Origin of the sequence: Sphingopyxis sp. BSNA05 (assembly GCF_013265645.1) — a bacterium.
In the GTDB taxonomy this organism is placed as follows: domain Bacteria; phylum Pseudomonadota; class Alphaproteobacteria; order Sphingomonadales; family Sphingomonadaceae; genus Parasphingorhabdus.
Genome location: NZ_PYIA01000085.1, coordinates 1 through 56033, shown reverse-complemented (window position 1 = coordinate 56033; position 56033 = coordinate 1). Strand labels below are relative to the sequence as shown.

Below are 56033 nucleotides of genomic sequence, written 5' to 3'. Positions count from 1 at the left end.
CGATTGCATGATGGCAGCGAGATCGTGCGGACGATTACCGACAATCTGGGAAGTCCCGCATCACCCATGTCCGAAGCGCAAACGCGGTCCAAGCGTGATCTGGCCCGCAGCCTCGCCAACCCCGGCCACGACCCCCGAATTTTTGACGATCCTCTAGCCTATGTGACGGAGCCCCGATGACCTTTCCGACCTATTTTGAAGCTTTCGACGCCAAAGCGATGCTCGACCAATATCCGGTCGGCGATGCCTTTGTCAGCCGCTACACAAGCATGTCCCGCGACGAGCTCCACGCGATCCAGAACAGGCAGTTTCTGAAGCTGATGCAGCGCGGATGGCAGATTCCCTTTTACCAGCGGCTGTGGGGCGCGCAGGGAATCGAGCCGGGCGATATTCAGGGTCTGGCCGACATCACCAAATTGCCGGTCTATGACAAGTCCGACCTGATGGCCTCGGTCAACGACTACCCGCCTTATGGCGATTTCGACGGGCGTGGCAATAATCCCGTCATTTTCCATACCACTAGCGGCACGACGGGACGGCCGCAGCCGCTGATGTTCGGCCCCAAGGGTCGCGAAGTCACCAATCTTCTGGTCGGGCGGATGTATCGCTGGATGGGCCTGGGTCGGGATGATGTGGTCCAGTCGGTCTACGGCCACGGGATGATCAACGGCGGCCATTATATCCGCGAGGCGGTGACCCATTTCACCAATTCCCTGTTCCTGAGCGCCGGCACCGGCATCGAGACGCGGTCGATCAACCAGGTCAATCTGATGGCCGATTTCGGTGTCACCTGCATGGTCGGCTTTGTCGACTATGTCCGCAAGTTGGCGGATGTCGCGGAAGCGGAACAATTGTTCGACCGGATCAATCTGAAAATGATCATCGGCCATCTCGGTACCGAGGACCGGGCGTCGACCGAGGCCGCCTGGCACGGCGCCAAGGCCTTTGACTGGTACGGGGTCGGCGACACCGGCAGCATCGCCGGCGAAGGCCCGGATCGCGACGGCCTCTATGTCTGGGAAGATGCGCAATATCTGGAACTGCTCGACATTGACGATGGCACGCCCGTCGCGCCGGGCGAAACCGGCGACATGGTCGTGACCTGCCTGTTCAAGGATGACATCGCGCCCTGTATCCGCTTCAACACCCACGATATTACCGAAGAACGGACCGACAGCAATGCAACCGGCATGGTGTTCAAGCGGATATCCGGGTTCAAGGGCCGCAGCGACAATATGGTGAAGCTGCGCGGGATCAATATCTTCCCCCATGCGGTCGGCTCGATCATCGAGAATCGCGACGATCTGACCGGCGAATATGTCTGCTATGTGACCCGCGATGAAAAGGGCCGGGACGAGATGAAAGTGGTGCTCGAAAGCCGCGGCGGCTCCGACCCGTCGCAGCTTTCCGAACTGCTGCGCAAGGGTATCGGCATCGATGTGGCGATCGAGCTGGTCGCGTCGGCGGCACCGCGGCAGCGAGCCAGATCGACGTCCGGCAAAAGCCGATCCGGCTGATCGACGAGCGGGGGCTGTGAACTGAAAGATGATCCAGTGGAATAGCCTTGAAGCCGCCAACGCCGGGTTGAAAGCCTTTGTCGATTTCGACAAAAGCGCGACCTTTGGCGCGGGGCCGCTGGAAGCCATGACCGTCGGGATCAAGGCCAATATTGCGGTCAGGGGTCTGCCATGGACCGGCGGCATCGGCGCCTATCGGGACCGCATTGCAACCCGCGACGCGATGCGGTGGCTCGGCTGCGGGCGGCGGGCGCGGCGATTATCGGTACGCTCAACATGGAAGAGGCGGCGCTGGGCGCCAAGACCGACAATATCTTTTTCGGTGCGACGCAGAATCCGCACCATATCGGTTATACGCCCGGCGGATCTTCCGGTGGCAGCGCGGCGGCGGTTGCGGCCGGTCTGTGCGACGTGGCGCTGGGTACCGACACCATGGGATCGGTGCGGATACCGGCGGCCTATTGCGGCATTTACGGCCTCAAGCCGACCCGTGGCGCGATCAGCCAGGACGGGCTGGAGATTGCCGAAGCGACGCTCGACAGCATCGGGCCGATGGCGCGATCATTGGAAGACTTGGAAGCATGTTCGCGAATCCTGCTGGACATAAAAGCACGCAAGTCATTGATAATATTGCATTGTTGGAAAATCTTGGTGGTGTTGACTGTGAACCGGCCGTGTTGGAAAATTTTGCAAGGGCGAGCAATATTCTCGGCGCGACAGACGAGTTCGCATTGCCTTATCCGCTCACTCGTATCCGCTATGCCGGGTTCATATTAACCTCGCTCGCCTTGTCCGAAGCGCTGGGCGGATTGATCGAGACCAATCCGGATGGTGTTTCCGACAATCTCAAATTTCTCCTGACCTTCGGCCCGAACCGCAGCGCGGCCGATCTGGCCGAAGACCGCCGGATCCTGGCCGAGGTCAGCGAGGCTGTGAACGCAGTCATCACGCAGCATGGCGCGATCCTGTTGCCGACTGCGCCACAGGCGGCCTTCAGCCACGCTGGCAAAGCCCCCGACAATCAGGCGGATTTCACCTGCCTTGCCAATATCGCCGGCCTGCCCGCGATCAGCATCCCGGCCGGCTGCAACGAGGACGGCCTGCCCGTCGGCGTCCAGCTTATCGGAGCAGCAGGAAACGAGGCCGGGCTACTGCACCTCGCCGGAAAGCTCGACGACCAAATGTCGGCCTATCGCCAACCGCCCCTATTTTACGGAAGATGAAAGAGAGAAAGACCATGCGCATCATTGTCATATTCAACCTGAAACAGGGCGTCAGTGCCGCCGATTATGAAAATTGGGCAAAGACCGCCGATATTCCGGGCGTGAACAAACTCGGTTCGGTCGACGGCTTTACCGTTCACAAGGCCACCGGCCTGTTCGGATCGGAAGACGCCTCGCCCTATCAATATATCGAAATACTCGACATCAAGGATATGGACGGTTTCGTCGCCGACATCTCGACCGAGCAATTCCAGGCGATGGCCGCGCCATTCCAGGAATTTGCCGACAATCCACAATTCATTTTGACCGAGGATCTCTGATGTCCGGCCGCTATGCAGGAAAAACCGTTGTCGTCACCGGCTCCGGCAAACAGAAAGGGCTCGGGCAAGGCATATTGCAGCGCTTTGCCGATGAGGGCGCCAATTGCGTTGTCTCCGATCTGGCCATCGGCGAGGAGGAAGAGGCGGTCGCCGAGGAGCTGCGCGGACGGGGAGTCAGGGTTGCGACGATTGCCTGCGATGTCAGCGACGCTGCGCAATGCCAGACGCTGGTCGATCAGACGGTCGAAGCCTTTGGCGCGGTCGATATTTTCGTCAACAATGCGGGGATCGGCTTCATGATGAAACCGCTGCTGGACGTCGATCCGGCGGACTGGGCGACGGTCATCGGGGTCAATCTGTCCGGTGCCTTCTATTGCACACAGGCTGCGGCCAAGGCGATGGTCCGGGCCGGCAAGGGCGGGCGCATCATCAATATCGCCAGTCAGGCGGCAAAGACCGCTTTCCCGCATCTGCCCGCCTATGTCAGCTCCAAACATGGCATGGTCGGCCTGACCAGAGCCAGCGCTGTGGAACTCGGCGCGCACGGCATCACCGTCAACGCGGTTTGCCCCAATCATGTGACGACCGGGCTGGGCGCGCAGCAGAATGAATATTTCTCCAAGCTGCTCGGGTTCGAGACCGTCGAAGCCTATATCGCCAATATGAGCACGAAAAACCCGATGGGCCGTCCCGGCCTGCCGAGCGACACGGCGGCTGCCTGCGCATGGCTGGCCAGCGATGACGCTTTTTATGTGACCGGCGAAGCGATCAACGTTTCGGGCGGGGAGGAAATGCACTGATGCAGGAAGAAAGCATGGACTGGCCGGATGGCGCGAAAATGGCGCTGAGCATCGTCGTCAATGTCGAGGAAGGCAGCGAGATGACGGTCGCGCGCGGCGATCGCGGGATGGAACCGGTCGACGAACTGGGCATCCATATCAAGTCGCCGATCCGCAACTATGGCAACGAGAGCAATTATCTTTACGGGATCAAGGCCGGCGCGCCGCGGATCGTCAAATTGCTGCGCGATTATGACATCATGGCCAGCTGGACGGTGGCCGCGATGAGTCTGGAAAACCATCCGGAGATTGCGCAAGCGATTGCCGATCTGGGTCACGAACCGGTCAGCCACGGCTATCGCTGGGTGCACCAGTTCAAGATGGACGAGGAGAAGGAGCGCGCGTTCATTCGCAAGGCTGTCGACTCGATCGAGAAAAGCGTCGGCGTGCGCCCCTATGGCTGGCTGTCGCGCTATTTTCACACCGACAATACGCGGCGCCTTTTGATCGAGGAGGGTTTTGCCTATCATATGGATGACTATTCCGGCGATATTCCCTTCTGGGACAAGCAGACCGTGCCCGATAAGCCGCTGGCCATAGTGCCCTATCAGCTCGACAGCAATGACATGAAGATGTGGACCGATCCGGCGATGACGCCGCAGCAATGGCTCGACTATGCGAAGCATAATTTCGACCAGATCTACCGCGAAGGCGAAGAGGGCAATCCCAAGATGATGTCGCTTGGCCTGCATTTGCGGATCATCGGTCGTCCGGGCCGGATCTGGGCATTCGAGGAATTTCTCAAGCATGTCCGTTCGAAAAGGATGTCTGGGTGACCAGCCGGCACCAGATTGCCAAGCATCTCGCACAAGTGGATCCGGCATGACCCTGCGGCTCGAGAAAGAGGGCAAGATCGCGCGTCTGCTGATCGACCGCCTGGCCAAGCGTAACGCTTTCACCCAGGACATGTGGGAGCTGTTCCCCGACCTGCTCGCTGACGCTATGGCCGACAGCGCCATCCGGATATTGATGGTCCACGCCAGCACCAGAGACAGCGCCTTTTGTGCCGGCGCGGATATCGGCGAATTCGGGACCGGATCCTCTGATCCGGTCTGGCGCGCCAGAAACCAGGCGGCGATCGGCAAGGTCCAGCATGATCTGGCGCAGGCCCCGAAACCCACCATGGCGGTGATCGACGGGGACTGTATCGGCGGCGGTTGCGGCATCGCTCTGGCCTGCGATCTGCGCATCGCCGGACCGGCGGCACGTTTCGGCATCACGCCCGCAAAACTGGGTCTGGTCTATCCGCTCCACGACACCAAATTGCTGGTCGATGCGGTCGGTCCTTCGCAAGCCAAGCGCATATTGTTCACCGGGCAGATTCTGCCTGCCGAGGAAGCGCTGCGGATCGGTTTGATAACCCTGCTGGCCGACAATCCCTATGGCGAGGCGATGGCGATGGCAGAGACAATGGCGTCGGTCTCCTCGCACAGCCAGCGGATGAGCAAGCGTGTCATCCAGCGCATATTGGAAGGACAGGCCGACGACGATGCGGAATCGGAAGCGCTGTTCAACGCCGCTTTCGACAGCGACGATTTCAGGGAAGGCGTGAGCGCCTTTCTCGAAAAGAGAAAGCCGGAGTTTTGATATGACCCATCATCTGCAACATGGCGCGATACTGGGCGGTCTGTCCGTCGTGCCTGACCTGGACGCCGCGCTGCGGGACTATCGCGATATCCTCGGTATGACTCTGGTCGAACAGGGCCCCCTGTCCTCCGGGCTGGCGGAAAGCTGGGGCTGCCCGAAGAGCGCCGGCGCGCCGATGGCGATATTGCAGCCGGTCAGCGGAGCCGACTGTCATCTGCGGCTGGTCGAGCAGCCCGATCATCCCGGATTCAAACCCACCACGACCTATGGCTGGGCGGCCTTCGAGCTGACGGTGCAGGATGTATTCGGATGGCCGGACCGTCTGACCGGCAGCGGTTTCGATATTGTCGGCCCGCCCAAGGAGCTGGAAGGGCTGCCCTATTTCGTGCCGATGCAGGTGCTGGGGACCGGCCGGGAAATGGTCTATCTCAACGAGGTGCGGGAGAATACGCCGTCTTCCGATCTTCCCCAGGCACAATGCCTGACCGACCATATATTCATCGTCATTCTGGCGACCCCGGATCGGGCCGCAACCGTGCAATGGTATTGCGACAATCTCGATCTGACCGAGGCCGACACCTATACCCTGGCCTACAGTATGATAAACGACGCCTTCGGAAAGCCGGCAGACACATTGTCCGACCTGACGATGGTACAGAAAGACCGCCTGCCGATCGTCGAGGTCGATGATTATCCCGCTGAGACGACGGCACGGGCTCGACACGATGGTATGTTGCCACCGGGCAATGCGCTGGTCAGCCTGGCGGTAGAGGATTTCGACCGGATCGAAGCCGAGTGGATCACCCCGCCCCAAGTCAATCAAGCAGCGCCCTATGCCGGACGCCGGTCAGCCACGACCATCGGACCGGCCGGCGAATTGCTGGAGCTGATCGAGATCGGCTAGCGGACCGGCCACAATCATGTCGGGCGATGCGGGCCCGCTTGCCACTGGTCCGGGGTGAACAAGGTGCTGGCAGAGTCCAGCGGCTTGTCCTCGAGGCCGGTGGCGAGCGTGTCGTTCCAGCGGTTGAGGAAGCCGAACATGCTGATCACCGCCATGATCTCGGTCTTCTGCCGATCGTCATAATGAGCGTCCAGCGCCGCAAAATGCCCGTCGGTCGCTGCATTGGGAACCTGTCCGGCGGCAAAGGCGAGATCGAGCGCGACCCGTTCTGCGGCGCTGAACAGATCGCTGGTCTGATAGTCCCAGACGGCTTTCACCTTTTCCTCGTCAACACCAACGTCCCGCGCCCCGAGCGTGCTATGCGCCATGCAATAGCGGCATCCGGCAGCCGCGCTCACCACCGCGCCGATCATCCGCTTGAGGCCGTTGTCGATCGCGCTCTCCCCGTAGATCACAGAGACCAGACCGCGAAAGGCGGCCAGCAGCTCCGGCCAACGGGCCATGGTCATCACCGAATTCGGCACATAGCCCATCAGATTTTCGGAAAATTTCAGGGCGGCCTGCGTTTCGTCGGGCATCTCGGCCAGCGACAATGGTCTGATGCGGGTCATTTTTTACGCCTTTTCCTTGTTGCGGACAGGTCTACCAGATTTTGCCACCGATCCAGTCGCCGGCCGCGGGAATGAATTCGGTGACCCGGATGTCGGCCCAGATACCGGCGGCATGATAAGGATCGGCTTCCGGAAATTTGCGCGCTTCAGCCGCGGTTTCGGCTTTCACGACCAGCATGGATCCGACCGTCACGCCCTGCTCGTCGAGCAGCGGCCCGGCGATAAGAAAATGCTCCAGCATCTTTTCCATATGGGCAAAATGGGCCGCTCGCGCGTCGAGCCTTTTCTCGGCCGTATCGGGATTGTCGGTGCAATAGATAGCAAATGTTTTCATCGGGAGTCCTCGTCTAGGAAGGTTAGTATTTCTGTTGCGGTCTTGTCCGCCGCCTCGTCAAGCACGGCACGTTTGATATCGAGCCTTTCGACAAGCCGGGCGGATGCTATCAGGCCTGCAGCGCGGCGGGTGGCCTCGAGCAATCCGGACTGCGTTGCCAAGATCAGAGCCGGGCAGGCAACCATCGGCAGGCGGCCTTCCACATCATAGGTGAAGGCAGCGTGAAAAGCGGCGTTCATCGCCGTGCCGTGGCGCAATTGTTCGGTGAACATTGCGAAGCTGCGGTCCGGGCCCTGGCTTGGCAACCGCTTGGTCATGCCGAGATCCCACGCTTTTTCCAGACACAGGATATCCGCCGTGATTTCAAACGGGCGGGCGGCACCGGGAAGAAATTTTGCACGGACATCGGAGACGAAAGCCGGGACGTCGACCAGCGCCAGCTTGCGCACCTGTGCGCCCCGGTCGCCGGCCATTTCGGTTGCGACCAGATTGCCGCTGTGAAAGGCCGTGACATCCACCGGCCCCTGGCCGGAAAGGTCCGCCACCACCGCTCGCATGGCCTGTGCATATTCGGCAATCGCCGGGTCCGGGCGAAAAGAGTCCGAGCCGCCGTGGCCGGGAAAATCCGGTGCAATTACCCGGCGTCCCCGCGCGAGGAACGGCATGATCGTGGTAAAGGCAAGACCGCTGAACGGGGCGGGATGCAGGCAATAGAGATCGGGCCGCGAAGGCGTCTGTTCCGGTTCCAGCATTCGCCAGTGGATCTGGCCAAAAGGGCCATCCGAATAGCCTTTGCGGATCATCCGGCGCCATCCCCCAGCCGTTCCATCTGGGCCCGGTAGAGACGCCGAGTCAGCGGCATCATCAGAAACGGTATGAAACCGAAAGTAAACGGTACGGCTGCGACCGCATAGCGGATATTCTCCTCGCCGAAGACACTGCTCGACAATTCGCCGACCACGATCGGGCCCAGCGAACCGAACCAGCTGATCGACAGATAATAGATCGCGACGATCTGGCCGCGCACCTGGGCAGGCGTGATCACCAGCAGGGCCGTTACACCGATGGCCGAAACGATGCCGATGCCGACGGTGTTGATGCACAGGATCGCGAAGGCGAGCTCGGCGGTCGGCATAAAAAGCGGAAGCGACGCGGTCGGCACCATGATCAGAAAGCCAATGAACAGCAGCCGCAAGGCGGCATCCTTCACGCCCTTGCGGGTCCACCAGTCGGAAATGCTGCCCATCAGCAACATGTTGGCGGGACCGATGACGAGCAGGGCGACACCGTTGACGAAGGCATATTTTGCGGTGACCAGCCCCAGGTCCTTTCAAAGGTGGGTGCCAGAAAGCCCTGGCTATAGGCGATCGTGGTCATTGTGCCGATCAGCAGCAGGAAGCCGAGATAGAGGAGCCGGTTGCGCCAGATATATTTGAGCGCGTCGGTAAAGCCGCTGCCGCTGATCACGTCGGAGGCGGCGGCCGCCGGACGGCGCGCGGGCTCTTTCATCAGCAGGAAGAACAGCGCGAAGACCAGTCCCGGCAGCCCGACCAGGATCAGGGTGAATCGCCAGGGTGACAGTTCGCCGAAGAAAGGCAGCGACTGCGTGCCGCCCGATGCTGTCCAGGCGATGATAGCGCCGCTCAGCAAGGACGCCAGGCCGGCGCCGATCGGCAAGGCCGAGGAATAGAAGGCGATCGGCTTGCCGCGTTTCTCCGCCGGAAAACTGTCGCCGATCATCGAGAATGTCGCCGGGCTCAGGGTCGCTTCGCCGACGCCGACCCCCATGCGGGCGGCGAACAGCTGCGCGAAATTCTTGGCCGTGCCGGTGGCAACGGTCGCGATCGACCAGAGGCCGACACCGATTGACACGATCCAGATCCGCTTGCCGCGATCGATCAGCCAGCCCATGAAGATGCCGACGAAACCGTAGACCAATGTGAAGGCGCTGAGCAGCCAGCCGATGGAGCGGTCGGACAGGCCGAATTCCGCCTTGATCGGTTCGATCAGCAGGCCAAGGATGTAACGGTCCACGAAGCTGAAAATATAGGCGATGGTCAGCATCACGACGAGGAACCAGCCGGCTGCCGAACTCGGATAGGGCCGGGCCGGCGGAAGCCCTGCGCCGTCCGTCCCCGGCATTACGGCTCCGGCCGCCGCCTCGCTGCTCATTACTGGCTGTCCGGAATAAGATAGATGACGACCAGATTGTCGTCGAAGTCGACTATGCCGATTTCCCGTCCGATGCGACCGTCGTGCGTTTCCAGGCGGCCTTCCTCATATACGGTCAGGCCAAGCGCGGCGCTTTGAGCCATCACCTTGTCCGGATCGGCGACATCGAGCACGATCGCGCTGCGCCGGGGATAGGGGACCGGCTCGAGCCTTATTTTCCCTATTCCAGACAGCGCCATGATGCGCGGCTGACCGGGCAGCGAGAGTATGGCAAAATCAAGCTCGGCCCCGTCGGGGATTTCAAACACGGGTATCGAATAGCTTTGCGGATTATGGCCCTTGCGGAAGGTCACCTCGAAACCGAGTACGTCGCGATAGAAAGTCAACGCCTTGTCGACATCCTCGACCACGAAATTTGCGCGCTGGAACCGCACTGCCGGTTTTCGGTCATATCATTCTCCTCAATTCCACTGCGCCGGCTCACCGCGAACCGAACAACATTGGACGCCGACATTGCGGCCATAATATAGATTGGCGAGCGCGCGCGGCATATTCTGGAATCCGTCCTCAATATCCTGCACCGGCTTCAGACGGCCATCATGTATCCATCCCGCCAGATCATCCATCACCTTCTGCCAGTTGCCGAGATGGTTATAGACGAAAAAGCCCTGCATCCGGCTTTCGGTAGCGCGCAGCCGGGTATAGTTGGTGAGACCGAAAGGTTCTTCTCGCGTATATTCGCTGATCGATCCGCACAGCACGATGCGGCTGTGCATGCGGAGCCGTTCAAGACAGGCCGCCAGCGTCTCGCCGCCGACATTGTCGAAATAGAGATCAATGCCATCGGGCAGCAGTGCATCCAGACGCCGCCCGATATCCTCCGCTTTATAGTCGATCGCCTGCAAACAGCCATGGTCCCGGATGAAAGCGCATTTTGCCGCTCCGCCCGCCAGTCCGATGACCTCGCAGCCGGCGACATTGGCGGCCATCTGGCTGACCATCGATCCGACTCCGCCGGCAGCACCCGAAAGCACCATCCGGTCGCCTTGCCGCGGATCGCCACAGGCAAAAGCCCGGCATGGGCCGAGAGTCCTGTCATGCCCAATACTCCGACACCCAAAGCGGCGGGTAGCCCGTTGTGCGGCATCTTGAAGAATTTCTCCTGCGCGGTCATCCCGGAAACCTTGTAGGTCTGCCAGCCAGCTGGCCCTGCACCATCTCGCCTTCCTGCCAGTCGGGATGGCGGGATTTCACGATCTGCGCCACGCCCCGCCCGTGGATTACATCGCCCGGTTCAAGCGCCCGCTCGCCGGCGGCGCCCGTGCCCTGCATATAGAATCGCATGACCGGCGCGAGACCGAGATAATGGGTTCTGAGCAGCACTTCGCCTGCACCGGGCTCGGGAATATCGGTCACGGTCCACTGAAAATCGGAAGGTACGACATTGCCGACCGGCCGCGATGCGACGCGCCACTGGTAATTGGCGCTATCATCTATCCGCTTGTCTGCGGACAGGGAATCAAATGCATCGAGGCCGTCACCGCTCACCTAGCCGTGAACCTTCACGACCTGGTTCACTTCGAAGAAATAGCCGTCCAGATCCCAGAAGGAACAGCCAATCATGTCCTTTTGCTTGCCGTCAGCGCCGGTAACCGTCCATTCGCGCGGTTCGCAATGGATCCGTGATCCCAGCGCCCGCGCTCGTTCCAGCGCACCCTTTGCATCTTCCGATGCCACGACAAAGACAGGAGCGCCGAACTGTATTTCGGTGGGCAATTCCGCCGGCGCGTCCATTTTCGGATCCAGCCATTCGAGCAGGCCGATCATGCCGATGAGATCGTCCTGGCATTTGAGAATGATGAGCCGGGTCTGGTCGCCTTTCCTGCCTGCAGCGAGCTGGGTTCCCGACAGGGTGAAGGGCGTATCCATCCACTTTGTCATACCGAGAACATTTTCATACCAATGCGATGCGCGGTCGCCGTCACGGACCATCAGCGTGGTGCGTTTGATAATATCAGTCATTGATCCGGGGGCTTTCGATCAGAAGAACCTGGACATCCGCGACACCTTCACGGAGCTTTTTGGCTTCCTGATATTCAGGACTTTCCCAGAACGCCTTGGCTGCCGCCTTGTCGGGCCATTCGGAAATGACCATGGAAGCGCCATCGCCAAAGTCGCCTTCGAGCAGCTCGGCGCCCGGACCACGCAGGACATATTTGCCGCCGAATTTTTCGACCAGAGCACCCGCTGCGGCGCCATATCCGCTGATAAAAGCCTCCCTGTCGCCAATTGCGGCTGTCACGATCATATAGGCGGGCATATCATATCTCCAAAAGTTGTCTGGACAAATTAGCTGCATTATGATTGATTGCAATGCCTAAATGATTTGCGGAATCCGGCGGGTTCAGACGCCGGAGGATCGGGCCGGCGAAGCCGCGATTTTGCGCCAGACTGGCAAGTTGTGCGTTGCAAAATTGTTACAGTCCGCTGCTATAGATGCCCAAAAAATAATTTGTCTGGACAAATTCTCAAAGCAGTGAGACTCCCGCGATGGAGGAAATGCAAATCAGCGATGCTGGTATCAGGGAGAACTCTTATGAAAATTTCTTATAAATATTTGCTTTTGGCTGCGGCAGCGACCGTGCCGGCATCCGCTATCGCGCAACCGGTATCCGGCGAGGGCGCCGGTGATTCGAACATGATCATCGTGACCGCCCGCAAGGTCTCCGAAAATCTTCAGGAAGTGCCGACCGCAGTGGCTGTCGTGACCTCCGAATCGATCGACAATCTCGCACTGAACAGCGTGGCCGACATTTCCAAGACCACTGCGGGTCTGACCTTCGATGACAGTCTGGGACGCGACGCCAACCGCCCGGTTATTCGCGGACAGGCGAATGTTCTGGGGTCATCCGGCGTCGCCGTATTTATCGACGGCATCTATTTCAGCGGTTCGGTGGGCGACTATAATGTCGACAATATCGAACGCATCGAAGTCGTGAAGGGCCCGCAAAGCGCGCTCTACGGACGGAACACCTATTCCGGTGCGATCAATATCATTTCCAAAACCACCGCGGACCGCCTGACCGGCAGCGTCTCGGCCGACATCTCGGAACATGACCGCTATGATTTCACCGCCAATCTTCGCGGTCCGGTAACCGACTCGATCAGTGCCTTCGCCTCCGGCCGCTATTTCACCAATGGTGGCGAATATACCAACCAGTATGACGGCAGCAAGATCGGCAAGCAGAAATCCTATTCCTTCTCCGCCGGCCTTGCCTATGATGATGGCGGCCCCTTCACCGCCCAGTTGCGCACCTATTATAACCGCACCGACGACGGCCAGCCGGCCATTTTCTCGACCAGCGCGAGCGACAATAATTGCTATTTCGACAATGGCGGTTTTACGCCGGCGGCGGGCGCTATTTCTGCGGCACGATCAAACCCGCCGAGATCAACACCGACTATACCCGCCAATTTGCCAACGACGGCGAGGATGTCGGACTTGATGTGAAGACCTTCAACGCCAGTCTGAAAATGGAATATGCACTGTCCGATCAGCTGACGCTGACCTCCCTGACCGGCTATAACAAGGTCAAGAACAGCCTCGTGACCGACGGCGACTATAGCGCAGGCAGCTTTCAGGCTTCCACCTTCGCCACTTTCCCGGCCGGTGCCGGCATCGGCATCGTAAACGGCGGACCGACCGATTTCTCTTTTGCCAGCGCCGCAGAGACCGAGGACTGGTCGCAGGAATTGCGTCTCGCTTACGACGGAGACCGGTTTGATATCATGGTGGGCGGCTATTATTTCGACCAGTCTGATGACAGCCGGGACATCCGCGAACTGCCGGCCAATGCCAACGCTCTGGCTCTGGCCAATTCGGAAGCACGTCGCGCGGCGCTTTGCTCGCCTGCGGCCGGATGCTTCTTCACCTTTCTGACCGATCCCGCCGCGGCCGGTGTTGTCGTTGTTCCGCGCAACGAGAATAACTACGACATCCGCAACTGGGCACTGTTCGGAGCGGCAAGCTTTGATCTTACCGAAACCCTGACCCTGAGCGTCGAAGGACGATATGCAGAGGAAAAAGTCGAACAGATGACCATCGCCCGCAACGACGGTGATCCGCCAGCCACACCCGTGAGCGTCGGCACCACGTTCAAGAAATTCTCGCCGCGGGTGCTGCTCGGCTGGCAGGCGACGCCGAATAATCTGCTCTATGCATCGTTCGCCCAGGGACAGAAGCCCGGTGGCTTCAATGGCGTCACCGCTATTCAGGCCGATGTGCCATCCTATGAGGCAGAGGATGTCGACGCCTTTGAAATCGGTTCGAAAAACCAGTTTCTTGACCGCGCCCTGACCGTCAATCTCGCGGCATTCCACAATACGATCACGGGCTATCAGCTGACCCAGAATGTGCAATCGCCGACCAGCGTCGTCTCCGCTGTCGTTAACGCGGGCAAGGCACGGGTCGTCGGTATGGAGCTGGAGATTGTCGCCCGGCCCAGCGACAATCTGACCTTTACCGCCAATTATGCACTGGCCGACAGCAAGTTCAAGTCGGGCTTTGACGAGAACCAGGGCGTGCTGAACGATGTGCTGGATGATGGTCTGGTCAACTGCTCCACCGGCGACCAGTTCCCCGACACCGCCGGTTGCCAGTCGCTGTTCGGTTCGATCAAGGGCAAGAGAATTCCCCGCGCGCCCGTGCATCAGGTCTTTGCCGATGTGGATTACCGGATGCCGCTGGGATCGAGCGACTGGACCTTCTTTACCGGCGCCAATATCTCCTTGGTTTCCTCCAGCTATGCTCAGGTTCACAATCTGGCCGAAACCGGAGGATCTGCCGTGGCCGATTTCCGCATCGGATTTGAAAACGAGAATTTCAAAATCCAGGGCTATGTCAAGAATCTGACCGACGAGGATTCGGTGGCGCAGATTCTCCGCTACGCCGACGGCAACGAATCCTTCAAACGGAATTTTACTGCGGGCCTTCGCCCCGGCCGCCGTTTCGGCGTGGTGCTGTCAGCCAGATATTGAGGCCTCGACGCCTGAACGATCAGTAAAAGAAAGCCGTCCGATTGGGCGGCTTTCTTGTTTCGGGAGACTCGTGATGAACCGTTTGAGATTATATGCACCATTGCTGCTGGCCTTGTTCGCGCTGGCCATGCCGGCAGCGCAGGCACAGTCGGAAACCGCGCCAACCGGTGCGGAGATATTGGCGCTGGCGCGGGAGGCGGCCGGGGGTGACCAATGGGCCAATGCGCGCACGCTGAGTCTGTCAGGCCGCGCGATATTCTATGGCGAAACGGGCTATGAACCACGCGCGGTGGCCGATGATTACCGGATGTGGCGGATATTCGATCCCGATCGGGAAGTCGCCCATGGCGCGGACGGCAAGGTCAGGATCATCGCAAAATCCGGCGACCGGCTGGTCTTCGAGGTCGGTTTCGATGGTGAAACGACCTGGACCGAACGCGGGATCACACCCAAGGCAGAGGCAGACCGGTTCTGGGCCAGCAATTTCGGTTTCGGGATCATCCGCCACGCCGGCAAGCCGGGCTTTGTCGCCACGAGAATGCCCGACGACGCCTTAGCGGGCCATGCGCTTTACATGGTGCAGCTGACCGATCCGGGCGGGGGACAGACCCTGTTCGGCGTTGACCGGGAAAGCCATGCCATCCGTTCCATGGGCTTTCGCACGCCCAAGGGCTGGCATCAGAGACTGTACGACGATTTTGTCGAGCTGCAGAATCCGCGTTGGTTGCAGGCCCGCCACGTCACTCTTTATTACGACGGGCGCAAGGCGAACGAAGTATTCTGGACCGAGACAAGGGTCAATGGCGATATCGACGCCGGCTTGTTCGAGCCGCCGGTCGAGTAGCTCGCGGATCTAGTCGGCGCCGGGTCCGGACGGCCGCTCGGCGCCGGGAATCGTGCAGCTGGCCTGCATCCAGCGCAGATTGAGGCCAACCCGGCTTGCGTCGATATCGGCCCAGCTATAGCTCTCGGCCCGGTCGGGGTCCTGCTTGTGCACGTAGAGCACCATGCTCGGCCGGTTGCGGCTGGGCGCGGGCCAGTGCACCGCCCGCATCCGCAATGTCACCGCTTCGGCGCCGCTGTCACCACCCCCGACGCGCGCACGGCCACCCTGGTCATGCAATGCCAGATCGCCAGCGAAGACCCAGTCGGTGCTGCCGTCTGCCTTCGGAATCGCCGCCCAGCATTGCACCGGCCTTGCCCGTTTCAGGCTTGTCTCGGAACCGTCGTTCAGACGCAGCCGGACGCCGTCGGGATTGACGGCAATGATCTGATAGTCCTGCTTGCAGGCCATCCGATTCTGCACCGCGCCATAGCGCCAGCCCTCACCGGTCCGTTCGAAATAGCGGCTGCAAGACCCGACCCGAACCGTGCTGCGCGCTTCACCAGCGGAGATGACAACAGGCTTGGTTGCACCAATTGCCTCTCCATACGCATCAATCGGCTCCAACGTCAGGCCATCCTTGTTCCGAGAGATGCGGAGCGACAGCCAGGGCGGGGCCGCGCGGCCGGCGTCTTTTTCGAAATAGACCTGTTCCTCGTTGCTGAACGTGCCGGACAGCAGGTCGGCAATATCAGACCCCGCATCCGGAGCTGTCGCCAGTGCTGCCGCCTGGAGAAGCATATATCCCGCCACCATCAATCCGATCCCTTCGCAATTTGTCCGGACAAATTTAGCCTGTCAGGGCGTAAAAGCAAGTCACTCCGGTGAAATTCAGGCGGTTGCCGATACCAGCCAGACGTTGCCTTTCATCATCACGCCCTTGCCGGGTATATGGTGCCGCGCAAAACGTCGGCCAGTTCCTTGCTGGCGGCGGTAATGACCGCGTCGCCCTTGTCGCTCAGCGCGCGGCCGACCGCCATCGAGGCAAAGGCGAATTCGACGGCTTTCTCCGGCGTGGCGCCGATTCCGCCGACCGGTTGCAGGGCTTCATAGGCGGCGACATCGACATTGGTGAAGCCGCTGCCGCCCAGTATCTCGCCGAGATATTCCAGATCCTCGAAGGCAAAGGGGCCCGGTGCGCGCGGCACCGCCGGGGGGATGTCGACATGGTTCCTGACGACGCCCATCATTTCCATCATCCACAGATTGTCGCGTGGCGGCCCCCAGACCGCCAGATCGATGCGCCCGCCTGGGCGGACCAGAGCGTGGAGATTTTTGAAAGCGCTGACCGGCTCCTCAAAAAACATGCTGCCGAAGCGGGAGAAGAGCCGGTCATAAGGCGCATCCGGCAATTGCACCGTGGCGGCGTCGGCGCAGGTAAATTCTACGTTGCCGGCATCGGACCTGTCGGCCCGTTCCCGCGCGGCGGCGATCAGGTCCGGCGAAATATCGAGACCCATGACCTTGCCGGAGGGCGCAACTGCCTCGCCGATGGCCAGCGTCGTGGCGCCGCCACCACAACCCAGATCGATCACCGATTCGCCGTCCCGATAAGCGGCGCGCGCCAGCAAAGCCTCGCCTATCGGGGCGATCATCTCTTCGAACAGCGACAGGCTGGCCAGCCATTTGAGCCCCATTTCACCGGCCCAGTCTTCCGGTTTCAATTCCTGCGGTTGCTGACCTGAAATATTGCTGTCGTTGCTCATGCGCGTGTTCCTGCTCTATAATATTTTCGCGAAGCCGGCCGTCCCCGTACCGGTGACCGGTTTTTCTTCGGCGCGACGGTTCTGGTCGCCGCTCCATGATCTGCTGCGGATCGGGCTTGTCGGTCAGCAGGGCCTCCATCGTCCGCACACAGAGGCGCGAGGCATCGTCGGCAAGATCATACCAGATCTGCTTGCCCTCGCGGCGGGTCTTCACGACATCCGCCTGTCGCAGCGCCGCGAGCTGCTGGCTGAGCGCCGGCTGGCCGATACCGGTTGCGGCATCGATCTCGCTGACGCTGTTTTCGCCGCGCAACAGAAAGGACAGGATCATCAGCCGCTGCGGCTGGGCGAAGATTTTCAGCTTCTCGGTCGCGGTATCGGCGCGGTCGCGGCTTTCGTAAATCGCCGTCACGGGGCCTTCACCTTGTGGCAGAACCAGTCGTCCTCCCGGCTGATGTCCGTCTCCGAGAGCGGCGGGATCTGAAGCACATCATCACCGGGCTGCCACCTTCGGGGATCAGGACATCGGCCTTGTCGGCAAGTTGCAGGGCGGCGAGCAGGCGGATCATCTCGTCAACCGAACGCCCGACATTGTGCGGATAGCAGGTGGTTGCGCGGACCACGCCTTCGGGATCGATAAAGTAACTGGTCCGCATCGCCGCAGAATCGGCGGCGGTTTCGTCGATCATGCCAAAGGCACGGCCGACCGCCATGCTGGGGTCCTCGACAATCGGAAAAGGGATTTTAACGTCAAACTTGTCCTCGATCGCCCGCTCCCAGGCGAGATGGGAATAGAGGCTGTCCACCGACAGGCCGAGCAAAGCACAGTCCATGGCTTCGAACCGGTCCTGATGACGTGCCAGAGCGACAAATTCGGTGGTGCAGACCGGGGTGAAATCGGCGGGATGCGAGAAGAAGATCAGCCACCGCCCGCGATAATCCGAAAGTTTGACCGGGCCACGGGTGGTGCGCGCCTCAAAGTCCGGGGCGACGTCCCCTATACGCAATGACCCTGACTTTACCTGCAACGCGTCTGACATTAATTTTCACCTCTCCCGGGAATTGGCAGTGTTGGCATATTGACGCAACACATATAATGTATTACATAGTTTATGTAAATATGAATTTGAGGAATTATCTATGACTGATTCGGCACTGATTCATGCAACGGAACAAATCTCCCGCGCGCAGCAACATATCCCCGTTATCCAGGCTTTTTTCGATCAGCCGACGTTCACGGTGACCTATGTGGTGCACGACAAGGAGACGAAATGCGCCGCCATCATCGACAGCGTATTCGATTTCGACCCGGCTTCCGGCCGGACGTCCTTCGAGTCCGCCGACGAGGTGATTGCCTATGTCAAGGAACAGGGCCTGACGGTCCAGTGGCTGCTCGAAACCCATGCCCATGCCGACCATCTGTCGGCTGCGCCCTATCTGCAGGAAAAGCTCGGCGGCAAGATTGCCATTGGCGAGCATATCGTGACGGTGCAGGACGTGTTCGGCAAATTGTTCAACGCCGGAACCGAATTCCAGCGCGACGGTTCGGATTTTGACCGCCTGTTCGCCGATGGCGACACGTTCAAGATCGGCAATCTCGATGTGACGGTGATGCACGTGCCCGGCCATACGCCGGCCGATATCGCCTATGTCATCGGCGATGCGGTCTTCGTGGGCGATACGATGTTCATGCCGGATTACGGAACCGCCCGGGCCGATTTCCCCGGCGGTGACGCACGCAAGCTTTACCGGTCGATGCGGCGCCTGTTGTCGTTGCCCGACACCACCCGCCTGTTCATGTGCCATGACTATCTGCCGGAAGGCCGCGACGAATATGTGTGGGAAACCACGGTTGCGGAACAGCGGAAGAATAATATCCATGCGCATGACGGAGTGACCGAGGACGAATTTGTCAAAATGCGGACCGAACGTGACAAGACGCTGAATATGCCGCGACTGATCCTGCCCTCGGTACAGGTCAATATGCGGGCCGGCCATCTGCCGCCCGAGGAAGACAATGGCGTGCGTTACCTCAAAGTTCCGTTGAACGGCGTCTGATGCTCGGAGCCTTTCCCCACGCCATGCCGCTGGAAGGCTGATCGGCGGACTGATGATCGGTGTCGCAGCCGCAGTGATGCTGCTCGGCCTCGGTCGCATCGCCGGAGTCAGCGGACTGGCGGCGCGCGCCACCGGTATTGCCGATGGCGGAGCGCCGCGCGGCATAGCCATAGCCTTTGTTATTGGCTTGCCGCTGGGAGCCTTCATAATCGCCCAGCTCACCGGCGGGATCGAGACCCGCTTTCCACCCTCGGTCATTCCGCTGGTCATTGGCGGCCTGCTGGTCGGCTATGGCACGCGGCTTGGTTCGGGCTGCACGAGCGGCCACGGCGTCTGCGGCATGTCGCGCCTGTCGCCCCGCTCCTTGATCGCCACCGCCATCTTCATGGCCAGCGGCTTTATCACGGTCGCGCTGATGCGCGCAGGAGGCTTGCTATGAAACAGATTTTGGTAGCCCTTTTCGCCGGAGCCTTATTCGGTGCCGGCCTGGCCTTCTCGGGCATGGCCGATCCGGCGCGGGTTCAGGGCTTTCTCGATCTCTTCGGTCGCTGGGACCCGACCCTTGCCTTTGTCATGGGCGGCGCGATGATCCCGATGGCCATTGCCTGGATCATCCAGCGGCGGCTCGACAAGCCCTTTGCCGACGCGCATTTTTCGTTGCCCGGCACCACGCTGATCGACCGCAAGCTGACCATCGGCGCAGTGCTGTTCGGCACCGGCTGGGGAATCAGCGGCCTCTGTCCGGGACCAGGTCTCGCCGATCTGGCCATCAACCCCCTGCCCGCTCTGGCCTTCGTCGGCGCTTTGCTGGCCGGCATGATCGCGCACCGGGTGACAAGTTAAGCAGAGACACGATAGTGAAGGATGTCCAATGACGAGCAAGCCAGAAATCACGAAGTTGAGTGACACCGTAAGCGTATCGCCGCAACTGGAGCTCAGCGATGTCGCGGCATTGGCGAAAGCCGGCTTCAAATCGATCATCTGCAACCGCCCCGACGAGGAGAAAGGCGACCATCCCCGTTCTGCTGTCGTGGCAAAAGCTGCGAAGGAATCCGGCCTGCAGTTCGCTTATGTACCGGCAGTGTCAGGCGCGATCACCGATCAGGACGGAGAGAAAATGGCAGCCGCGCTGCAGGATCTTCCGGCCCCGGTTCTCGCCTATTGCCGTTCCGGTGCCCGGTCGACAAAACTGACCGAGATGGCGCAGGCCAAAACGGCCGACACATCGTCGGCCGCGAAAAATTCAACGTCGTGATCGTCGGCGGCGGCTCCGCCGGTATCGCGACCGCCGCCAGCATGCTCAAGCGGAACAAGACTATCTCGCTCGCGATTATCGACCCGGCCGACGACCATTATTACCAGCCCGGCTGGACCATGGTTGGCGGCGGGGCCTTTTCCGCCGAATTCACCCACCGCAAGGAAAAGGACCTGATCCCCAGACGTGCGCAGTGGATCAAATCTGCAGTCAGCTCTTTTGATCCTGAAAATAGCTCCGTTGCGACAGCCGACGGACAGAATATCAGCTATGACGTGCTGATCGTCTGCCCGGGCATCAAGCTCGACTGGGAAGCCATCGACGGATTGCCCGAGACCCTCGGCAAAAACGGTGTCACGTCCAATTACCGCTTCGATCTCGCGCCTTATACCTATCGGCTGGTCAAAGACTTGAAGGGCGGAACCGCCTTGTTCACCCAGCCGCCAATGCCGATCAAATGCGCCGGCGCGCCGCAAAAGGCGATGTATCTGTCCTGCAGCAAATGGGAAAAACAGGGCGTTCTGGGCGATATCGACGTGCAGTTCCACAATACAGGCGCGGTATTGTTTGGCGTAAAGGAATATGTGCCGGCGCTGATGGAATATGTTGAACGCTATGACGTCCATCTCAATCTCGAGTCCAAACTGGTGGCGGTCGACGGCCCGGCCCAGATTGCCACATTTGAACAGAAACGTGGCGAGGAAATCAAAAGGGTCGAGATAAAGTTCGACATGATCCATGTCGTCCCGCCACAAGTGGCGCCCGATTTTGTCCGCTCCAGTCCGCTGGCTGCCGAAAGCGGTTTCGTCGATGTCGATCCGGACACCCTGCGGCACGTAAAATATACCAATATATTTGCGCTCGGCGACGCGTGCAGCGCGCCCAATGCCAAAACCATGGCCGCCGTCCGCAAACAGGCGCCGGTGGTTACAGTCAACGCGCTTGCCGCACTAGAGGGCAAGCCGCCGATTGCCGACTATAATGGCTATGGCAGCTGCCCGCTGACGGTCGAGCGCGGCAAGGTCGTGCTCGCCGAATTCGGCTATGGCGGCAAATTGCTCCCCAGCTTCCCCAACTGGCTGATCGACGGGACGCGGCCATCGCGGCTGTCGTGGCTGCTCAAGGACACGATCCTGCCGCCGGTCTACTGGCATGGCATGCTCAAGGGCCGCGAATGGATGGTCAAACCGCACCGGATCGGCGCGGAATAAGCCGGGCCCATGAAAATCGCCCGCTATTTGCCTATCCTCGACTGGGGCAGCCGTTATAACAGCACCACGCTGACCAATGACGGCGTCGCCGCGATCATCGTCACGATCATGCTGATCCCGCAGAGCCTGGCTTATGCCATGCTCGCCGGATTGCCGCCAGAGATCGGGCTCTATGCCTCGATCCTGCCGCTGATCGCCTATGCGATCTTCGGGACCAGCCGGACATTGGCGGTCGGCCCGGTGGCGGTGGTCTCGCTAATGACCCTGACCGCCGCCAGCGCCATTGCCGCTCCCGGTAGTGCCGACTTCATTGCTGCCGCCCTGGTTCTGGCTTTGCTCTCCGGTCTGTTCCTGCTGCTTCTCGGCATATTCAAACTCGGCTTTCTGGCCAATCTGCTCTCCCATCCGGTGGTGTCGGGCTTCATCACCGCCAGCGGCATCATCATCGCAACCAGCCAGCTGAAGTCGATTTTCGGGATCAAGGCGAGCGGCGCGGCCATGCCCGAACTGCTGTCCAGCATTGCCGCAACCATCGGCACCACCAATATCCCGACGCTGATCATCGGCGTCTCGGCGACCGCCTTTCTCTTCTGGGTCCGCAAGGGTCTGAAGCCGTTGCTGATGCGGATCGGCATTCCCGCGCGCCCGGCGGAGCTGCTGGCCAAGGCCGGGCCGATTGCCGCCGTTGCCGTTTCGACCATCGCCACGATAATGTTCGATCTGGAGGCCAAGGGGGTCAGCGTGGTCGGCGATATTCCGCAGAGCCTGCCGCCTTTCTCGGTTCCGCTGGTCGATCTGGAACTGTGGAAAACGCTGGCGATACCGGCGCTGCTGTTGAGCATAATCGGATTTGTCGAATCCGTCTCTGTCGGTCAGACATTGGCCGCCAAGCGCCGTCAGCGGATTGATCCGGATCAGGAATTGATCGGTCTGGGCGCCGCCAATATCTCGGCAGCCTTCTCCGGCGGCTATCCGGTCACCGGCGGTTTCGCCCGTTCGGTGGTGAATTTCGATGCCGGTGCGGAGACGCCCGCAGCCGGGGCTTTCACAGCCGTCGGCATCGCTCTGGCGGCGCTGTTCCTCACGCCGCTGCTCGCCTCGTTACCCATCGCCACGCTGGCCGCAACCATCATCGTTGCGGTGCTGAGCTTGGTCGACTTCAAGACGCCGCGAACGATCTGGCGCTATTCGAAAATGGACTTTGCCGCCATGGCCGCGACCATCATTGTCACTCTGCTCGCCGGCGTCGAACCGGGCGTGATCGCGGGCGTCGGCCTCAGCCTCGCGCTGTTCCTGTGGCGCAGCTCGCGGCCCCATGCCGCCATCGTCGGCCGGGTTCCCAAAACCGAGCATTTCCGCAACGTCAACCGGCACAAGGTCTTCACCGATCCCCGCATCCTGACCATCCGGATCGACGAAAGCCTGACCTATCTCAACGCGCGCTGGCTCGAGGAATTCATCCTCGAACAGGTCGCCGAGCAGAAAAGCGTCCGCCACGTCATCCTGATGTGCTCGGCGGTCAACGCGATCGATGCCTCCGCGCTGGAAAGCATCGAGGCGATCAACCACCGTCTGGCGGATGCCGGCATCTCCCTGCACCTCTCGGAGGTCAAGGGACCGGTGATGGACGCGCTGAAGCGCTCGCATTTTCTGGAGCAGCTCTCCGGGCAGGTTTTTCTTTCGCAAAACGAAGCTTATACTGCGATTATTGCAATTGCGGAAAACGAAGATAACGCCGACACTGATATTGATATTTGGAAGGCAAGAGGCCTGATATGATCGACAATGAACTCGCAATTCTTCTGGCGCGTGTGCAATTCGCCTTCACCGTCAGTTTCCACTTTCTGTTTCCCGCTTTCACCATCGGCATCGCCAGCTATCTCGCGGTTCTGGAAGGATTGTGGCTGAAAACCGACAAGGGCGTCTACGCCAATCTCTACCGCTACTGGTTGAAAATCTTCGCCGTGGTTTTTGCGATGGGCGTCGTCTCGGGGATCGTCATGTCATACCAGTTCGGCACCAACTGGTCGGTCTTCTCCGACAAGGCGGGACCGATCATCGGCCCCCTCATGGCCTATGAAGTGCTGACCGCCTTCTTCCTCGAGGCCGGTTTTCTCGGCGTCATGCTGTTCGGCATCAACAAGGTCGGGCGCAAGCTGCATTTTGTCGCGACGCTGGCCGTTGCCATCGGCACCTTCATCTCCGCTTTCTGGATCCTCTCGGTGAACAGCTGGATGCAGACGCCGGTCGGCTATGCGATCAATGATGTCGGCCAGTTCGTGCCCGCAGCAGGCTGGTGGGACATTGTCTGGAACCCTAGCTTCCCCTATCGTCTGGTGCACACGGTTCTGGCCGCCTATCTGACCACCGCTTTTGCGGTTGGTGCGGTCGGGGCCTGGCATCTATTGAAAGACAAGACCAACCCCGGCGCGCGCAAGATGTTCTCGATGGCGATGTGGATGGCGGCGCTGGTCGCTCCGACTCAGATATTCATGGGCGACCTGCACGGGCTCAACACGCTCGAGCATCAGCCGGCCAAGGTGATGGCGATGGAAGGCCATTATGAAAGCCACCCCGATGGCGCGCCGCTGATCCTGTTCGGCATTCCCAACAGCGAGGAGAAACGGGTCGATTATGCGATTGAAATCCCCAAGGCCTCGTCGCTGATCCTCAAGCATGACCTCAATGCGCCGCTGGCCGGGCTGGATACGATTCCCGAAGCCGACCAGCCACCCGTCGGTATCGTCTTCTGGGCGTTCCGGATCATGGTCGGTCTCGGCTTTGCGATGCTCGGCATCGGTCTGTGGAGCCTGCTCGCCCGGACGCGCAAGAAGCTGTACGACTGGACCTGGCTGCACCGCGCCGCGCTGGTGATGGGGCCGTCGGGTTTCATCGCCGTGCTCGCCGGCTGGGTGACCACAGAAGTCGGTCGCCAGCCCTTCACCATCTATGGCCTGCTGCGCACCAGCGAGAGCGCCGCGCCGCTGGACGCACCGGCCGTCGCAATGTCGCTGCTCGCCTTTGTCGTGGTCTATTTCATCGTCTTCGGCGCCGGCATCGTCTATATTTTCAAGCTTGCGGCAAAACGCCCGAGGCACACGAACCGACACCGGACGACGCGCCGATCCGCTCGGCCGGGATCACCCCGGCGGCGGCGGTGCTCGAAGGGGATCATGAAGAAGGAGCAGCGTCATGAACGGCATCGACCTGACCATCATCTGGGCTGGCATCATCGCCTTTGCCGTGGTCGTCTATGTGATCATGGACGGGTTCGATCTCGGCATCGGCATCCTCTTTCCCAATTTCAAGGTCGGCCAGGACCGCGACACGGCGATGAACAGCATCGCGCCGGTTTGGGATGGCAATGAGACCTGGCTGGTATTGGGCGGCGGTGGTTTGCTGGCCGCTTTCCCGCTCGCCTATGCGATCATTCTCCCGGCGCTCTACGCGCCTTTGATCGCCATGCTGCTGGGTCTGGTGCTGCGCGGCGTGGCCTTCGAGTTCCGCTGGCGCGATCCCTCGCACCGGGCCCGCTGGGACTTCGCCTTTACCGCCGGATCGGTGATCGCGACCTTTGCGCAGGGCGTCACCCTCGGCGCCCTCTTGCAGGGCATCACGGTCGAAGGCCGTGCCTATGCCGGCGGCTGGTGGGAATGGCTGACCCCGTTCAGCATATTGACCGGCTTTGCCCTGCTGGCCGGCTATGCGCTGCTCGGCTGCTGCTGGCTGATCTGGAAGACCGAAGGCCCGCTGCAGCGCCAGTGCTACAGCTATGCCGGCCGGCTCGGTATCTTATTGTTACTGGCGATCATCGCGGTCAGCGCCGCCACGCCCTTTCTCGAGGAAGAATATTACAGCCGCTGGCTCGCCTATCCCGGCGTACTGGCCACCGCGCAGATCCCGCTGGCGACGCTGGTCGTCTCGGTGCTGTTTTCCGCAGCCTCTCCAAACGGCAGGAAGCCGCACCCTTTTTCTACGCGCTCGGACTGTTCGGCCTGTGTCTCGTTGGCCTTGCGGTCTCGATGTGGCCGGATGTCATCCCCGGCCGGGTCACGATCTGGGAAGCCGCCGCTCCCTATGAAAGCCAGCTGTTCATGCTGGTCGGCGCGGCCATCATGGTCCCGGTCATCCTCGCCTACACCGCCTGGGCCTATTGGGTGTTCCGTGGCAAGGTCGGATCGGACGGTTACCACTAATGGCTTTTGATCCGCTCTCGACCGACGGCAAAAGCGCCGACGGCGCGCCCTTGCCCAAGCGCCTGCTCTGGATGCTCGCTTATTGGGCGATGGGCGTCGCGGTCGTCGGCACGGTCGGCTATTTCATCCGCTTCTGGATAAAGACCTGACCCGGCGCCTAGTGCGCCTCGTCCCAGCTCTTGCCGGTCCCGATATCCACATCCAGCGGCACCGATAGTTTTACCGCCGGTTCCGCCGCGCCGGACATGACCGTGCGGATCACCGTGCTGGCGGCTTCGACATCACCCTCGGGCAATTCGAAGACCAGTTCATCGTGGACCTGCATCAGCATCCGGACCTTATCCAGTCCCGCATCGGCGAGCGCAGGCAGCATCCGCGCCATCGCCCGCTTGATGATGTCGGCGCTGGTGCCCTGGATCGGCGCGTTGATCGCGGCGCGTTCGCTGCCCTGCCGTTCGGCCTGGTTAGGGGACTTGATCCGCTCGAACCAGGTCTTGCGACCGAACAGGGTCTCGGTATAGCCGGTTTCACGGACCGATTGCAGCGTCTTCGAAATATATTGATTGATACCCGGGAAACGCTCGAAATAGGTATCGATCATCGCTTGCGCTTCATCCGGATCGACCTCCAGCCGCTTGGCCAGGCCCCAGCGCGAGATGCCGTAGAGAATGGCAAAGTTGATCGTCTTGGCACGGGCGCGGGCGTCGCGGTCTTCGGCCCCGAACAGCTCGCGCGCGGTCCGGTTATGGATATCCTCGCCATTGGCAAAGGCCTCTTTCAGCGTCTCGACATCGGCGATATGCGCCGCCAGCCGGAGTTCGATCTGGCTATAGTCGGCGGCGAGAATGACATTGCCCGGTGCAGCGACAAAGGCCTGCCGTATCTGCCGCCCGATCTCGGTGCGGATCGGGATATTCTGCAAATTGGGTTCGGTCGAGGACAGCCGACCGGTCTGCGCGCCGCTCAGGCTGTAGGAGGTGTGGACGCGCCCGGTTTGCGGATTGATCTGCTCCTGCAGCGCATCGGTATAGGTGGATTTCAGCTTCGCCAGCTGTCGCCAGTCGACCACCTTTTGCGCGATCGGTTCACCATCGCCGGCCAGCCGTTCGAGCACCGTGACATCGGTCGAATATTGACCAGACTTACCCTTTTTGCCGCCCTTCAGACCAAGCTTGCCGAACAGGATTTCACCAAGCTGCTTGGGACTGCCAATGGAAAAGGATTCGCCCGCCAGTTCGTGGATATCCGCTTCCAGCTTTTCCATTTCCTCGGCAAAGGTCTTGGACAGCCGCGCCAGTTCTTCACGGTCGACCAGCACGCCGCTGGCTTCCATCCCGGCAATCACCGGCACCAGCGGACGGTCGACCATCTGGTAGATGCGCGTCGCCCGTTCCGGGACCATCCGCAGCCGCAATATTTCCCACAGGCGCAGCGTCACATCAGCGTCTTCCGCACCATATTCGGTGGCCTTGTCGAGCGGCACTTCGGCAAAGCCGATCGCCTTCTTGCCGGTGCCGGTGAGCGACTTGAAGCTGATACATTCGTGCCCGAGATGCAGCTTGCTGAGCTCGTCCATGCCGTGGCCGTGCAGGCCGGCATCGAGATTGAAGCTCATCACCAAAGTGTCGTCAAACGGCGCGATCCGGATATCATGCTGGGCCAGTACGCCCATGTCATATTTCAGATTCTGACCGACTTTCAGCACCGCATCATCCTCGAGCAGCGGCTTCAGCTTCGCCAGCGCCTCCTCCAGCCCGATCTGCTGCGGCGTCTCGCCGAACATGTCGCCGCTGCCATGACCGAGCGGGACATAGCAGGCCTCGTTGGGACCGGTGGCCAGACAGACGCCAACGATGCGCGCGGTGACGCTTTCGAGACTGTCGGTTTCCAGATCCACCGCGCAGACGCCTTGCGCCGTTGCCCGCGCGATCCACTGGTCCAGCGTATCGATCTCCTGCACACATTCATAAGTGCTGCGGTCTATCGCCGGTGCGTCCGGCAATTTTGCGGCAACCGGAGTACCGGCTTCCTCCGCCACATCGGGATTTTGCGGTTCGGCATGGCCGTCGCCACCCAGTTTGCGGAGCAGGCTGTTGAACCCGTGATCCGCCAGAAATTCGCGCAGCGGCCCATCGGGAATATCCTGAATGAGGAAACTCTCCAGCGTATCGGGCAGCGGGCAATCCTCGCGCAGGGTCACCAGCTCGCGCGACAGCCGCGCCTGATCGGCAAATTCGACCAGATTGTCGCGCATCTTGGATTTCTTCATATCCGGCGCGGCGGCGAGAACGCTTTCGATATCACCATATTCGTTGATCAATTTGGACGCCGTCTTCGGCCCGATGCCCGGCACGCCGGGGATATTGTCCGAACTGTCGCCCATCAAGCCAAGCACATCGCCCAGCTTCTCCGGCCCGACGCCGAATTTCTCCTCGACCGTGGCGCGGTTCATCCGGGCGTTCTTCATCGTATCGAGCATGTCGACGCGGCTGTCGTCATGCGGCTCGATCAGCTGCATCAGATCCTTGTCGGACGAGACAATCGTGACCTTCCAGCCCTCGGCCAGCGCCGCCTTGGTATAAGAGGCGATCATGTCGTCGGCCTCGACATTCTCTTCCTCGATCAGGGGCAGAGAAAAGGCCCGCGTGGCGTCGCGGATCATCGGAAATTGCGGCTTCAGATCCTCCGGTGCCTCCGGCCGGTTGGCCTTATACTGGTCGTAGAGGTCATTGCGGAAACTGGTTCCCGCCTTGTCCAGCACCACCGCCATATGGGTCGGACCGTCGGCCTTGTTGAGCTCGTCGGCGAGCTTCCACAACATCGTCGTATAGCCATAGACCGCGCCGACCGGTTCGCCGCGGACATTGGTCAGCGGCGGCAGGCGGTGATAGGCACGGAAAATATAGGCCGAGCCGTCAACAAGATAGAGATGGTTGGGTTTGCTGTCTGTAGGGTCCGTCATGGCTGCCAGCACTAGCAGCGCCAGCAGCCTTCGTCATTTCAAATTCTGCTTCAGCGGAAATTTGAATGGACGACAAATGGTTTGAAATCCTGGACCCGATCGTGGACGGGGCGCGGCTTGGCACTCATGCCCGGTTCGAACAGCGCAACCTGGTTGCGCCCGCGCCGTTTGGCGGTGAACAAGGCGGTGTCCGCATTGCCCATGAGCGCGGCCCGGTCCTGATGCGGGGCGATATCGGCAACGCCGATGCTCACCGTGATCACATGCCGCATATTGCGGTGCGGCTCGAAGATCGTGTTCTCGATCTCGTGCCGGATGATCTCGCCGATGATCTGTCCTTCAGGCGCGCTGGTGTCGGGCAGGAATATACCGAATTCCTCGCCGCCGATCCGGCCGACCACGTCATCCTTGCGCAAGATTTTCCGGAAGACGTCACCCAGCAGGATCAGCGCCTTATCGCCTATCGGATGTCCGAAATTATCGTTGATTTTCTTGAAGTGATCAACGTCGACGATCATCAGCACATTGGACTGGTCATTCACGCGCAATATATCGAGCTGGGCGAAAAAGCTGTCGCGGCTGAGCAACCCGGTCATGCCGTCGAAATTGGCCCGCTGTTCGAGCGCCTTGTTCGCCTGGCGCAAGTCGGATTGCGTTTCCTTGAGCCGGTTGGTCAGCCGGACGAGCTTGAACCGCTGTTTCGACATGTAGAGGCCCAGCGGGAAGGTAATCGCCCAGGGAATCAGAAAGGACATGTTGAGCGCCGGCCAGAAACGGTCGTCCACGCCGAAGAACAGGAAATAGACAATTCCGGTGAACGTAACCGATAACAATGCCGCGATGGCCGAAATGATGGCGGTCTGTCGAACAGGCGACAAGCTGGACATTGTTGTGTTCATGAAACTGTCCAATAGCGGAGATATATTGAACGCCTATGCAGATCATTGGTTAACGCGCTGGTCTTGATTGGCGCGCATATTGTGTTGTTCTGGGGCAGGTCGGTCCGGCGACCGGCTTTTCCGGGCCTCAATCGGGCAGAATTCCCTGCAAGGCCGCCCGGTTGTCGCGCAGCACCGTTTCGGCAAAATCCATGAAGGCGCGAACCCGGGCGGTCCTGCGCAAATCCTCGTGGGTCAATATCCAGATATCGCGCGAGGGTAGCGGATCGCGGTTGGTTGCCCGCACCAGACCGGGCACGCCGTCGGCGGCGATGCAGGGAACCATCACCAGACCCATTCCGGCCCGCGCCATCTGTACCTGCAAAGTCATGCTGGCAAAGCTGCCCCAGACCGGCACCCGCGCATATTCGCTGTCCTGGGTCCAGTCGGGATAGCGGCCGTCGTGCTCGCTCCAGCCGATCCAACGCGCATCTTCCGGCCGGTTTTCAAAATCCTGACGCGCCAGATAGTCCGGATTGGCATAAATGGACGTATAATAAGAGAACAGCCGTTTGCCGACCAGAGCATCGGGTGGATTATTGTCCATCCGGATCGCGATATCCGCTTCCCGCCGGGCGACATCGAGCAAGTCGAAGCTGGTAAGAATTTGCAGGTCGAGCCCCGGATAGGCATCGCAGAACTCGGGCAGGCGGTCCGCGAAAAAGGCCACGGCGAACGGTTCGGCCATGGTCACCTTGAGAGTGCCGGTCAGTTCATTGTCACGCCCGGCGATATGGCGCTCCACTGCAAATAATTCTTCAGAGAACCGGTCGGCGACGTGCGCCAGCTCCTCTCCCGACGCGGTCGGGAAATAGCCTTCCGGCCGGCGCTCGAACAGACGACTGTCGAGCGACTTTTCCAATTGTTCGATCCTGCGGCTTACGGTGCTGTGGTGCACGCCAAGCTGCTTGGCGGCGGCACGCACCGTGCCGACTTCCATGACCATGCGGAACGTCTTGACCTCTTCCCAGTCCATAAACGCGGACTGTAGCGGCAAGAGCCCGGCATTGCATGGCTAAAATTTGCACCAGCAAGGTGCAATCCGTCGCTTTGACATCCTGTTTTTACGCCGATAAAAATCTTGTCATCGCGCCACCCCTGCCGCAGGTTGAGCCAGGACAAGATCGACTATCAGGAGAGTGCCCATGACCATACCGATTATCGCGGCCTTTACCGGCGCTATTCTCGTTATATTGCAGGCGATATTGATGATTGCGGTCGGCATGCACCGCATCCGCAACCGGATTGCCCTGGGCACCGGCGGCGATCCGGCGCTGGAACGCAAGGTCCGTCGCCACGCCAATCTCGCCGAAAATGCCGCCCTGTTCATCGTCGTGCTGGCGCTGGCGGAAATGACGGTGGTGCCCAATGATATCGTCCGGATCATCGCCATCGTCTTCATCATCGGCCGCATTTTGCACGCCATTGCCCTGTCGACAGTCTCCGGTTCGCATGGCGCGGAAACCGGCAAGATTTTCCAGGCCTTCCGGGCCATTGGCGCGCTCAGCACCTTCGGCAGCTTCATCGCGCTGGGGGGCTATCTGCTCGCCGGCCTGTTCTAGCCCTTCCCGTTCCACCCGTTTGCAGAAAGACATATCATGACCACTGCCCTCTCCAGGATTTTCAAAAACTCCACCGCGCAGGCGTTTCGCGGACTGACCACGGTTCTGGAAAAGGCCAGGGCAACCGCAGAGGCAGCCGGGACGGCCGAAGAGGCCTATCTCGGCGCGCGCCTGTTTCCCGATATGAACGATCTGAAATGGCAGGTGCAGATGATCACCGAATTTGCCGTGCGCGGGGCGGCGCGGATGAGCGGAACCGCGCCCGATGATCTGCCGAACCTGCCGATGGAAGGGGAAACATTCGACGCCCTGATCGGACGGATTGCCGAATGTGCGGCGACAGTCGCCGCTACCGATGATGCGACGATTGACGGCAATGCCGGCATGAAAATCACCATGCCGGTCGGCCCGGAACAGACCATTGATCTCGACGGCGAGACCTATGTGCTCAGCTTCTTCCTGCCCAATCTCTATTTCCACGTCACCACCGCCTATAATCTGTTGCGGATGCAGGGTGTAGCGATCGGCAAACGCGAATATATGGGCATGTAAGGCGGCTCAGTTGGCCCGCTGCGGCCCGCGGCCATCCTGCCACCATTCCTGCAGCCAGCCATAGGGTCGCGCCACCGCCCGGCCGCTTGCGTCCCGCGCCGGTTCGAAGCGGAAACGCTGCTCGATCAGCTTGCAAGTGGTGGCATCGAGAGTGGCGTGACTACTGGATTGGTGAATCCGGCAGTCGCTTGCCCGGCCATCGGCGCCGACGGTGAAATGGGCCACCACATTGCCCCGATTCCCGGATTGCCAAACCGATCGCGGGATATCCTTGCGGCTGATTGCCCCGGAAACATAGCGCGGACCAGAGACAATACCACCACCGCCGTAGCCATCACCCTGACCCCCGCTGCCGGAACCCGGCCCGGCCTGATCGGAAGCACCAGCCTGGCTTCCTCTCCCGGTCCGGCAACCGGCGCGGCGATCACGGGCGATTCGATTTTCAGTTTGATTTCCGGTACCGGCGCCACAATCTGGGTTGGCGCAGCATTCAGATTCTCTGGGGAGGCGGCTTCTTTGATCGATTTCGCCGGCTGTTCGGCGGGGGCCGGTTCAGGCGGCAGCGGCGGAGTGACATTGATGACCGTGAATCCCGCCGTCACGGTCTTGGCGACTTCCATTCCCATGCCGCTGAACAACGCATAACCGATCATGGCATGGATGGTCACCACACCCGCGATGGATTTCGCACGCTGCTGCCAGCCGGTTTCCGCCAGATAGTTCATTCCGCATTTATAGCAGGGAAAGCATGAACATATTCTGGCCGTTTCGGATTTGGTGCTTCGTCGATTTTCTGCTATTCTGCGCGGGTTCGTGACTGGCGAGATCAGGATGGCTTACCATCGGGGAGCGGACGAATTTTCAAAAGCCGATCGCCTGGGCGCCTCTCAAACTATGGAGCAGCCCCATGACCGACAGCCCGAAACCCTTCCACATCGTCTTCCTGCTGTTTGACGGCATCACCCAGCTGGATTTCACAGGCCCAGCGCAGGTGCTTTGCCGGATTCCCGGCGCCGTCGTTCACACAGCGGCGAAAGAAATCAAGCCGATACAGACAGACAGCGGTTTCGCCATTCTCCCCTCGACCGGTTTCACCGATTGCCCGCAAGCCGACCTGCTGTGCGTGCCCGGTGGTTTCGGCACCCGCGATGTCATTCAGGATGAAGCCACGCTGCAATTCATGCGCGATCAGGCCGCGGCTGCCCGATATGTCACCTCGGTATGCACCGGTTCGCTGGCGCTCGGAGCGGCAGGGCTGCTGGAGGGCAGGCGGGCGACCAGCCATTGGGCCTATACCGGATTGCTCGAAAAATTCGGCGCAACGCATGAAAAAGCGCGGGTGGTCAAGGATGGCAATATCATCACCGCCGGCGGGGTAACCTCGGGCATCGACTTCGCCCTGACCGTGGTGGCGGAAATCGCCGGACAGCAATGGGCCGAATCAATCCAGCTCAGCCTCGAATATGATCCGCACCCGCCGTTCGACAGCGGCCACCCCGACGTCGCCGATCCAGATCTGCTCGCCGCCCTGCTGGACCGCGTCTACGAAAAGGCGGCCGGGGATCTGGCCGACATTATTGATAGGCCATAGGTCCGGAATTTCCTTTTCCGCTGCGCTGCTTATCGCGTAAGCGCAGTGGGGAATGAACAGTCCCGCCCCGATCGAAAGCCAAGCACCCGCCCGCATCAGCGAGCTGCGGCTCTTCCTCTTCGCGCTGTCGTCGGCGGCAGTGATCGCCAACGGCTATTATCTCCATCCCCTGATCACGCCGGTCGCCGAGGAATTCGGTGTCAGCGGCGCGACCGTCGGACTGGCTCCGGCGTTCAACCAGATCGCCCTGGCGCTGGGCATATTGCTGCTGTTGCCGCTTGGAGACCGGATCAACAACCGCACGCTGGTGACGATCTTTGTCGGCGGACAGTTTCTGGCGATGCTCGCCATGGCCCTGTCCGGCAGCTTCGTGATATTTGTCGCCGCTTCCTCGCTGCTCGGCTTTGTCACCATCGCCCCCTATCTGCTGCCGGCCTATGTGACGAAACGCGTGGCCCCGGAACGCATTGGCCATGTCACCGGAATCATGACCGCGGGCGTGACGCTCGGCATATTGGGCAGCCGGGTCGGCGGCGGTCTGCTCGGCCATTATTTCGGCTGGCGCTCGGCCTATTGGGTCGGGGTGGCGTGCATGGCTATGCTGGTAATCCTGCTGCCGCTGATCATGGAGCGCAGACGGGACGAGAAGCCTTCGGACGTGGTGCCGCCGCGCTATGGCGAGCTGCTCCGCTCGCTCTGGCCGATCATGAAATCCCTGCCGGAGGTACCGCTGGGCGGGCTGATACAGGCGCTGTCCTTCGGCCTGTTTCTCGCTATCTGGCTGGCGATCGGCCTGCACTTGCCGCGCAACGGCTATGGCGTCGATACGGTAGGCTATCTGGCGATCATCGCCATTATCAACGTCTTCGGCTCGCCCTTTGCCGGCCGGTTCGCAGACCGTATCGGCGCCGAGCGCGCGCGCATCTATTTCTCGCTGGCACAGCTGGCCGGTGTCTGCATCCTCCCCTTTGCCGGCCAGAATCTGGTCCTTCTGGTCATTGCGGTCATCTTCAATACGATTGGCGGAGCTTCGGTGGATATCTGCAGCCGGACAATCCTGTTCAAACGCGCGCCGGAGATCCGCACAAGGCTGATGACCATCTATATCGTCATCATGTTCATCGGCGGCGGCATATCGAGCTGGCTAGGCGCGGCGACATATGAATATGCCGGATGGCCCGGGATTTCGGTCATGGCGATCTGCTATGCGCTGACCATCATGGGCCTGTCGCTCTGGGGCCTGCGCTTCCGCCAGGCCGGAGCCTAGACCTTCACCAATACCTTGCCGATATTGCCGCCGCTGAACAGCTTCCCATAAGCGTTCAGGACATTCTCGATGCCGTAGGTGACATCGAACGGCGTGTCGATCAGACCTTCGTCGAGCCAGCCTTTCAGCTCCACTGTCAGCCGCTCGCCCTGATCGGCAAAATCGGGTGAGAAAAAGCCTTCGATGCGCAGCCGCTTCATCAATATCTGGTCGAACTGCTCCGGCCCGCGCCCGCGTCCGTCGCCCTCATATTGGGCGAGCAGACCGCAAAGCGCGATCCGGCCGTAGAGCGCCATATTGGGCAGAACGGCATCGAGTATCGGCCCGCCGACATTGTCGAAATAGGCGTTGATACCGCCTTCAACTTTTGCCAGTTCGGCGGCGATATCGTCATTTTGTAATCGATCGCCTTGGTGATGCCGAGCTCGTCTTCCAGCCAGCGGCATTTTTCGGGGCCGCCCGCCAGGCCATAGACATTGGCGCCCAATATCTTTGCGACCTGGCAGGCCAGCACGCCGGTCGATCCGGCAGCCGCAGAGACCAGTACATTTTCGCCGGCCTTCACGCCTGCCGTTTCCTTGATCCCCCAGAGCGCGGTCCAGCCGTTGAAGCCGAGCACGCCGAAATGCTGCTTGATATCCCCGATCGTATCATCGACCCTGACCAGCCCGGCCAGTTCCGGCTGTAATATGCTATATTCGGCCCATTGCCCGAACCCACGCACCAGATCTCCCTCGGCAAAACCGTCATGACGGGAAGCCGTGACATGGCCGAGCACCAGCCCGACCATCTTGGTGCCCAGTTCGAGCGGTGGCTGATAACTGTCCTCGCGCTCGGTCATCCACATCCGCGTGCCCGCGTCCATCGACAGATAGGCCGCTTTGACCAGCACCTCGCCATCGGCAAGTTCCGGCATTGGCTCGCTTTCCAGCGACAGCGAGCCTGAAACATCCTGTGCTTCGGGGCGAGAATTCAGCCGCCAATATCGGTTGATGGTCATAGTCGTGCCCTCGCGAAGGCGGGGGCCCATCTCCCGCTTGTGCATTTAGACGTCATGTCAGGAGATGGGCTCCTGCCTGCGCAGGAGCACAGGAATTGCCGCCAAATTAAAGCAAATCGCCCTGTTCGATACTATCCTTATTGGCGGGAAGACTGAACAGCATCCCGTCCTTGCCGAGCACAATCGGGCCGTCATAGGCAGCATCGGCACCTTTCATGAAATAGGCGTCGAGATAGCCCAGCGGCAGCGCCGGAACGATATGCGAGAAGACCAGCATTTTCGCCTTGCCGGCCTTGGCCGTCTCCGCCGCCTCGACCGGCGTGGTGTGATAGTCGGGAATATCCGCCATGATTTTCACCAGCCGTTTGCGTCCGGCTTTTTCGAATGCTGTTTCCAGCGTGCCGACCATCTTGGCGTTCAGCACTTCGTGGACCAGCAGATCGCAACCGCTGCAGGCCTTGGCAACCGCTGGCAGCTTCACCGTATCACCGCTGAAAACGACCGAGCGGCCTTTGTAGTCGAAACGATAGCCGACTGCGGGCGCAATCGGTTTATGCGCCACGGAAAAGGCGGTGATCCGGATGCCATCCTTTTCGTAGACGACCATCTGGTCCTGTCCTTCGGGGAAGGTGAAGGGCTGCGCCGCGCCGCCCGCACCGGAAGCCGGCATCGTCGCTTCGCCATGATGGGCGATACGATATTGCACATCGGCGGCATAAGCGGCGTTCAGCCCGTCGACGATCACTTCCACGCCCTCTGGCGCGATCACCGGCAACGGCGCGTCACGACCGCCGCCAGCCCAGCGCTGCAGCATCAATTCGCCCATGCCGTCGATATGATCGCTGTGGAAATGGGTGAGCAGCAGGGCTTCGGTCGCGCCGGGATTGAGACCCATCAGACCCAGATTGCGCACCGCGCCGCCGCCGATATCGACGATGAACAGCTTGCCGTCGATGATCACCGCCGAACAGGGTCCGGCCCGGGTCGGATCGGGCAACGGCGATCCGGACCCGCAGAGCGCGACATGCATGCCGTCCGGCAGGTCGCCAATGACATCGCGCGTCACCGCGGTTTCGACCGCACCGGCAAAGAGCCGCTCTCCGATTTGCTCCTGAAACAGCAGCGCAGCGCCGATCCCGAACAGTATCAGCAGCAACAGACCCAGGCCCAGCTTCTTCATTTGATTTCCCTCCCGATTCGGTCAGCATTCCACCAAATTGACGGCAAGTCCACCTTGCGAGGTTTCCTTGTAGCGCTCGGACATGTCGAGGCCGGTCTTGCGCATCGTCTCGATCACCTCGTCGAGACTGACCCGGTGCGTGCCGTCGCCGAGAATCGACAGGCGGGCCGCCTCGATCGCCTTGACCGCACCGACGGCGTTGCGTTCGATGCACGGCACCTGCACCAGTCCGCCGACCGGATCGCAGGTCAGGCCGAGATTATGCTCCATCCCGATTTCGGCGGCATTCTCGACCTGCAGCGGGGTCCCGCCCCAGGCAGCGGTCAGGCCGGCTGCGGCCATCGAACACGCAACGCCGACTTCCCCCTGACAGCCGACTTCCGCACCCGATATCGAGGCATTTTCCTTGAACAGGGACCCGATGGCCGCTGCCGTCAGCAGAAAGGTCTCCACGCCCGCCGCATCCGCCTTGGGCGCAAATCTTTCGTAGAACCGGAGCACCGAGGGAATGATCCCGGCTGCGCCATTGGTCGGCGCGGTCACCACCTTGCCGCCGGCGGCATTTTCCTCGTTCACCGCCAGCGCCCACAGATTCACCCAGTCGAGAATGGTCAGCGGATCGGACAGGGCGCGCTCCTGCCGCTCCATCAACCGCGCGTGGATCAGCGGCGCCCGGCGCTTGACACGCAGCCCGCCCGGCAAAATCCCGCCCTGCAATATGCCCCGGTCGATGCAGGCCGACATGGCATCGGCGATGGCGCGAATGTCGGCGCTTATCTGGTCGTCGGATTTTTCCGTGCGCTCGTTATCGCGCATGATATCGGCGATAGAGAGGCCCTTTTCCTCTGCGATCCGGAGCAAATCGGCGCCCGAGCAGAAGCGATGCGGCACATCCCAGAGACCGCTTTCCGGATTGTTGCTGCCGATCTGGTCCTCGTCCAGGATCGCGCCGCCGCCGACCGAATAATAGACTCGCGTATCGATAACGTGCTCGCCTGAATAGGCATTGAAGCGCATCGCATTGCTGTGAAAATCGAGCCGCTTTTTCTGGTCGAAGATGAGGTCCGCCGCCTCGTCAAAGGCAATCTCCCGCGAACCGTTCAGGCTGATCTTTTCGCAGGAGCGAATCTGCTCCACCAGACTGTCCGCCGCATCGGGCTCGATATTGTCCGGTCGCTGGCCGGAAAGCCCGAGCAGGATTGCCCGGTCGGTCGCGTGCCCCTTGCCGGTCAGCGCCAGCGAACCGAAGAGCAAGGTCTCCAGCCTTGTCACCTCTCCCAGCCTGCCGGACTCGCCCAGACGTTCGACAAACATGGCAGCCGCCAGCATCGGCCCCATCGTGTGTGAACTCGACGGGCCGACGCCAATCTTGAACAGATCAAATGTGCTGGCGACCATATATCCCGTCCCTCCCCCTGCTCCGGCGCGGCCGGGGTCTGTCTCCTCGGGGATTGCCTATATCAAGACGAAGAACGAGATGATAGCGATTGTAACCAGATTGCGTCCGGGCCACTGGTATAAAGCCACAAAAGGCGGGCCGGAAATTTCTTCCCGGCCCTCGTCGTTGTTCTGCGCGATCGCCTGACTCTCGGTGATCCGGGATCGCCCCGAAACCGCTCCCGGTCAGGAAGCGAAATTCTCGAGCACCAGCTTGCCGGTCGCCCGACCGGTTTCCAGCAGGGCATGCGCCTTGCGCAGATTCTCTGCGTTGATCGGCGTAAATATCTCGTTGACCGTCGAGCGAATTCGGCCCGCGTCGATTTCGTCGGCGACATGATTGAGCAGCCTGTGCTGTTCGATCATATCGGGCGTCTGGAACATCGAACGGGTGAACATGAATTCCCAGACCAGACCGGCGGCCTTGGTCTTCAGCACGGCCTGGCTCAACGGCTTTACATTCTCAACAATGGACACGATCCTTCCCTGTGGCCGGATCAGGTCGGTCACCGCATCCCAATGGCCGTCGGTGTGATTGAAGATCGCGATATGATCGACAAATTCCAGCCCCAGCTTCTCGACCTGCGGGCGCAGCGCTTCGCGGTGATTGATGACATGATCGGCGCCCAGATCGCGCACCCATTGCGATGTCTCTTCGCGGGAAGCGGTCGCGATCACCGTGAGGCCAGCCGCCTTGGCCAGCTGGATGGCGATCGATCCGACGCCGCCCGCGCCGCCTATGATCAGGAGCGTTTCGCCCCGGTTGCCGCCGTCCCGGTCGAGGTCGAGCCGGTCGAAAAAGGCTTCATAGGCAGTAATAGTGGTCAGCGGCAAGGCGGCGGCTTCGGCAAAGCCGAGCGACGTCGGCTTGCGGCCGACGATCCGCTCGTCGACCAGCTGATATTCGGCATAGGCGCCAGGCCGGGTGATATCCCCGGCATAATAGACTTCGTCGCCGGGGCTGAACAATGTCACATCCCGGCCAACAGCCTCCACGACGCCTGCGGCATCCCATCCAAGGATACGGGGCCTGTCCTCCACATCATCCTTGGGCGCGCGCACCTTCACATCGACAGGGTTTACGGCAATGGCGTGAATTTTGACCAATATGTCCCGGCCTTCGGCAACGGGCTTTTCCAATTCCACATCGACCAGGGATTCCGGATTTTCGATGGGCAGGTAACGGGTTAGTCCAATGGCTTTCATGATCGATATCCTTTTGCTGGTGCCGCCTGGCTTGCTGTGCGCCATCCCTACAATGTTCTGGTGGCGGAATAATTGGCTAGTTCTGGAAATCACTATTTCCCATTTCCAAACAATCGACAATGCCCCCTGTCGCGGCGACAACGAAAAAGGGGCCGGAAGTTTCCTTCCAGCCCCTCTTGTTGATTTCAGCGTAGACTGAACAGTCGGGTTTAGAAGCCCATTCCGCCCATGCCGCCGCCCATGCCGCCCATGTCGGGCATGCCGCCACCGGCTTTGTCTTCTGATGGTGTTTCAGCGACAGCCGCTTCGGTGGTGATCAGCAGGCCGGCAACCGAGGACGCGTCCTGCAGTGCTGCACGGACAACCTTGGTCGGATCGATGACGCCAGCTTTGACAAGGTCTTCATAGACATCGGTCGATGCGTTGAAGCCAAATTCCTTGCTCTTCTGGTCCAGCATCTTGCCGGCAACAACCGCGCCGTCGAAGCCCGCATTTTCAGCGATCTGGCGAACCGGAGCCTGCAGCGCCTTGCGAACGATGTCGATACCGCGGGTCTGGTCGTCGTTGACGCCTTCGAGGCCCTTGAGTGCCGAAGTTGCATAGAGCAGAGCGGAACCGCCGCCAGGGACAATGCCTTCTTCAACGGCAGCACGGGTTGCGTGCAGCGCGTCGTCGACACGGTCTTTCTTCTCTTTCACTTCAACTTCGGTCGCGCCGCCGACCTTGATCACGGCAACACCGCCAGCGAGTTTCGCCAGACGTTCCTGCAGCTTCTCTTTGTCATAGTCGGAAGTGGTGTTTTCGATCTGCGAACGGATCGCTTCAACACGTGCCTTGATGTCGGCTTTCTTGCCAGCGCCGTCGACGATCGTGGTGTTATCCTTGTCGATCGTGACATTCTTGGCTTCACCGAGCATGTTCAGCGTAACGCTTTCCAGCTTGATGCCGAGATCTTCGGAGATCATTTCACCCTTGGTGAGGATCGCGATATCTTCGAGCATCGCTTTACGGCGATCACCGAAACCAGGTGCCTTGACCGCAGCGATCTTCAGGCCGCCACGCAGCTTGTTGACCACGAGGGTCGCCAGCGCTTCGCCTTCGATATCTTCGGCAATGATCAGGAGCGGACGTCCGGCTTGCACAACAGCTTCCAGAATCGGGAGCAGTGGCTGCAGGTTGGTCAGCTTCTTTTCGTGGATCAGGATGTAGGGATTTTCGAGGTCCGCGATCATCTTGTCCGGGTTGGTGATGAAATAAGGGGACAGGTAACCGCGGTCAAACTGCATGCCTTCGACAACGTCGAGTTCAAAGTCGAGACCCTTGGCTTCTTCAACCGTGATAACACCTTCTTTGCCGACTTTTTCCATGGCTTCGGCGATTTTCTCGCCAACTTCACGGTCGCCGTTGGCGGAGATGATGCCAACCTGGGCAATTTCTTCGCTGCCCTTGACGTCTTTCGAGCGTTTCTTGAGATCCGCAACCACGGCTTCAACAGCCTGGTCGATGCCGCGCTTCAGATCCATCGGGTTCATACCGGCAGAAACGGATTTCATGCCTTCCTTGACGATCGCCTGGGCAAGAACGGTTGCGGTGGTGGTGCCGTCGCCAGCAACATCGTTGGTTTTCGATGCGACTTCACGAAGCATCTGTGCGCCCATATTTTCGAACTTGTCTTTCAGTTCGATTTCCTTGGCAACCGAAACACCGTCCTTGGTGATGCGCGGTGCGCCAAAGCTCTTGTCGAGCACAACGTTCCGGCCTTTGGGGCCGAGGGTTACTTTAACGGCGTCAGCCAGCGTGTTCACACCCTTGAGGATGCGTTCGCGAGCGTCGCGACCAAATTTTACGTCTTTAGCAGCCATGATATTTTCCTCTGCTTAGTTGATTGAAATGATGATGGGAGAAAGGCTTATTTCTCGAGAATGCCGAGAATATCGCTTTCCTTCATGATGATCAGTTCTTCGCCGTCGACGGTGACTTCCGTGCCGGACCATTTGCCGAACAGGATCTTGTCGCCTTTTTTGACGTCGAGCGGAGTGGCTTTGCCACTGTCGTCTTTCAGGCCGTTGCCGACAGCGACAACCTTGCCTTCAGATGGCTTTTCCTGGGCGCTATCCGGAATGATGATGCCGCCAGCAGTCTTGGTATCCGCTTCGACGCGACGCACCAGTACACGGTCATGTAATGGACGAAATTTCATAGATTTCCCTTTCTTGTCCAATCCAAATCTCTTCAGACCAGCCGTTGCGGCCGGTCGGCAGAGCAGAATTTGTGTGAATTAGCACTCTCTCCTTTCGAGTGCTAACGAAGTCCATGTAATAGCTATTCATCCGCCGTCAAGGGAAAGGGCGGAAAATATTTCATTGCGTTTTGTTGGATTTCCAAGGCATTGCGATTCGTTTCCCATGCAATCCGCATTGCTACGGAGGCGCGATGTAACCGGAGCATCGCCGAGGCCGAATGGCAATATGAGCCCGTTCTGGCGGGTTCCGACTTGTCCCCCAATTCCAAGAAGAGGAAAATCCATGTCTACTCTGGTCAAAACCACTACCGCAGCCGCTGCTCTCGCCGCGGCAGCCACACTGTCTCTCTCCGCCACCGCTGCCCAGGCAGCCGGTGCCAAGGAAAAATGCTACGGCATCGCGCTTGCCGGCAAGAATGACTGTGCCGCCGGTCCGGGCACAACATGTGCCGGAACCTCGACCGCCGACTATCAGGCAACGCCTGGAAATATGTGGCCAAGGGCAGCTGCATCGAAATGGGCGGCACGCTGACCGCGCACAAGGGCAATGCGAAACCGGTTCCCAAAAAGGGCTGAACGCGCTAAATTCCGTGGATGGCCGATATTCCTGACCCTCATGTTTCGTCGGTGATGACGATGCCGCAACCCCTCCCCCCATCGGGTGGCATCGGTCTCAAGTCGGTACATTATAGCAATGTGCTGGACGATGACGCACCGGCGAAACGTCCCTCCTGGGTAGAGGTTCATCCACAGAATTACTTCGGCGATGGCGGACCGGCGCACCGCTGGCTCACCGCCGTCGCCGAAGTCTATCCCCTGAGCTTTCACAGCGTCGGCCTGTCGCTGGGCAGCGCGGGCGGACTCAATGGTGACGATCTGGAAAAGCTGGCCGCGCTCTGCGACCGCTACCAGCCGGCGATGGTCTCCGATCATCTCAGCTGGAGCGGCAATGCCCATGACCGCTATCCCGACCTGCTGCCCATTCCCTATACACAGGAAGCGCTTGATCATTTTGTGGGCGAAATCGGCAAGGTACAGGACCGGCTGCAACGCCCGATCCTGATCGAAAATCCGTCCCGCTATCTCTCCTATCGCGACGACACAATGAGCGAGACCGACTTCATCCACGCACTCTGCCGCCAGGCAGGCTGCGGCCTACTGTTCGACATCAACAATGTCGAGGTGACCGCGACCAATGTCGGGCTGGACATGCACGCCTATATCGATGCGATCGATCCGGCAATCGTCGGCGAAATCCATCTCGCCGGTCATGCGACGGAAAGCCACGACAGCGGACCGCTGCTGATCGACGATCATGGCTCGATTGTCAGCGACGTCACCTGGGACCTCTATCGCCGTTTCATCACCCGCGCCGGCCCGATCGCCACGCTGATCGAATGGGACACGGATGTGCCCGCATATGATGTGCTGATGGCGGAAGTCACCAAGGCGGAAACCATATTGGCCGCCCCCCTGCCGGAAGAGCCGCGCCATGCCCTCGCTCGCTGAAGGCCAGTCGCGCTTCGTCGCCTGCCTGCAGAAGGGCCCGGCACATTTTCCCGACGATATGTTCGCCGAGGACAAGGCGCGGGCGCTGCTCGGCCTGAAGGCGCATGCCAATACCATCTCCCACGCCCGGCTGGTGGCGCTGGAAGACTGCTATCCCCGCCTGCACGACCATTTGGGTCACGAGGTTTTTCACAGTCTCTCGCGCGCCTATGTCGAACAGGCCTCCGTCATGGCCAGCGACCTCAACCAAATCGGCGCGGCCTTCCCCGCCTTTCTGGAAGAACGGGACCGTGGCGGCGCGGACATCGATCTTGCCCGGATCGAATGGGCCTGGCTGGAAAGCTATCGCAGCGCCGAGGCCCATCCGCTCGCGCTCGCCGATATCGCATCGCTCGGCGAAGCCGATCTGCTGGCCTTTCCGGTGGCCGCCCATCCGGCGATGCGCCTGGTCGCGCTGACCGCGCCCTTGTCGCCGGCGCTGCCCGAACTGGCCGGCACAGATGCCCGCGCGCTGATGATCACCCGAGCAGAAGCGCAGATATTATTCCATCCGCTGACCGCGGCGCAGCAGGCCATTGCGGAAAAACTCCCCGAATGCACAACCCTGGGTAACCTTTTGGCCCATGCGCTCGAACTGGAGGCAGAAGCAACGGCGATGCAGCCCATTATCAAGCTGATCCAGGCCGGGGCGCTGACACCAGTCGAGGGAAGTTGATATGAAATCCATGATCCGGAAAATGATAGGCCTGGTGAGCGGTTCGCTGCCGGAGGGGATCGTCCTGCTGTTCACCCGCGTGGCGCTGGCCGGTATTTTCTGGCGCTCGGCCCGCACCAAGGTCGAGGACGGCAGCTGGCTGCAGATGAGCGACACCACGGTTCTGCTGTTTCGCGAGGAATATGGCATGCCCTGGCCGGAAATCACCGGCCTGCTGGCCACCTATGCGGAACATTTCCTCCCGATCCTCGTCGTGCTCGGCCTGTTCACCCGCATCGGCGCCGCCGGCCTGCTGGTGATGACTTTGGTCATCCAGTTTTTCGTCTATCCCGAGGCCTGGTGGCAGGTGCATATTCTCTGGGTCGCGCTGGCCGGCATATTGATCGTGCGCGGTGGCGGAATATTCTCGCTCGACCGGCTGACCGGTCACAAGTTCGGCTGAACCGATGATCGCCAATGAAGAAACCTTCCGGCGTCTGATGACCAAGGCCCAGGCTGGCGACAAGCTTTGCTATTCCAGCCTGCTCACCGAATGCGAGAAATGGCTGCGGCGCTATTATGCGCGCAAGATCAACCCGGCGGCGATCGATGATCTGGTGCAGGAGACGCTGATCTCGCTGCACCGCAAGCGGGCCAGCTATGATCCGGCAAGGCCGTTTCTGCCATGGCTGGCCGCCATCGGCCGCTACCGCTGGATCGACAGCCTGCGCAAGATATACCGGCACGAACATGACCAGCTCTACGAGGATATGGTCGCCGATCCGCAGGATGAAACAGTGACGGCCAAGGTCAGTTTGGAGCGGCTGCTCGACAGGATCCCGCCGAAACAGGCCGAGGTGATCAGTCTGGTCAAGATCGAGGGCCTCAGCATCATCGAGGCCTCGGCCAAAACCGGCCAGTCTGAATCGCTGGTCAAAGTGAATATCCATCGGGGGCTGAAAAGGCTCTCCGCGATGGTTGAAACAGAATGAGAGTAGAAGAGTATAATTTATGTCGGACATGATGATAGATCGTCTCGTCGAAGATTTGACACCGGTGAAACCGCTGAAGAACCGCAATGGCTTTGCGCTGACGCTGGCCATTGCGGCGATTCTGACGGCGCTGGTCGCCCTGATTGCCGGCGTGCGCGGCGACATATTGATGGGTGTGCCGCATCCAATGTTCTTCTTGCGGGGCGGCGCCCTGCTGCTGCTCGGTCTGACCAGCAGCTATGCGGTCATCGCGATGAGCCAGCCGGCCGTCGGCAACAGCTTCAAGGGCTGGATATGGGCGCTGGCTGCCGCCCTGCTTTTCCCGGCCACGGCGGCGGTCATGGCAATGATGACCCTGCCCGGCAATATGGCGATACTGGTCCCCCGCTATGGCATGGAATGCCTGGGCGTCAGCATGCTGGGAGGCCTAGGCATAGCAACGGTACAGGTTCTCTGGCTGCGCCGCGGCGCCCCGGTGGCGCTGGAACGGGCCGGCTGGCTGGTCGGCATGTCCTCCGGCGCGCTCGGCGCGGCGGCCTATAGCCTGCACTGCCCGTTCAACAGCATATTCTATATCGGGCTGTGGTACTCTCTCGCCGTCGCCACTTGCGCGATTGTCGGCCGCTTGCTGGTTCCCCGTCTTATCCGCTGGTAATATCGGGCCGCTATCCCATATAGAAGGGATGAATCCGGTCTAAACAGGGATATGAATATGCAATTTGCGCGAGCGGCGTGGAAATTTCTGGTCGCGATCAAGGACGGCATGGTCCTGATCGCGATGCTGCTGTTTTCGGCGCGCTCTATGCCCTGCTGTCTTCCCAGCCCAATAGCGGCGCGATCCGCGACGGCGCCTGCTGCTCGATCTGAACGGGGTGGTGGTCGAAGAACCGGCAGCCCCCACTTTCGAGGATTTTCTGGCCGGTGCCGGCAACAGCCCGCGCGAATATCGCCTGCGCGATGTCGTCCGTGCGATCGATGCCAGCGCGGAGGATGACCGCGTCAAGGCGATCGTCCTCGACCTCAGCAGTTTTGTCGGCGGCGGCCAGACCAGCCTGACCGATATCGGCGAGGCGCTCGCCCGCGCCAAGAAGGCCGGCAAACCGGTCTATGCCTTCGCCAATTTCTACAGCGACGACAGCTACCAGATTGCCGCTCACGCGACCGAAATCTGGATGGACCCGATGGGCGGAATCATCTTTGCCGGCCCCGGCGGCAACCGTCTCTATTACAAGGGCCTGATCGACCGGCTCGGCGTGACCGCCAATATCTATCGCGTCGGCACCTACAAGAGCGCGGTCGAACCCTATATGCGTTCCGACCAGTCACCGGCCTCCCGCGAAGCGTCGCAAGCGCTTTACAAAGTGCTGTGGGACGGTTGGCTTGCCGAGATCGCCAAATCGCGGCCGCAGGCTTCGGTCAAGGCCTTTGCCGAGGATCCGGCAAGCTTCATCACCGCTGCCGGCGGCGACTATGCAGCGGTCGCCATGCAGCAGAAGCTGATCGACAAGCTGGGTGACAAGACCGCTTTTGACCGGTTTGTTGCCGAGAAAGCGGGTGTAGACGAAACCTCCGCTCCCGACAGTTTCAACGCCATCGACTATGACGATTTTGTCGCGGCCCATCCCGCCGAAACCGACGGCTCGCCAATCGGCGTGATAACCGTTGCCGGCGAGATTGTCGGCGGCAAGACCGGCCCCGGCATGGCCGCCAGCGGGCGGATTGCCGAACTCATCTATAGCGCTCTGGAAGAAGGCGAGCTCAAGGCGCTGGTGGTCCGCGTGGATTCGCCCGGCGGCTCGGCCTTTGCCAGCGAGGAAATCCGCCTGGCACTGCTCGAAGCGAAAAAGAAGAAACTGCCGGTCGTCATTTCGATGGGCGATGTTGCGGCCAGCGGCGGCTATTGGGTCGCCACGGCCGGTGACCATATCTTTGCCGAGCCCGACACGATCACCGGCTCCATCGGCGTCTTCGCGGTTCTGCCCAGCTTTGAAAAGGCCCTGGCCAAATGGGGCGTCACCGCCGATGGCGTCCAGACCACACCACTGTCCGGCGAACCCGATTTTGTCGGTGGCTTCAGCGATGACCTTAATGCAATATTACAGGCGGGAGTCGAGGACAGCTATGGCGACTTCATCAAGCTGGTCGCGGCAGCGCGCGGCAAGACACCGGCAGAAGTCGATACAATCGGTCAGGGCCGCGTCTGGGATGGCGGGACCGCGCGGCAACTCGGGCTGGTCGACGCTTTTGGCGGAATGCCGGAGGCTTTGGCCGAGGCAGCCAAACGCGCGGGACTCGCGGAAGGCGATTATCATCCGCAATATCTCGATCCGCAACCCCGGTTCTCTTGTCTCCCGTTTGAAGGCATGCCCTTTGTCCGGCAACAGGGCGCGCCGGTCAGCGGCGTCATCGGCTGGGCCGCGCAGCGCCAGAAAGCGGCCGTCGGCGAAGCGCTGGCCACCGCCCAGGGCTTGCTGGCACGCGAAGATGTGCAGGCCCTGTGCCTGGAATGCGGAACCGGCGTAAACCGGACCCCTGCCGCGTCCGCTCGCTGGATCGATCGGCTGTTGCGCTATTCCTTGTCTTCAGCGCCGCGATAGGCGGGCAGCGACAGCCCCTTGATGATCGCCAGTGCGCGCAGGGCAAATCCCGCGGCAAAGGCAATCAGCGCAGCGATAAATCCCTGTATGCCGATCTGGACCAGCAGCACGAACACCGAGGCTGCGAGCGCTCCGGCGGTCACGTAAAGCTCGGGCCGGATGATGATCGACGGCTCGCCGGAAATCAGATCACGAATCACCCCGCCAACGCTGGCGGTGATGATCCCCATGATCGCGGCGGGGACCGGATCAATGCCGAGCTGCATCGCCTTGGCGGCCCCGAAACCGAATAGGCCGCCAGTCCGATCGCGTCGAACCAGTCGACCGCCGCAGGGCGCCAGAATTTGACCGGCGTCACCCAGACCAGCAGCGCGATGCTGAGACACAGGATCGGCACGCGCGCATCCTGCACCCAGAAAACCGGCGCGCCGATCAGCAGATCGCGGACGGTACCGCCACCGACACCGGTGACCAGCGCGAAAAAGCCGAAGGTCACCAGAGTCTGCCGGTTGCGCGCCGCGACCAGCGCCCCGGAAATGGCGAATACCGCAATCCCGAAAAGATCGAGCCAGCCGAGCGCGCTGTAGAGAAAACCGGAATTCATGATGTCTTCCTTCGCTTGTGCCGGGTGAAGAGCAGGACGAAACCGAGGATCGATCCCAGCAGCGCGAGCACCGCCGAACCGATCAGGATTGGATGACTGGTATCTTCGCGCGTCTGCAGGTCCATGATATGCAGGCCCCACATGAAATCGAAGACGCGCCAGAAGCGGGTGCGTACGGCTAGGGTCTCGCCCGTGTCCGCATCGATATAGAAGCGCGCGTCATCGTCGAATATAACCTGCCAAGAGGGCCGACCGCTGCGCTGCTCCAGCGGAGCCTGGTCGGCCGCAAACAGAGTTACCGACAGAATCGCCGCCTCGCCGCCGCGCGCTGCGCTCGCCAGCCTGTTGGCTTCGGCACCCGAAACCGGCGGCAACAGGGCGCCGGTCTCTGCGTCCGCCCTTCGCTTTCCGCCATCGGCATAGGCAATTACCCAGAAGGGACCGCTGCTGTTCTGTTGCAGGGTCAGGCTCTTCGCCGGCTGCCCGTCGAGCAGGGGCGGCACCGGCTGGAGAGCATTGAGCACCAGCGGCTCACTGCGCAAATGATTGCCGCGCACCGTTTCAATCGGCTGCACCACCATTAGCAGTCCGCTGGCGGTCCAGATAATGATCGGCACCCCGATCAGCCAGCCGAGCCAGACATGCCAGCGCATGAGTTTATAATGTTTCATTCTGGCGTCCCGGACTTCCTGCAAAAACGGCTAAGTCGCCAATAGAGCCCCGATCTGTCGCGCACCATCAATTGTTTGATAATCCTGAAACCGGTCACCGATCACCTGCATGCCGACGGGCAAGCCGTCGACGGTGCCGATAGGCAGCACGGTTGCTGGAAGACCGGGGAAGGTGACCAGTCCCGCCCAGGCGAGCTGCGGGCTGGCGGGGAGATTTTCGCCGTCAATTTCTATATTCCCCTGAAAAATCTGCCCGTTATGATGCCGAAAGGCCGGGGTGGCGCTTACCGGAGCCAGCACAAAATCAAATGCGCCAAACAGGTCCCGCCATTGCCGATAGACGCGCGCCTGTATGTCGCAAAGGTCAAACCAGTCGCGCACCGTGGCTTGCGTGCCATCGGGTGCCGGCAGGCCGCCGGCCATCGCGATATTGAGCATCTTGAGATAGCTGTCATGGGATGCTTCGAGATCGGGAATCCATTCGCTGCGCCGCTCAACCTGGCCCCCGGCATCCTCGATTTGTCCGGCGACCCGGTCCAGTTCGGCGCGATAGCCGCGCGAACATCCGACCATCGGCTGCTCATCGATCAGCAGAAACCGGCCGCCTTTGATCGCAACATCCCGCCGCTGCAGCGGATGGTCGAGCGTGACCTCCAGCAAAGTCGCCAGATCCTCCGCCGAACGCGCCAGCGGACCGCAGACGGACAGCGCCGGTCGCGCGCTATCGGTTCCAGGATAGCCATGACCCTCGAGGCTGATGACATCGAAGGTCGGCTTGTGCCCCCAGATACCGCAATAATGCGCAGGCACGCGGATCGAACCGCCAATGTCGGATCCGAATTCGCAGGGCAGCATCCCCGCGCTGACGGCGGCCGCGGCGGCGCCGGAGGAGCCACCCGGGGTGCGGTCGAGATCATGCGGATTGTTGGTCCGGCCATAGACCGGATTGTTCGATTGCCAGTCGGCCAGGTCCGGCGGGACATTGGTCTTGCCAACGATCACAGCCCCCGCCCGCTTGAGCCGCTGTACAACAACCGCATCGGATTGCGCGATATTATTGCGCGCATGTTCCAGACCCCAGGTCGAGGGATGACCGGCGAGGTTGAAGCTTTCCTTGACCGTCATCGGCACGCCGAAGAGCGGCTGGCCCGCTTGCGGTCCTTCATCGTCCAGCCGATTGGCTGCAGCACGGGCAGCATCAAAGTCGCGCACGACCACTGCATTGATCGGACCATCCAGCGCTTCAATCCGGGCGATAGCCGCTTCCGTCGCGTCCCGGGCCGATAATTTGCCGGCGACAATATCGGACGCGATCCCGGTCGCGGTGGCTTCGGTGGTCAGTGTTGCAATCGCCATAGTCTCTCCCCCCGGGTTCCGGGCGGGAAGCCGTGACCCTTTGGGAGCGATGCTAGTGCTGACCGGGCTCCACATCAAGTGCGGAGCATGGACACTACATATGGATCGGCTTGCCCTGCACCGCCATGGCCGCTTCCTTGATCGCTTCCGAATGGGTCGGATGGGCGTGGCAAGTATAGGCAATATCTTCCGAGGTCGCACCAAATTCCATCGCCTGGGTGACCTGCGCGATCATCGTGCCGGCGAGCGACGAGATGATGTGGCAGCCAAGCACGCGGTCGGTCTTTGCGTCGGCGATAACCTTCACATAGCCTTCGGTGTCGCGGTTGGTCTTGGCGCGGCTGTTGGCGGCAAAGACGAATTTGCCGACCTTATATTCGGTGCCGCTGTCCTTCACCTCTTCCTCGGTCTTGCCGATGCTGGCAATTTCGGGATAGGTATAGACGACGCCGGGGATCAGGTCGTGATTGACGATGCCCTGCTGTCCGGCGATAAATTCCGCCGCGGCAATGCCTTCGTCCTCGGCCTTGTGCGCCAGCATCGGACCGGGGGTCACATCGCCAATTGCATAGACGCCGGGAACCTTGGTCTGGAAATCGTGGCCGACCTCGATCTGGCCGCGGTCGTTGGTTTCGACGCCGCTATTTTCCAGCGCCAGCCCGTCAATATTCGGCTTGCGGCCGATTGCCACCAGCACGACATCGGCTTCCAGCGTCTCGCTGTCGCCGCCCTTGGCCGGTTCCATGGTGAGCGTCGCTTTCTTGCCCTTGACGGTGCAGCCGGTAACCTTGGTGCCGGTCTTGATATCGAAACCCTGTTTCTTGAACATCCGCGCCGCATCCTTGCGGATCGCGCCATCCATGCCGGGCAGAATCTGGTCGAGATATTCCACCACCGTGACTTTCGCACCGAGCCGCAGCCATACGCTGCCCAGTTCCAGCCCGATCACGCCGCCGCCGATCACGACCATATGGCCGGGAACCTTGGGCAGTTCGAGCGCACCGGTCGAATCGACCACGACATGTTTGTCATTGTCTATCTCGACGCCCGGCAACGGGGTGACCGAAGAGCCGGTGGCGATCAGGATATTTTTGGCGGTATAGCTCTTGTCGCCGACCTTGACCGTATTGGCATCTTCAAATGCGCCGCGGCCCTTGATCCAGTCGACCTTGTTCTTTTTGAACAGCAGTTCGATGCCGCCGGTCAATTCGGAGACAGCCTTCAGCTTCTCGGCCAGCATCTGCTTGAGGTCAAGCTTCGCGCCGGTCAGCTTGACGCCGAATTTCTCCAGCGCGCCGCTATGGGCCTCGTGATAGAGTTCCGAAGCGTGCAGCATCGCCTTGGACGGGATACAACCGACATTGAGGCAAGTGCCGCCCAGCGTTTCGCGGCTTTCGATGCAGCCGGTCTTCAGACCAAGCTGCGCGGCGCGGATCGCTGCGACATAGCCGCCGGGGCCGGAGCCGATTATCAGAAGATCATAGTCGAAATTGTCGGTCATAGTTCACCTCTATACTCGTCATCCTGAACTTGTTTCAGGATCTCTGGAGGTCCTGAAACAAGTTCAGGATGACGAAAAATTATAAATCAATCAAAAGCCGTGCCGGATCCTCGATCGCTTCCTTGATCCGCACCAGGAAAGTCACCGCTTCGCGGCCGTCGATCAGGCGATGGTCATAGCTGAGCGCCAGATACATCATCGGCCGCGCCTCGATCGAGCCGTCGGGCATGACCACCGGCCGCTGTTCGATCCGGTGCAGGCCGAGCACGGCGGACTGCGGCGGGTTGATGATCGGCGTCGACATCAGCGAACCGAACACCCCGCCATTGGAGATGGTGAAGGTCCCGCCCTGCATGTCCGCCATGGTCAGCGTGCCGTCCTTGGCGCGCTTGCCGAAATCGGCGATCGTATTCTCGACATCGGCAAAGCTCATCGCTTCGGCGTTGCGGATGACCGGCACGACCAGCCCGTTCGGCGCGCTGACCGCGACCGAAATATCGGCATAATCATGATAGACGATTTCCTCGCCGTCGATCTGCGCGTTCACCGAGGGCACGTCTTTCAGTGCCATACAGGCGGCCTTGGCGAAAAAGCTCATGAAACCGAGCTTGATCCCGTGCTTCTTGGCAAACAGGTCCTTGTACTTGTTGCGCGTCTCGATCACCGCGGTCATGTCGACATCGTTGAACGTGGTCAGCAGGGCCGCCGTATCCTGCGCCTCTTTCAGACGCCGCGCGACGGTCTGGCGCAGACGGGTCATCCGCACCCGTTCCTCGTTGCGATTGCCGCCCTGCGATGGCGCCGGGGCTGGCGCGCTGCTGGCCGCGCCCGTCTCAGCCTTTGGCGCCTGCTGCGCGCCCGATTTCACATATTGTTCGACATCCGCCTTGGTCAGCCGGCCATCCTTGCCGGTGCCGGTGATCTGGCTGGGGTCGACTCCATGTTCGAGAACCAGCCGCCGGACCGACGGAGACAGGGTGATCGAGGCATCAGATTCGTCCGCCTTTGCCTCGGTTCTGGCCGGAGCCGAAGCCTGAGCGGATTTCGCCGCCGGAGCCGCGCCGCTGCCCGCCTCGATCGTCGCGATGACCGCGCCGACCTCGACCGTATCGCCGACAGCGACCTTGTGCTCGCCCATCACGCCGGCTTCCGCGCGGGCACTTCCAGCGCCACCTTGTCGGTTTCCAGACTGGCAATCGGTTCATCAGCGGCGACCGCATCGCCCGGCTGCTTGAGCCATTCACCCAAAGTCGCTTCAGTGATCGATTCACCCAATACCGGGACTGTTACTTCTGTTGCCATAATATCTACTCTGCTTTCGTAACTTCCTGCGTTCCTGCCACGGCAGCGGAACGGCCCTTACATATCAACTGGCTGCATGCCCCAGCGCTTCGGCGATCAGCCGCTCCTGCTGTTGCTTGTGCCGGGACGCCAGACCCGTCGCCGGCGAAGCCGAAGCGGAGCGTCCGGCATAGACCGGCTCCACTGGTCCGACGTTCGCCTGTTCCAGACAGTCTTCCAGATAGGAGCGGACAAAATGCCAGCTGCCGTTATTCTTCGGTTCTTCCTGCGCCCAGACCACGGTCTCCAGACCGGTCATCCGTTTCAGCCGGACCACCAGCGGCTCGCCCGGGAAGGGATAGAGCTGCTCGATCCGGATGATCGCCGTGTTCTTGTCACCCGCCGCGTCGCGCGCCTCGATCAGGTCATAGGCGACCTTGCCCGAGCAGAGCACAAGACGCTTCACGTCCTCGTCCGCAGGCGGATTGGTGTCCGACAATATCCGCATGAAATGATGGTCGCCCTGGAAATCTTCCGCCTTCGACACGGCCAGCTTGTGGCGCAGCAGCGATTTCGGCGTCATGATGATCAGCGGCTTGCGGAACGACCGCAGCATCTGCCGGCGCAACACGTGGAAATAATTGGCCGGTGTGGTGATATTGGCGACCTGGATATTGTCCTGCGCACAAAGCTGCAGGAAGCGTTCGAGGCGCGCCGAACTATGTTCCGGACCCTGGCCCTCATAGCCATGCGGCAGCAGCATCACCAGACCGTTGGCGCGCAGCCATTTGGCTTCGCCCGAAGCGATGAACTGGTCGATCATGATCTGCGCGCCATTGGCGAAATCACCGAATTGCGCTTCCCACAATACCAGCGTCTTCGGATCGGCACCGGCATAGCCATATTCGAAGCCGAGCACGCCATATTCGGAGAGCGGACTGTCGAGCACCTCGAAGCGGCCGTGTGGCACGGTGCTGAGCGGCACATATTTTTCTTCGCTTTTCTGGTCGACCCAGACGGCATGCCGCTGGGAAAAGGTTCCGCGGCCGCTGTCCTGGCCGGACAGGCGGACATTATAGCCTTCGGAAACCAGCGATCCGTAAGCCAGCGCTTCGCCGGTTGCCCAGTCGAAATTCTCGCCGCTCTTGAACATTTCGGCCTTGGCGCTCAGCACCCGACCCAATGTCTTGTGAATGGTCAGCCCTTCGGGGACTCTGGTCAGCGTCCGGCCGAGACTGTCGAACAGTTTTGGGTCAATCGCCGTCTCGACATTGCGCCGTGCGGTTTCCGGATCGGCCGGAATATGCAGCCCCTGCCAGCGTCCGCCGAACCAGTCGGCCTTGTCGGCCTTGTAATCGGCCGCCGCCTGAAATTCGGTTTCAAGATGGTCGGCAAAGGCTTTGCGGGTCGTGTCGGCCCAGCCCGCATCGATCACACCTTCCTCGACCAGCCGCGCTTCGTAGAGCTTGCTGACCTTGGGATGTTTCTTGATCGCGGCGTACATGATCGGCTGGGTGAAGCTCGGCTCGTCGCCTTCATTATGGCCGAAGCGGCGATAGCACCACATGTCGATGACGATATCCCGGCCGAAACGCTGGCGGAACTCGATCGCGATCTTGCAGGCAAAGGTCACCGCTTCCGGGTCATCGCCGTTGACGTGGAAAATCGGGGCCTGCACGCCCTTGGCGACGTCCGACGGATAAGGCGAGGAGCGCGCAAATTGCGGGCTGGTGGTAAAACCGATCTGGTTGTTGATCACGAAATGGATGCAGCCGCCGGTATTATAACCGCGGATGCCGGAGAAGCCGAGACACTCCCAGACTATGCCCTGGCCGGCAAAGGCCGCGTCGCCGTGGATCAGCACCGGCAGCACCTGGTCATGTTTCTCCAGATCGTCGCGCGCCACCTGCTGCGCGCGGACCTTGCCGAGCACCACCGGATCAACCGCCTCGAGATGCGAAGGGTTGGGCACCAGGCTCATATGCACATTGATGCCGTCAAATTCGCGATCGGTGCTGGTACCGAGATGATATTTCACATCGCCAGAGCCGCCGACATCATCGGGATTGGCCGAGCCGCCGTGAAATTCGTGGAAGATGACCTTGTAGGGCTTGGCCATCACATTGGCGAGAATGTTCAAACGCCCCCGGTGGGCCATGCCATAGACAATGTCGCGCACGCCGGACTGGCCGCCATATTTGATGACATTTTCCAGCGCCGGCAGCATCGATTCGCCGCCATCGAGACCGAAACGCTTGGTCCCGACATATTTCTTGCCGAGGAAATTTTCATATTCCTCGCCCTCGATCACCTTGTTGAGAATCGCCTTCTTGCCTTCCGGCGTGAAGTGGATCTCGGCGTCCTTGCCTTCCATCCGCTCCTGCAGGAAGCGCCGTTCCTCGATATCGGCAATATGCATATATTCGAGCCCGACCGGACCACAATAATTGGCGCGCAGGACCGCTTCGATCTCGCGGACGGTCGCGGTCTGGAAGCCGAGCACGCCGCCCAGATAGACCGGCTTGTCCATATCCTCGGCGGTGAAGCCGTGAAATTCCGGCGTCAGGTCCGCCGGTTCCTCTAGCTTGGAAAGACCCAGAGGATCAAGATTGGCACCCAGATGTCCACGCACCCGATAGGTGCGGATCAGCATCATCGCCCGAATCGACTTTTCCGCCGCCTGGGCAACTTCGGCATCGGACATCGACTTGCCGGATTTGTCCGCAGAAGCCTTGATCTCGATGCCCATCTGCGTGGGATCGAGCGCGCTGTTCAGCTCGTCGGCGTCATCAATCGGCCAGTGCCTGCGCTGCCAGCTGGGGCCCTGTTCCTGTTCCGAGCCGATAAAATCCTGATTTTCAAAACCCATAATATACTACCTCGTGTACCGGCCCCATAATGTTCACCGGCGAAGGCCGGTGCCCAGAACTGTCCTGTCCGATCGTCTGGACCCTGCCCTGCGGCAGGGAACATCAAATCATCATCACGCCACAAACTCGAACCACTTCAGTCCGTATCTTCAATGTTCGCCGGCGAAG

At 60.6% G+C, this 56033-nt stretch carries 57 protein-coding genes, 9 pseudogenes and 1 riboswitch (1 of these 67 running past the window's edge); of the genes and pseudogenes, 34 read left to right on the top strand and 32 right to left on the bottom strand.

The features are described 5' to 3' along the window. From C8024_RS21475 to C8024_RS09635, 9 genes are all read left to right on the top strand, one after another. Positions 1–180, top strand: partial view of an MmgE/PrpD family protein gene (locus C8024_RS21475; protein WP_367947265.1) — the final stretch only. Its footprint begins 648 nt before the window's first position; only the last 180 of its 828 coding nucleotides appear in the window; its start codon lies off the left edge, out of view; it ends in the stop codon at positions 178–180. After that, positions 177–1517, top strand: coding sequence for a phenylacetate--CoA ligase family protein (locus C8024_RS09670; RefSeq protein ID WP_254305765.1), 1341 nt, complete (start codon positions 177–179; stop codon positions 1515–1517). The genes C8024_RS21475 and C8024_RS09670 overlap by 4 nt, the downstream gene beginning before the upstream one ends. A gap of 228 nt (positions 1518–1745) precedes the next feature. Then, positions 1746–2294 carry an amidase family protein gene (locus C8024_RS09665; protein ID WP_367947264.1) on the top strand — a complete coding sequence of 183 codons (549 nt, stop codon included), beginning with the start codon at positions 1746–1748 and terminating at the stop codon, positions 2292–2294. Continuing rightward, a complete protein-coding gene (locus tag C8024_RS09660; RefSeq protein WP_367947263.1) occupies positions 2192–2740 on the top strand; it encodes an amidase family protein in 549 nt (182 codons plus the stop codon). Before C8024_RS09665 ends, C8024_RS09660 begins: the two co-directional genes overlap by 103 nt. 14 nt (positions 2741–2754) lie before the next feature. Then, positions 2755–3060, top strand: a complete 306-nt coding sequence (locus C8024_RS09655; RefSeq protein ID WP_173204484.1) for an REDY-like protein HapK — start codon at positions 2755–2757, stop codon at positions 3058–3060. Then, positions 3060–3860, top strand: a complete 801-nt coding sequence (locus C8024_RS09650; protein WP_173204481.1) for an SDR family NAD(P)-dependent oxidoreductase — start codon at positions 3060–3062, stop codon at positions 3858–3860. The genes C8024_RS09655 and C8024_RS09650 overlap by 1 nt, the downstream gene beginning before the upstream one ends. Next, complete coding sequence (locus C8024_RS09645; protein WP_254305764.1) at positions 3860–4675, top strand: polysaccharide deacetylase family protein; 816 nt, start codon at positions 3860–3862, stop codon at positions 4673–4675. Before C8024_RS09650 ends, C8024_RS09645 begins: the two co-directional genes overlap by 1 nt. 46 nt (positions 4676–4721) lie before the next feature. Next, positions 4722–5486: an enoyl-CoA hydratase/isomerase family protein gene (locus C8024_RS09640; protein WP_173204477.1), complete on the top strand. Its 765-nt coding sequence runs from the start codon at positions 4722–4724 to the stop codon at positions 5484–5486. A gap of 1 nt (position 5487) precedes the next feature. After that, positions 5488–6390, top strand: coding sequence for a VOC family protein (locus C8024_RS09635; RefSeq protein ID WP_173204474.1), 903 nt, complete (start codon positions 5488–5490; stop codon positions 6388–6390). 14 nt (positions 6391–6404) lie between these two features. Here C8024_RS09635 and C8024_RS09630 read toward each other — a convergent pair whose 3' ends face one another. From C8024_RS09630 to C8024_RS09585, 10 genes are all read right to left on the bottom strand, one after another. Continuing rightward, positions 6405–7001: a carboxymuconolactone decarboxylase family protein gene (locus C8024_RS09630; RefSeq protein WP_173204471.1), complete on the bottom strand. Its 597-nt coding sequence runs from the start codon at positions 6999–7001 to the stop codon at positions 6405–6407. A 31-nt stretch (positions 7002–7032) separates the two neighbouring features. Continuing rightward, complete coding sequence (locus C8024_RS09625) at positions 7033–7335, bottom strand: YciI family protein (RefSeq protein WP_173204468.1); 303 nt, start codon at positions 7333–7335, stop codon at positions 7033–7035. Next, positions 7332–8138 (bottom strand): alpha/beta fold hydrolase, encoded by an 807-nt coding sequence (locus C8024_RS09620; protein WP_173204465.1) that lies wholly within the window; start codon positions 8136–8138, stop codon positions 7332–7334. The genes C8024_RS09625 and C8024_RS09620 overlap by 4 nt, the downstream gene beginning before the upstream one ends. Next, on the bottom strand, positions 8135–8590 hold the full coding sequence (locus C8024_RS09615) for a hypothetical protein (protein WP_173204461.1): 456 nt from the start codon (positions 8588–8590) through the stop codon (positions 8135–8137). Before C8024_RS09615 ends, C8024_RS09620 begins: the two co-directional genes overlap by 4 nt. Then, positions 8581–9477, bottom strand: a complete 897-nt coding sequence (locus C8024_RS09610; protein ID WP_217272128.1) for an MFS transporter — start codon at positions 9475–9477, stop codon at positions 8581–8583. Before C8024_RS09610 ends, C8024_RS09615 begins: the two co-directional genes overlap by 10 nt. Positions 9478–9506: 29 nt before the next feature. Then, positions 9507–9941 carry a VOC family protein gene (locus tag C8024_RS09605; RefSeq protein ID WP_173204455.1) on the bottom strand — a complete coding sequence of 145 codons (435 nt, stop codon included), beginning with the start codon at positions 9939–9941 and terminating at the stop codon, positions 9507–9509. Positions 9942–9968: 27 nt separating this feature from the next. Next, positions 9969–10544, bottom strand: coding sequence for an NADP-dependent oxidoreductase (locus C8024_RS09600; protein ID WP_173204452.1), 576 nt, complete (start codon positions 10542–10544; stop codon positions 9969–9971). A 133-nt stretch (positions 10545–10677) separates the two neighbouring features. Next, the gene (locus tag C8024_RS09595; protein ID WP_173204449.1) at positions 10678–11055 is read right to left on the bottom strand and encodes a hypothetical protein; all 378 of its coding nucleotides are present in this window, start codon (positions 11053–11055) and stop codon (positions 10678–10680) included. Beyond that, positions 11056–11529 (bottom strand): VOC family protein, encoded by a 474-nt coding sequence (locus C8024_RS09590; protein WP_173204447.1) that lies wholly within the window; start codon positions 11527–11529, stop codon positions 11056–11058. Continuing rightward, positions 11522–11827 carry a DUF1330 domain-containing protein gene (locus tag C8024_RS09585; RefSeq protein ID WP_173204445.1) on the bottom strand — a complete coding sequence of 102 codons (306 nt, stop codon included), beginning with the start codon at positions 11825–11827 and terminating at the stop codon, positions 11522–11524. The genes C8024_RS09590 and C8024_RS09585 overlap by 8 nt, the downstream gene beginning before the upstream one ends. A 276-nt stretch (positions 11828–12103) precedes the next feature. On the opposite strand from C8024_RS09585, the gene C8024_RS23320 reads away from it, so the two are divergent. The 3 genes from C8024_RS23320 to C8024_RS09575 all read left to right on the top strand — a co-directional run bounded on the left by C8024_RS23320 (position 12104) and on the right by C8024_RS09575 (position 15388). Further along, entirely contained in the window at positions 12104–13018 is a 915-nt protein-coding gene (locus C8024_RS23320) for a TonB-dependent receptor plug domain-containing protein (protein ID WP_367947262.1), read from the top strand. After that, a complete protein-coding gene (locus tag C8024_RS09580) occupies positions 12943–14544 on the top strand; it encodes a TonB-dependent receptor (RefSeq protein ID WP_367947267.1) in 1602 nt (533 codons plus the stop codon). The genes C8024_RS23320 and C8024_RS09580 overlap by 76 nt, the downstream gene beginning before the upstream one ends. 73 nt (positions 14545–14617) lie before the next feature. Beyond that, positions 14618–15388 carry a hypothetical protein gene (locus C8024_RS09575; protein ID WP_173204442.1) on the top strand — a complete coding sequence of 257 codons (771 nt, stop codon included), beginning with the start codon at positions 14618–14620 and terminating at the stop codon, positions 15386–15388. Between the two features lie 9 nt (positions 15389–15397). Here C8024_RS09575 and C8024_RS09570 read toward each other — a convergent pair whose 3' ends face one another. The 4 genes and pseudogenes from C8024_RS09570 to C8024_RS09555 all read right to left on the bottom strand — a co-directional run bounded on the left by C8024_RS09570 (position 15398) and on the right by C8024_RS09555 (position 18173). Next, the gene (locus tag C8024_RS09570; RefSeq protein WP_173204441.1) at positions 15398–16183 is read right to left on the bottom strand and encodes a hypothetical protein; all 786 of its coding nucleotides are present in this window, start codon (positions 16181–16183) and stop codon (positions 15398–15400) included. Between the two features lie 116 nt (positions 16184–16299). Beyond that, on the bottom strand, positions 16300–17133 hold the full coding sequence (locus tag C8024_RS09565; protein WP_254305763.1) for a class I SAM-dependent methyltransferase: 834 nt from the start codon (positions 17131–17133) through the stop codon (positions 16300–16302). Next, positions 17066–17545, bottom strand: coding sequence for a metalloregulator ArsR/SmtB family transcription factor (locus tag C8024_RS23315; protein WP_173204440.1), 480 nt, complete (start codon positions 17543–17545; stop codon positions 17066–17068). The genes C8024_RS09565 and C8024_RS23315 overlap by 68 nt, the downstream gene beginning before the upstream one ends. Then, positions 17542–18173: pseudogene (locus C8024_RS09555) on the bottom strand (peroxiredoxin). The gene C8024_RS23315 and the pseudogene C8024_RS09555 overlap by 4 nt, the downstream one beginning before the upstream one ends. Positions 18174–18273: 100 nt before the next feature. Here C8024_RS09555 and C8024_RS09550 point away from each other — a divergent pair. The 9 genes and pseudogenes from C8024_RS09550 (at position 18274) to C8024_RS09510 (ending at position 26002) form a co-directional block, all read left to right on the top strand. Beyond that, complete coding sequence (locus C8024_RS09550; RefSeq protein ID WP_173204439.1) at positions 18274–19191, top strand: MBL fold metallo-hydrolase; 918 nt, start codon at positions 18274–18276, stop codon at positions 19189–19191. After that, positions 19191–19630 (top strand): annotated as a pseudogene (locus tag C8024_RS09545) (YeeE/YedE family protein). Before C8024_RS09550 ends, C8024_RS09545 begins: the two are co-directional and overlap by 1 nt. Then, a complete protein-coding gene (locus C8024_RS09540) occupies positions 19627–20034 on the top strand; it encodes a DUF6691 family protein (protein ID WP_173204436.1) in 408 nt (135 codons plus the stop codon). The pseudogene C8024_RS09545 and the gene C8024_RS09540 overlap by 4 nt, the downstream one beginning before the upstream one ends. 28 nt (positions 20035–20062) lie before the next feature. After that, a complete protein-coding gene (locus C8024_RS23310) occupies positions 20063–20446 on the top strand; it encodes a TIGR01244 family sulfur transferase (protein ID WP_173204434.1) in 384 nt (127 codons plus the stop codon). Beyond that, the gene (locus C8024_RS09530; RefSeq protein WP_367947261.1) at positions 20443–21657 is read left to right on the top strand and encodes an FAD/NAD(P)-binding oxidoreductase; all 1215 of its coding nucleotides are present in this window, start codon (positions 20443–20445) and stop codon (positions 21655–21657) included. The genes C8024_RS23310 and C8024_RS09530 overlap by 4 nt, the downstream gene beginning before the upstream one ends. A 9-nt stretch (positions 21658–21666) precedes the next feature. Beyond that, positions 21667–23436 (top strand): annotated as a pseudogene (locus tag C8024_RS09525) (SulP family inorganic anion transporter); the annotation flags it as partial. Next, positions 23433–24853 (top strand): annotated as a pseudogene (locus tag C8024_RS09520) (cytochrome ubiquinol oxidase subunit I). The pseudogenes C8024_RS09525 and C8024_RS09520, both read left to right, overlap by 4 nt. Continuing rightward, positions 24850–25853: pseudogene (gene cydB / locus C8024_RS09515) on the top strand (cytochrome d ubiquinol oxidase subunit II). Before C8024_RS09520 ends, cydB begins: the two co-directional pseudogenes overlap by 4 nt. Next, positions 25853–26002 carry a DUF2474 domain-containing protein gene (locus C8024_RS09510; RefSeq protein WP_173204423.1) on the top strand — a complete coding sequence of 50 codons (150 nt, stop codon included), beginning with the start codon at positions 25853–25855 and terminating at the stop codon, positions 26000–26002. The pseudogene cydB and the gene C8024_RS09510 overlap by 1 nt, the downstream one beginning before the upstream one ends. Before the next feature lie 8 nt (positions 26003–26010). On the opposite strand, the gene polA is transcribed toward C8024_RS09510, so the two are convergent. The 3 genes from polA to C8024_RS09495 form a co-directional block, all read right to left on the bottom strand. Then, positions 26011–28815, bottom strand: a complete 2805-nt coding sequence (gene polA, locus C8024_RS09505; RefSeq protein ID WP_173204421.1) for a DNA polymerase I — start codon at positions 28813–28815, stop codon at positions 26011–26013. A 50-nt stretch (positions 28816–28865) separates the two neighbouring features. Beyond that, positions 28866–29714, bottom strand: coding sequence for a GGDEF domain-containing protein (locus C8024_RS09500; protein ID WP_100092948.1), 849 nt, complete (start codon positions 29712–29714; stop codon positions 28866–28868). Between the two features lie 127 nt (positions 29715–29841). Next, on the bottom strand, positions 29842–30750 hold the full coding sequence (locus C8024_RS09495; protein ID WP_217272127.1) for a LysR family transcriptional regulator: 909 nt from the start codon (positions 30748–30750) through the stop codon (positions 29842–29844). Between the two features lie 148 nt (positions 30751–30898). On the opposite strand from C8024_RS09495, the gene C8024_RS09490 reads away from it, so the two are divergent. After that, a complete protein-coding gene (locus tag C8024_RS09490) occupies positions 30899–31315 on the top strand; it encodes an MAPEG family protein (RefSeq protein WP_173204417.1) in 417 nt (138 codons plus the stop codon). Positions 31316–31351: 36 nt separating this feature from the next. Further along, a complete protein-coding gene (locus C8024_RS09485) occupies positions 31352–31867 on the top strand; it encodes a DUF1993 domain-containing protein (RefSeq protein ID WP_173204415.1) in 516 nt (171 codons plus the stop codon). A 6-nt stretch (positions 31868–31873) separates the two neighbouring features. Here the strand turns inward: C8024_RS09485 and C8024_RS23305 are convergent, their stop codons facing one another. Beyond that, the gene (locus tag C8024_RS23305) at positions 31874–32092 is read right to left on the bottom strand and encodes an energy transducer TonB (protein WP_173204413.1); all 219 of its coding nucleotides are present in this window, start codon (positions 32090–32092) and stop codon (positions 31874–31876) included. Beyond that, a complete protein-coding gene (locus C8024_RS21460) occupies positions 31993–32592 on the bottom strand; it encodes a hypothetical protein (protein ID WP_173204383.1) in 600 nt (199 codons plus the stop codon). Before C8024_RS21460 ends, C8024_RS23305 begins: the two co-directional genes overlap by 100 nt. Positions 32593–32670: 78 nt before the next feature. Next, positions 32671–32756: riboswitch (ZMP/ZTP riboswitch) on the top strand. A gap of 18 nt (positions 32757–32774) precedes the next feature. On the opposite strand from C8024_RS21460, the gene C8024_RS09470 reads away from it, so the two are divergent. Together C8024_RS09470 and C8024_RS09465 are read left to right on the top strand one after the other, a co-directional pair. Continuing rightward, on the top strand, positions 32775–33458 hold the full coding sequence (locus C8024_RS09470; RefSeq protein ID WP_173204411.1) for a DJ-1/PfpI family protein: 684 nt from the start codon (positions 32775–32777) through the stop codon (positions 33456–33458). A gap of 52 nt (positions 33459–33510) precedes the next feature. Further along, positions 33511–34725: an MFS transporter gene (locus C8024_RS09465; RefSeq protein ID WP_173204409.1), complete on the top strand. Its 1215-nt coding sequence runs from the start codon at positions 33511–33513 to the stop codon at positions 34723–34725. Here the strand turns inward: C8024_RS09465 and C8024_RS23300 are convergent. From C8024_RS23300 to C8024_RS09445, 5 genes and pseudogenes are all read right to left on the bottom strand, one after another. Further along, a complete protein-coding gene (locus C8024_RS23300) occupies positions 34722–35171 on the bottom strand; it encodes a zinc-binding dehydrogenase (RefSeq protein WP_367947260.1) in 450 nt (149 codons plus the stop codon). The genes C8024_RS09465 and C8024_RS23300 overlap by 4 nt on opposite strands. Before the next feature lie 293 nt (positions 35172–35464). Next, positions 35465–35725: pseudogene (locus C8024_RS23295) on the bottom strand (NADP-dependent oxidoreductase); the annotation flags it as partial. Positions 35726–35831: 106 nt separating this feature from the next. Then, the gene (locus tag C8024_RS09455; protein ID WP_173204407.1) at positions 35832–36905 is read right to left on the bottom strand and encodes an MBL fold metallo-hydrolase; all 1074 of its coding nucleotides are present in this window, start codon (positions 36903–36905) and stop codon (positions 35832–35834) included. 21 nt (positions 36906–36926) lie between these two features. Further along, positions 36927–38303, bottom strand: a complete 1377-nt coding sequence (locus tag C8024_RS09450) for an L-serine ammonia-lyase (protein WP_173204405.1) — start codon at positions 38301–38303, stop codon at positions 36927–36929. 225 nt (positions 38304–38528) lie between these two features. Continuing rightward, positions 38529–39548, bottom strand: coding sequence for a zinc-binding alcohol dehydrogenase family protein (locus tag C8024_RS09445; protein ID WP_173204403.1), 1020 nt, complete (start codon positions 39546–39548; stop codon positions 38529–38531). Between C8024_RS09445 and C8024_RS09440 the strand changes: the two genes are divergently transcribed. Continuing rightward, positions 39547–39747: a hypothetical protein gene (locus C8024_RS09440; protein ID WP_173204401.1), complete on the top strand. Its 201-nt coding sequence runs from the start codon at positions 39547–39549 to the stop codon at positions 39745–39747. The genes C8024_RS09445 and C8024_RS09440 overlap by 2 nt on opposite strands. 10 nt (positions 39748–39757) lie before the next feature. On the opposite strand, the gene groL is transcribed toward C8024_RS09440, so the two are convergent. Together groL and groES are read right to left on the bottom strand one after the other, a co-directional pair. After that, on the bottom strand, positions 39758–41410 hold the full coding sequence (groL, locus tag C8024_RS09435; protein ID WP_100092958.1) for a chaperonin GroEL: 1653 nt from the start codon (positions 41408–41410) through the stop codon (positions 39758–39760). 47 nt (positions 41411–41457) lie between these two features. Continuing rightward, positions 41458–41748: a co-chaperone GroES gene (groES, locus tag C8024_RS09430; RefSeq protein ID WP_100092959.1), complete on the bottom strand. Its 291-nt coding sequence runs from the start codon at positions 41746–41748 to the stop codon at positions 41458–41460. Between the two features lie 325 nt (positions 41749–42073). On the opposite strand from groES, the pseudogene C8024_RS09425 reads away from it, so the two are divergent. The 8 genes and pseudogenes from C8024_RS09425 (at position 42074) to sppA (ending at position 47582) form a co-directional block, all read left to right on the top strand. Then, a pseudogene (locus tag C8024_RS09425) lies at positions 42074–42366 on the top strand (DUF2282 domain-containing protein). A gap of 60 nt (positions 42367–42426) precedes the next feature. Beyond that, entirely contained in the window at positions 42427–43299 is an 873-nt protein-coding gene (locus C8024_RS09420; RefSeq protein WP_254305762.1) for a DUF692 family multinuclear iron-containing protein, read from the top strand. Beyond that, the gene (locus C8024_RS09415; RefSeq protein ID WP_173204397.1) at positions 43283–44014 is read left to right on the top strand and encodes a putative DNA-binding domain-containing protein; all 732 of its coding nucleotides are present in this window, start codon (positions 43283–43285) and stop codon (positions 44012–44014) included. Before C8024_RS09420 ends, C8024_RS09415 begins: the two co-directional genes overlap by 17 nt. Before the next feature lies 1 nt (position 44015). Further along, entirely contained in the window at positions 44016–44456 is a 441-nt protein-coding gene (locus C8024_RS09410) for a DoxX family protein (protein ID WP_173204395.1), read from the top strand. A gap of 4 nt (positions 44457–44460) precedes the next feature. Further along, a complete protein-coding gene (locus C8024_RS09405) occupies positions 44461–44985 on the top strand; it encodes a sigma-70 family RNA polymerase sigma factor (RefSeq protein WP_173204393.1) in 525 nt (174 codons plus the stop codon). 19 nt (positions 44986–45004) lie between these two features. Further along, positions 45005–45640 carry an NrsF family protein gene (locus C8024_RS09400; RefSeq protein ID WP_100092964.1) on the top strand — a complete coding sequence of 212 codons (636 nt, stop codon included), beginning with the start codon at positions 45005–45007 and terminating at the stop codon, positions 45638–45640. A gap of 77 nt (positions 45641–45717) precedes the next feature. Further along, entirely contained in the window at positions 45718–45852 is a 135-nt protein-coding gene (locus C8024_RS22560) for a hypothetical protein (RefSeq protein WP_302051616.1), read from the top strand. 8 nt (positions 45853–45860) lie between these two features. Beyond that, entirely contained in the window at positions 45861–47582 is a 1722-nt protein-coding gene (gene sppA / locus C8024_RS09395; RefSeq protein WP_367947259.1) for a signal peptide peptidase SppA, read from the top strand. Here sppA and C8024_RS09390 read toward each other — a convergent pair. The 6 genes and pseudogenes from C8024_RS09390 to C8024_RS09365 form a co-directional block, all read right to left on the bottom strand. Then, a pseudogene (locus C8024_RS09390) lies at positions 47555–48186 on the bottom strand (trimeric intracellular cation channel family protein). The gene sppA and the pseudogene C8024_RS09390 sit on opposite strands and share 28 nt — an antisense overlap. Further along, positions 48183–48857, bottom strand: a complete 675-nt coding sequence (locus C8024_RS09385) for a PepSY domain-containing protein (protein WP_173204391.1) — start codon at positions 48855–48857, stop codon at positions 48183–48185. Before C8024_RS09385 ends, C8024_RS09390 begins: the two are co-directional and overlap by 4 nt. A 30-nt stretch (positions 48858–48887) precedes the next feature. Beyond that, positions 48888–50213: an amidase family protein gene (locus C8024_RS09380; RefSeq protein WP_173204389.1), complete on the bottom strand. Its 1326-nt coding sequence runs from the start codon at positions 50211–50213 to the stop codon at positions 48888–48890. A 94-nt stretch (positions 50214–50307) separates the two neighbouring features. After that, positions 50308–51714, bottom strand: a complete 1407-nt coding sequence (lpdA, locus tag C8024_RS09375; protein ID WP_173204387.1) for a dihydrolipoyl dehydrogenase — start codon at positions 51712–51714, stop codon at positions 50308–50310. A 79-nt stretch (positions 51715–51793) separates the two neighbouring features. Then, positions 51794–53016 (bottom strand): annotated as a pseudogene (odhB, locus tag C8024_RS09370) (2-oxoglutarate dehydrogenase complex dihydrolipoyllysine-residue succinyltransferase). A 64-nt stretch (positions 53017–53080) separates the two neighbouring features. Continuing rightward, positions 53081–55864 (bottom strand): 2-oxoglutarate dehydrogenase E1 component, encoded by a 2784-nt coding sequence (locus C8024_RS09365; protein ID WP_173204385.1) that lies wholly within the window; start codon positions 55862–55864, stop codon positions 53081–53083. Positions 55865–56033 lie beyond the last annotated feature (169 nt).

Excerpts from the sequence above, each read along its gene's own strand:
- C8024_RS09670 (WP_254305765.1), top strand. The coding sequence starts at position 177 with ATGACCTTTCCGACCTATTTTGAAGCTTTCGACGCCAAAGCGATGCTC.
- C8024_RS09655 (WP_173204484.1), top strand. The coding sequence starts at position 2,755 with ATGCGCATCATTGTCATATTCAACCTGAAACAGGGCGTCAGTGCCGCC.
- C8024_RS09650 (WP_173204481.1), top strand. The coding sequence starts at position 3,060 with ATGTCCGGCCGCTATGCAGGAAAAACCGTTGTCGTCACCGGCTCCGGC.
- C8024_RS09645 (WP_254305764.1), top strand. The coding sequence starts at position 3,860 with ATGCAGGAAGAAAGCATGGACTGGCCGGATGGCGCGAAAATGGCGCTG.
- C8024_RS09640 (WP_173204477.1), top strand. The coding sequence starts at position 4,722 with ATGACCCTGCGGCTCGAGAAAGAGGGCAAGATCGCGCGTCTGCTGATC.
- C8024_RS09635 (WP_173204474.1), top strand. The coding sequence starts at position 5,488 with ATGACCCATCATCTGCAACATGGCGCGATACTGGGCGGTCTGTCCGTC.
- C8024_RS09630 (WP_173204471.1), bottom strand. The coding sequence starts at position 7,001 with ATGACCCGCATCAGACCATTGTCGCTGGCCGAGATGCCCGACGAAACG.
- C8024_RS09625 (WP_173204468.1), bottom strand. The coding sequence starts at position 7,335 with ATGAAAACATTTGCTATCTATTGCACCGACAATCCCGATACGGCCGAG.
- C8024_RS09620 (WP_173204465.1), bottom strand. The coding sequence starts at position 8,138 with ATGATCCGCAAAGGCTATTCGGATGGCCCTTTTGGCCAGATCCACTGG.
- C8024_RS09615 (WP_173204461.1), bottom strand. The coding sequence starts at position 8,590 with ATGTTGCTGATGGGCAGCATTTCCGACTGGTGGACCCGCAAGGGCGTG.
- C8024_RS09610 (WP_217272128.1), bottom strand. The coding sequence starts at position 9,477 with ATGCCGGGGACGGACGGCGCAGGGCTTCCGCCGGCCCGGCCCTATCCG.
- C8024_RS09600 (WP_173204452.1), bottom strand. The coding sequence starts at position 10,544 with ATGGTGCTTTCGGGTGCTGCCGGCGGAGTCGGATCGATGGTCAGCCAG.
- C8024_RS09590 (WP_173204447.1), bottom strand. The coding sequence starts at position 11,529 with ATGACTGATATTATCAAACGCACCACGCTGATGGTCCGTGACGGCGAC.
- C8024_RS09585 (WP_173204445.1), bottom strand. The coding sequence starts at position 11,827 with ATGCCCGCCTATATGATCGTGACAGCCGCAATTGGCGACAGGGAGGCT.
- C8024_RS23320 (WP_367947262.1), top strand. The coding sequence starts at position 12,104 with ATGAAAATTTCTTATAAATATTTGCTTTTGGCTGCGGCAGCGACCGTG.
- C8024_RS09575 (WP_173204442.1), top strand. The coding sequence starts at position 14,618 with ATGAACCGTTTGAGATTATATGCACCATTGCTGCTGGCCTTGTTCGCG.
- C8024_RS09570 (WP_173204441.1), bottom strand. The coding sequence starts at position 16,183 with ATGGTGGCGGGATATATGCTTCTCCAGGCGGCAGCACTGGCGACAGCT.
- C8024_RS09565 (WP_254305763.1), bottom strand. The coding sequence starts at position 17,133 with ATGAGCAACGACAGCAATATTTCAGGTCAGCAACCGCAGGAATTGAAA.
- C8024_RS09550 (WP_173204439.1), top strand. The coding sequence starts at position 18,274 with ATGACTGATTCGGCACTGATTCATGCAACGGAACAAATCTCCCGCGCG.
- C8024_RS09540 (WP_173204436.1), top strand. The coding sequence starts at position 19,627 with ATGAAACAGATTTTGGTAGCCCTTTTCGCCGGAGCCTTATTCGGTGCC.
- C8024_RS23310 (WP_173204434.1), top strand. The coding sequence starts at position 20,063 with ATGACGAGCAAGCCAGAAATCACGAAGTTGAGTGACACCGTAAGCGTA.
- C8024_RS09510 (WP_173204423.1), top strand. The coding sequence starts at position 25,853 with ATGGCTTTTGATCCGCTCTCGACCGACGGCAAAAGCGCCGACGGCGCG.
- polA (WP_173204421.1), bottom strand. The coding sequence starts at position 28,815 with ATGACGGACCCTACAGACAGCAAACCCAACCATCTCTATCTTGTTGAC.
- C8024_RS09500 (WP_100092948.1), bottom strand. The coding sequence starts at position 29,714 with ATGAACACAACAATGTCCAGCTTGTCGCCTGTTCGACAGACCGCCATC.
- C8024_RS09490 (WP_173204417.1), top strand. The coding sequence starts at position 30,899 with ATGACCATACCGATTATCGCGGCCTTTACCGGCGCTATTCTCGTTATA.
- C8024_RS09485 (WP_173204415.1), top strand. The coding sequence starts at position 31,352 with ATGACCACTGCCCTCTCCAGGATTTTCAAAAACTCCACCGCGCAGGCG.
- C8024_RS21460 (WP_173204383.1), bottom strand. The coding sequence starts at position 32,592 with ATGAACTATCTGGCGGAAACCGGCTGGCAGCAGCGTGCGAAATCCATC.
- C8024_RS09470 (WP_173204411.1), top strand. The coding sequence starts at position 32,775 with ATGACCGACAGCCCGAAACCCTTCCACATCGTCTTCCTGCTGTTTGAC.
- C8024_RS09465 (WP_173204409.1), top strand. The coding sequence starts at position 33,511 with ATGAACAGTCCCGCCCCGATCGAAAGCCAAGCACCCGCCCGCATCAGC.
- C8024_RS23300 (WP_367947260.1), bottom strand. The coding sequence starts at position 35,171 with ATGCCGCTGGCTGGAAGACGAGCTCGGCATCACCAAGGCGATCGATTA.
- C8024_RS09455 (WP_173204407.1), bottom strand. The coding sequence starts at position 36,905 with ATGAAGAAGCTGGGCCTGGGTCTGTTGCTGCTGATACTGTTCGGGATC.
- C8024_RS09450 (WP_173204405.1), bottom strand. The coding sequence starts at position 38,303 with ATGGTCGCCAGCACATTTGATCTGTTCAAGATTGGCGTCGGCCCGTCG.
- C8024_RS09440 (WP_173204401.1), top strand. The coding sequence starts at position 39,547 with ATGATCGATATCCTTTTGCTGGTGCCGCCTGGCTTGCTGTGCGCCATC.
- C8024_RS09445 (WP_173204403.1), bottom strand. The coding sequence starts at position 39,548 with ATGAAAGCCATTGGACTAACCCGTTACCTGCCCATCGAAAATCCGGAA.
- groL (WP_100092958.1), bottom strand. The coding sequence starts at position 41,410 with ATGGCTGCTAAAGACGTAAAATTTGGTCGCGACGCTCGCGAACGCATC.
- groES (WP_100092959.1), bottom strand. The coding sequence starts at position 41,748 with ATGAAATTTCGTCCATTACATGACCGTGTACTGGTGCGTCGCGTCGAA.
- C8024_RS09420 (WP_254305762.1), top strand. The coding sequence starts at position 42,427 with ATGCCGCAACCCCTCCCCCCATCGGGTGGCATCGGTCTCAAGTCGGTA.
- C8024_RS09415 (WP_173204397.1), top strand. The coding sequence starts at position 43,283 with ATGCCCTCGCTCGCTGAAGGCCAGTCGCGCTTCGTCGCCTGCCTGCAG.
- C8024_RS09410 (WP_173204395.1), top strand. The coding sequence starts at position 44,016 with ATGAAATCCATGATCCGGAAAATGATAGGCCTGGTGAGCGGTTCGCTG.
- C8024_RS09405 (WP_173204393.1), top strand. The coding sequence starts at position 44,461 with ATGATCGCCAATGAAGAAACCTTCCGGCGTCTGATGACCAAGGCCCAG.
- C8024_RS09400 (WP_100092964.1), top strand. The coding sequence starts at position 45,005 with ATGTCGGACATGATGATAGATCGTCTCGTCGAAGATTTGACACCGGTG.
- C8024_RS09385 (WP_173204391.1), bottom strand. The coding sequence starts at position 48,857 with ATGAAACATTATAAACTCATGCGCTGGCATGTCTGGCTCGGCTGGCTG.
- C8024_RS09380 (WP_173204389.1), bottom strand. The coding sequence starts at position 50,213 with ATGGCGATTGCAACACTGACCACCGAAGCCACCGCGACCGGGATCGCG.
- lpdA (WP_173204387.1), bottom strand. The coding sequence starts at position 51,714 with ATGACCGACAATTTCGACTATGATCTTCTGATAATCGGCTCCGGCCCC.
- C8024_RS09365 (WP_173204385.1), bottom strand. The coding sequence starts at position 55,864 with ATGGGTTTTGAAAATCAGGATTTTATCGGCTCGGAACAGGAACAGGGC.